Genomic DNA, 57,671 nt, shown 5'->3' with positions numbered 1-57,671 from the left:
AAACAGGTTCATCGCCGGCGAGCCTATGAACTGCGCGACAAAAACGTTCGCCGGCCGGTCGTAAATTTCAAGTGGCGCGCCAATCTGCTCGATCACGCCATTGTTCATGACAACGATGCGGTCTGCCATCGTCATGGCTTCGACCTGATCATGGGTGACGTAGACCATCGTGGTCCCGAGGCGCCTATGCAGAGATTTGATTTCGCCGCGCATCTGCACCCGCAGCTTTGCATCAAGGTTCGACAGCGGTTCGTCGAAGAGGAATACTTGCGGATTGCGAACGATGGAGCGCCCCATGGCAACCCGCTGGCGCTGCCCGCCCGACAATGCCCGCGGCTTGCGTTTCAGCAGCGCCGTCAGGCCGAGTATCTCGGCGGCTTCATGAACCTTGCGTGCCTTTTCTTCCTTGCCGGCACCCGCCAGGGTGAGGGAAAAGGCCATGTTCTCTTCCACCGTCATATGCGGATAAAGCGCATAGTTCTGGAACACCATGGACACATCGCGCTCTTTCGGCGGCAGACTGTTGACGATCTTTCCGCCGATCGAGATCGTGCCGCCGCTGATACTTTCAAGCCCTGCTATCATGCGCAGCAGCGTGGACTTGCCGCAGCCCGACGGCCCCACAAGCACAACCATCTCGCCATCGGCGATATCCGCGTCGATGCCATGGATGACCTCTACGCTGCCGTAGTTCTTTGCGACTTTTCGGATTGTAACGCCTGCCATGGACTGTCCCCTCAAGCCGGCTTGACGCGAATGCGGGTGGCCGAAAGTGCCCCCTCGTGCACGATCAGGCCCACGGCGCCTCCGCTGTAGCTATCGTCCCGCGCCTCCAGTTTCGTGTCGCCGACCGCGACTGCGATGCAGTCGCCCGTCACGGTTGCGGCCAAGGTGAAAGCCGTCTCGAACCCGATGTCGAGTGCAGTGGAAGCCAGAACGGTCTCCTGCTCGTCCTTGCGCCTGACGATCTGCAACTCACCCGCCCGTGTCAGGCGTGCGGCATAGTAGCGGCGCTGCCCGTTGCCGCGCAGGACCAGTCCGCCATGGTCGCCGAGATGCAGCATCAGGTCGGCCTCGACGGCATAGTCTTTCCAGTCGGCCGTACCCTGCATGATCAGGCCCTCGCCCCGGTTCTGGCTGATCCTGAAATCCTGCGGAAAGTGGCGTGAGAATATGTGAGCATTTTTGACCCAGGCCCGCCGCCAAAAGTCGCCCGCGCCGCCGGGCCGCTTGAAGGTCACATCCGGACAACCGTCCCAGCCGAGCTTTTCGACCAGCACGCGGCCATCGCTTCGTCCCTGCGCGGCGGTAAAAACGACCCCGGTTTCCGCAATCGGCTGATAACCGGTCTCCGGCACTGTCCATTCCAGTTTCGCGGATTTTCCGGGCGCAAGATAAATAGCGTCCGGCATATCGACGTCTTCCAGCCCGTCATTTTCATCGTAATGCCGGATGCGCAGCCTCGCCTCCACCGCTGCGCTGTTGGCATCATCCGCGGTCACCACCGCGTAAAGCCTCTGTCCCGCATGAAGCCGCGGACTTGCCATCAGATCGTAGGTGCGCATGCGGGTGACGTCGCGCGGCATGAAAACCGGTGAGGTAACGGCGGCTTCGCGGCCCGACGCAAGGGCAGCAAAATCGACAGCCAGAGCCTCGCCCGTTCCCGAGACGCGCAGATCCTCGACCGCCGCGCGGCCCGTTTGCGGACGGAATCCCTGTACCGAACCGGGTAGCGAAAAGTGAAACCGCGCTCCCGCCTTCGCCGGCGCCTGGGGCTTTTCGCCGGCAAGCCTGCGGCCAAGACCTGCCAGCCACAACGAAACCTCCACTGCGTCGGTAACCGAACGGCCCCCGTCGGCCGTCGAAATGTAGAGACGGTCGGCGACCGGGCCGCGCCAGTCAGGTCCTGCCTCCAGCCCCTCGAGCCCCAGCATGATACCCTGCAGGCATCCTACATTGCCTGCGTTGCAGTCGGTGTCCCAGCCGGAAGTGTTGACGATCATCTGTGCGCGCTGAAAATCGTCCGGCGCATGCAGGATCGCCATGATCATCAGCGCATGATTGGGCACCACATGGCAATTGCCGGGATATTTGTCGTAGCCGTAATTGTCCTCGATCTTCTGGCGCGTCGCTTCCCAGTCATTGTCGGTCGCGGCCCATGACCTGACGTCGGTTATCAGCTTGGCGATCAGGCAATCGTCGGGAATGAAGGATAGTCCGGTATCGATGAGGTGGTTCACGTCGCTGCTGACGAATGCTTCGGCCTCCATGGCCGCCCACAGCACGGCTGCGTTGACCGCCTCGCCATCATGGCTGACCGAGGCGGAGGCGCGCGCGAGTTTGGCCGCCTGAGCTGGCTGGCCTGGAGAGACCAGGGCCCAGCCGTCGATAAATATCTGAGCTCCGATCTGCTCGGCCATCGTTCTGCCGTTCACCTCGATCGAACCCGATTTCGGCGCCGGTATCCCGCGTGCGAGGTTGAGCCATGCCGTATGTTCGGTCGAATTGCCCGCTCCTCCCCACCACAGTATCGACCGCTCCTCGATTATGTAGTTCAGCCAGGAGCGGCCGATATCTTCGGCCGGAAGATCAGGCGAACAGCAATAGTCATCCAGCGCCCTCGGAAAGGTGAATGTACCGGCAAGGTCATCATCCGTAACGACAAGCGGGTCACCCAGCTGCTCGTGCACGTAGTAGGTGATCGGCCCCAGCTTTTCGAGAATGTCGCGATATCGCCAGTTCTCAAACGGGCGGCCGATATAGACCCCGATCATCTTGCCGAGGACGCCGGCATAAACGCGGTTGGTATAGTCTTGGGGGATTGTCACTTTGTGCTCCTTCAGCCCTTCACCGAGCCGCCCGCCATGCCTTCGATGAAGCGGCGTTGCAGCAGAATGAACAGAACGACGACGGGAAGAATAATGATGAGAGCTGCAGCCATGATCTGCCCCCAGTCGGAGCTGTACTGTCCCGACAGCAGGAAGAATGAAACCACCGCTGTCAGCCGCTCCTGCCCCTGCAGGAATGTCGTTGCGATCAGAAACTCGTTCCAGGAATAAAGCCCGATGATCAGCGCGACGGTGAGAATGCCGGGCGACACGATCGGCAGGTAGACACGGCGAAACACCTGCCAATGGGTGGCGCCATCGATCAGCGCCGCTTCTTCCAGTTCGCGCGGAACGGCCAGGAAGTAGGTTCGCAGCAGCATGATCGCAAAGGGCGAATAGACGGCGGTGTAGATGAAAGCCACTGCAACCGGATTGTTGATCAGACCCAGCCGGGCGAAGCCGAAATAGAGCGGGAACAGAAACAGCTGGATCGGCGCAGTTGTGGTGGCCAGAAGATAGAACGTGATGATCTTCCACGTCTTGATCTTGCGGCGCGCCAGCACATAGGCGGTCAGGGAGCCGGTCGAGCAGACCAGGATTATGGTCAGGCCGGTCAGAACGGCTGAATTGAGCAATGTCCGGCCGAAATTCGCATCTTCCCAGGCGCGGGTGAAATTGTCCCAGCGTATCTGGCTCGGCAGAAGAAGTGGGTTCTGCACGATCTCCGTCGACGGCTTCAACGAATTGAGTATCAGCAGTGCGATCGGGAACAACGTGATGATCAGCAGCACCGAAAGGGCGATGTAGACGAGCGCAAGCGTGGCGCGGCTTTCCGACATCCTCATTGCTCGAACTCCCGGGCCTGAATGCGGATGTAGAAAATCGTGGCCGCCAGGCCGAACAGGCTGATGACGACCGAAATCGCCGCCGCTTTCCCTACAGCAAGATCATAGAAAGCCGACCGGTAGGCGTAGGTCGAAAGCACCTCCGATGAAAACGCCGGACCGCCCTGGGTGAGTATGTAGACGAAATCGAACACCAGAAACGACCAGATGACGGTCATGATCATCATCAGCGTGATGGTGGGGCGAATACCCGGCAGCAGCACGTAGCGGATGGTCTGGAAGAACGTGGCGCCCTCGACACGCGCAGCTTCGATCTGCTCTGCCGGCACCTGCCGGAGCGCGGCATAAAAGATGACGCATAAGAAGCCCCACCAATGCCAGAGGTCGACGACTGCAATGCCGTACAACGCCGATGAGGTCTCGGCGAGCGGATTTCCGAAGTCGAGACCGGTGCGCTGCAACAGACCCACGACACCCGTCACCGGCGAGTAGATCATGATCTGCCAGACCCTGGCCGTGATCGCGGTCGCAATGATGACCGGAAGAAAATAGATGACCTGAAAAAATTTGGAGCCGCGGCGCGCCACCAGCATCATGGTTGCAGCGAGCAGTCCCATCGCCATCGGAACAGTGAGGAAGATCGCCGTCCAGATGATGTTGTTGGTCAGAGCCGTCCAGAAAACGCGGTCGCCCCAAAGCCTGCTGAAGTTCTCGAGGCCGACGAACACCGGCGCACTGATACCGTCCCACCTGAAGAACGCCAGGAAAACGGTCAGCGCAGCGGGAATGGCGATAATCGCGAGATTGATCAGAAGCGTTGGCAGAACGTAGAGGCGATGCATGAAAAGACCTTCAAGCTCCGTCGAACGGCTCGAGTTCCGACGGCAGCGGGAGAAATGCGGGGCGCACCCCAGGCGGTGCGCCCCACAGATGCGCGAAGCTAGCGTTGCGGCACTGCCGGAACTTTGCCTTCCTCCAGCTCCTGCTGGAAGGTTTGGTCGAGTTGAGCGAGGTAGTCCTCGGTCGAGACGCGGTTCAGCCAGACTTCCTCAATGCCGTTGATCAGGTAGCTGTTGGTCGCCGGCGGCAGGAAGGTCCATGTTGTATAACCGTAGTTCCCCTCATTCACCGAAGTCGCGAGCTGGTTCATCGCCTGGGTGAAAAGCGGCATCACATTGTCTGCCATCGTAACCTCGGACAGGTCGCGAAGCGGAATGTTCCACTCTCCTTGCCAGGCCGAATTCAGAGATCCGTACACTGCCGGCGAAAAGACGTAGTTGATCACCGCTGCGGCGCCGTCGGTGTTCTTCGACGAAGCGGCGATGGAAAACGTTGAGCCCACTCCCAGCGGAAACACCGGAGCGCCCTCCGCGCTCGGAAACCCGACGAAACCGACTTCGGCGCTGTTCTTGTTCGAATATACGGAGACGTTGTGGAAGGCCCATGTGCCGCTCGGCATCATTCCAGCCTGGCCGGATGTCATCAGGTCGGAAGCCTGCTCGCCCGACTGCACCGAGAAGTAGTTGCGGCCGAAATAGCCTTTCTGCCACCAGGAATTCAGCCGGTCGACGGCAAGGCGGAATGGCTCGGATGTCCAGGCAATTTCGCCGGTAAGAGCCTTCTGCATGTTGTCCGGGCCAGCCACGGCATTGAGTGCGAGCGACACAAACCACTCATTTGCGCCACGCCAGTCGGCATTGCCTGCGGCGAAGGGCGTGATACCCGACTCGATCATCATGTCGGCGAGCGCTTCAAGCTCATCGAGACTGGTCGGCTCCCGCCAGCCATGTTCAGCGAAAAGCGACTTGTTGTAATAAAGGCCGAGCGTCTCGTATGTCTTCGGCAGCGCATAAAGCTTACCGTCATACCGGCCCATTTCGAGAAACACGGGCAAAATGCGGTCATCCCAGCCATACTCAGCGGAATATTTGTCCAGCGCCAGCAGCTGGCCCGACTGCGCCATGGGCGCAACGTAGCTTGGGCCTGGCGTATAGACGATATCCGGCCCGCTGCCTGACAGCATCGCAACGCGCAGCTGTTTGTCGAGTTCGGAGCCGCGGAAATCGATCACCAGATCGTATTGTGAACCGGCTTCGAAAGGCTGCACGATGTTCTGGTCGATCAAGGCCTGCTGTTCAGGCGTCGCCTGTTCGTACCACCAGGTTACGCGCTCCTGCGCCAGTGCGTTTTGCGTCACCGCGGCAAGAAACGCCGTGCTTGCAAGCAGTCTCCACTTGATCATCTTTTATCCTCCCCTGTTTGGAGCGCGCTCGGCTGCCGCTGATGGCGCCGCAACCGAGTCGCGCACGATGATTTCGAATGGCATTTCCTCCGCCCTGCCCGGGCCGGTCGAACTGTCGGCAAGGCGGTCAAGGAGAACTTCGGCGGCCCGTGCCCCGAGTTTGTCCTGAAACTGAGCGACGGTAGTGAGCGCCGGCGTCACCAGCGCCGACGCCATGATGTCATCGAAGCCGACCACGGAGACGTCGTCGGGAACGCCAAGCCCATGCGCGGTCAGGCTCTGGATCACACCGATCGCGACCAGGTCATTGGCCGCGACTATGGCAGTGGGTCGCGAATGCGCGCCAAGCATCGCGTCGGTTGCGTCGCGTCCGGCCTCGAGGGTGAAGTTCCTTGCCTCGAGAACATCGGGTGCCGCCCCTGCCGCTGTCATGGCGTCGAGATAGCCGGCCAGGCGCACACCCTGCGGTCCGCCTGGCGCTGCGATCATGGCAATCCTGCGGTGCCCCATATCGAGCAGATAGCGGGTGACCGCCCGCGCAGCGGCGCGATTGTCGATATAGAGATCGTCTATTGGGAGCGGGCCGCCGGCCTTGCGGCTGACCTCGATGCGCACAACCGGCACGCCCGCCTTGCCTAGCGGCGCCATGTCCTCGGCCGTCAGATTGAAGAAAACGCCGACGATGCCGTCGTATCGTCCATGTTGGGCAGCCAGGAGCACCTGCTTTTCGTTGGTTGCGCTGCCCTCGGTGTCAATCGTGACAACCTCGTAGCCAACTTCGCGCGCCACCTTCTGAACCGCAACCACCAGCGATGGGTAAAAGGGATTGGCTAGATCGGGGACGATACACGCGATGACATATGTTCGCTGCGTACGCAGCGCCTGCGCAAAGCGGTTTGGCTGATAGCCCAGCTCCGAAATGGCCGCTTCGATGCGTTCAGCGGTCTCGACCGCCACCTTGTCGCGCCCGCCATTGAGCACCAGCGACACGGTCGCCTGAGCGACCCCGGCGTGGAGCGCCACTTCCTTCTGCGTGATGCGCCGTTGTCGCACAAAATCTCCATCGATACGTATCAATAGCTAATTGATACGTATCGATATGTCAACACGACGTCCCCACGGTCAGTTTCTACACGTTCTCTCGGCTGAACACGCCGGTCTCGGCCGCACGGGCAGCATGAGCCCGTCCGTAGCCCGCCCCTTCCTCAGGGGGCGTTGGCCAGCCAGGCAAGATAACTGTCGACCCCGCCATTGCGAGCGGTGTGCATGTCGCCTTCGCGCGGCTCAAGTTTGGCGGCAATAAGGACAGCGCGGGCCAGGGAATCCGCCACCATTTCTGCCTGGCCGGGTTTGAGGTTGCAGGGGTCGAGCTGAAAATATCCCAGCTCCACCTCGTGATTGCGAACAACGATGGCCGGGTCCATCTCGCCAAGTGCGCGCGCGAGCGTAGCCGCACTCGCGCCGAACGCGGTTTCGTCGACATTCACCTGCAGCCGCTCGAGCGGATTGCCCGTCGGATCCGGCACAATGACCGGCTGAATACCGTCGATCGGGGAGAGCGCTCGTGCCCACAGCTCTAGCGCTGCGCGCTCCTGCGCCCGGATTGCGCCGTGGTCGCGCTTTTGCCATTGCCTCAGTGCCGCGATAGCGCCCGCGATGCTCTCCTTGCCGACCTTCATCCCACGGCCAATGCCCATGTTCTGCAAATACGCTGCGCGGACGAGTTCCCGCCTGCCGGCGATAATCCCTGCCGTCGGCCCGCCGAGAAATTTATGGCCCGAGTAGATGGCGAGGTCAGCGCCGCCGGCGATGAAGCCCTTCAGGTCGTATTCCGAAGCCGCATCGACGATGACGGGAACATTCGCGCTCCTGCATATCTCGACAAAGCGACGGAACGGAATCTGCCCGTAGTGAACAACGTGATGCGAAACGACATATAGCGCCGCTGCGGTATTGCCGGTCAGCGCGCTCTCCAGCTGGTAGTCCATCGCATGTGTCGACTGGCCGACCGGACGGACTGAGGCACCCGCAAGCTGCACGGCCTGTGAGACCGGCGCGCCGTAGCCACACATGTGGCCGAGTTGCACAACCACCTCGTTGCGGTCTCCCGGTTCGAGGGGCAAAGCCTCGACCCGCCCCGGATCGATCCCGGTCATGCAGCCGGCGATCGAGAGTGTCATGCCGGCGCTGGCCGATGCCGTCACGCAGCCCGCCTCCGCCCCCGTCAGATCTGCAATCGCTGCGCTGGCAAGTGCCTGCAGCTGATGCATGTTGACGAACTCGCCCATGATAGCCGCTGTAGCTTCCTGCACGGCCTTCGATGTGATCGACCCGCCAAGGCTGGTCATCGTTCCCGAAACGTTGATCAACCGCTTCAGCCCCTGGGCATCATGCCAGGCCCACATGTCGTTCGGTCTCATTGAGGGTCCCTTCCAGTCAGCCGCGGAGTTCGAAGACGGCCTCGATCTCAACTGTAATATTGTTGGGAAGCGACGCCACGCCGAACGCCGAACGCGCATGGACCCCCTCCGGCCCGAAAACATCGGCCAGCAGCGTCGATGCGCCGTCGATAACGAATGGGTGCCGTTCGAAATCGGACGCCGCATTCACAAGTCCCAGAAGTTTGACCACGCCGGACACGCTGTCGAGCCCGTCCAGATGGTCGCGCAACGTAGCCAGAATATTGACGGCAACGAGCCGAGCATGATCGCGCGCTTCTTCGGCGGTGACATCGCGGCCGACCTTTCCGCACAAAAGCGTGCCGTCCGCCTCCACCGGACCCTGACCCGAAACGAATGCAAGGCGGCCCGTCCTGCGGACGTTGCAGAATGCGCCGATCGGTTCGGGAGCGGCCGGAGGAAGCTTGATGCCGAGGCGGGCCAGTCTGGCAAGTACGGTATCGCGGGGTTTCAGGTCAGGCTGGGACATAAAGGTCTTCTGTTCTCTTGCAATAACATTGACGGGCTGGGCCCACGGATACGGGCTCTGGCGCCTCCTGCGCACAGATATCGATCGCATGCGGACAACGTGTCCGGAAAACACAGCCCGACGGAGGTGCCAAAGGGCTCGGGATATCGCCCTTGAGAATGGTTCGGCTCCGCAGCGGCTGCGGGTCCGGCACGGGAACCGCTGAAAGCAGTGCACGCGTGTATGGGTGCGCGGGGTTGCTGTAGAGCGGCCGCGAAGGACCGCTCTCCACCACGCGGCCGAGATACATAACCACGATCTGGTCGCACAGATACTCCACCACGGAGAGATCATGCGCGATGAACAGCATCGTCAGATTGCGTCGCTCGCGCAAATCCAGGAGCAGATTGAGAACCTGCGCCTGGATAGAGACGTCCAGCGCCGAGACACTTTCATCGGCGACGATGAAATCCGGCTCCAGCGCCAGCGCGCGGGCAATACCGATTCGCTGCCGCTGCCCGCCCGAGAATTCGTGCGGGAAGCGGTTTCTGTGATCCGCTTGCAGCCCGACTTCCTCCAGAAGCGCCACGACCGTCTCGCGTCGCGACCTCGGCGTGCCGATGCGATGGGCGCGCAATCCCTCGGCGATGATGTCGCCGACACGCAGCCGCGGATTGAGCGAGGAAACCGGGTCCTGGAAGATGATTTGCATGCGCTTGCGTGCATTGCGCAGGCCGGCGGCGCTGAGGGTGTTCAAATCCTGGCCGTCGAAGATGGTCTGGCCTTCGCTGGGGTCGGTCAGGCGCAGAAGCGCACGTCCGAGCGTCGTCTTCCCGGAACCGCTCTCTCCCACAAGGCCGGTAATCGAACCGCGCGGGATGTCGAAACTGACGTCATTGACCGCGTGCACGGTCCCGCGTGCCGTTTCGAAGCGCTTGGAAAGGCCGCGTATCTGGAGAAGAGGCTCAGACACCGGCCACCCCATGTTCGGCATGGAAACAGGCTACGCGATGATTGGCAGCGAAATCCCTGAGTGCGACGGGCCCGGCGCAAATGTTGTCCGCGCGTGCGCACCGTGGCGCGAAAGCGCATCCCGTTGGCATGGCGTGCAAAGGAGGTACCATACCGGGGATCGACTGAAGACGCACACCTTCCGCGCGGCCCGGCCTCGGGATCGAATGCAGCAGTCCCCGGGTGTAGGGATGGCTCGGGCGATGAAACAGTTCCTGCGCCCCGGCCTGCTCGACAACCGCGCCCGCATACATGACGGCCACGTCGTCGGCCATCTCGGCCACAACGCCCATGTCGTGGGTGATGAACAGGATCGACATTCCCAGCTCTTTCTGCAAGCGGCGCATGAGGTCGAGTATCTGCGCCTGAATGGTAACGTCGAGCGCCGTGGTCGGCTCGTCCGCGATCAGCAGCTTGGGATTGCAAACCATGGCGAGCGCGATCATCACGCGCTGACGCATGCCGCCGGAAAGTTCGTGGGGGTAATTGTCGATGCGCGATGCCGCAGCCGGAATCTCGACAAGCTCCAGCATGTCCAGCACGCGCTTGCGCCTCGACGCTGCATCGAGATCGCTGTGCAGAAGCAGCATCTCGCCGATCTGGTCGCCTACGGTGAAAAGCGGGTTCAACGACGACATCGGTTCCTGAAAGATCATGGCGATCTCGGCACCGCGCAGCGCGCGCATCTCATCCTCGGATGCGGCGGTAATTTCGGTCACCCGCCCGCTCGAGCCGCGATAGCGGATTGAGCCGCCGCTCACCGACCCGTTTTTCGGCAAAAGCCCCATGATCGCTAACGATGAAACCGACTTGCCCGAGCCGCTTTCACCCACCAGCGCGAGTGTGCGCCCCGCATCGAGCGTGAATGCAACGTCACGTAGCGCCGTCACCGCGCGGTTTCTGGCTCGAAACGTGACGCGAAGATCGCTCACATGGAGAACGGGTTCGCTCACCCTTTCCTCCGTTCAGCGGCCATCGCCGATGCGCCGATTACCGTCATGCGCGGCTCAAACAGCTGGCTCAGCGTCATTCGGCTTCCCAGGCTGTCGACCGCCTCGATACCGGCATCCTGCAGATCGAATACCGTGAAATCAGCCTTCCGGCCCGGCGAGGCACCATCGCGCGCACCCAGGCCGAGGACTGAACGCGGACGGTCCGTTACCGATGCGACGACTTCGTCAAACGGCAGGCCGACTGCCAGCAGCTTCGACATGGTGGTCGCAAGGTCATGGACCGGCCCATGGATGTTGCGCAGATGCAGGTCGGTCGAGATGGACCAGGGCCTCAGGCCATTGGCAATCGCATTGCGTGCCGTGTCGAAACTGAACGACGCCTGGCCGTGGCCGATATCCATGCGCACGCCCTCTTCAGCGAGCCTTTTGGCCTGCTGGAACAGGGCAGCGGTATCGTCGATCGAGCCGGCTCTTTTGCCGTTGAAGCAGTGCGTTACGATGTCGCCCGGCTTGAGTATGTCGAAGATTTCGTCGATCAGCGGTGGCGGCTCGCCGACATGGACCATCAGCGGCAGGTGGAGAATTTCGGCAACCCGCTTGGCAATCTTCGCTGGCGTCACGCCCCACGCACCGACGATAACGCCCGACGCTCGAACCTTGATGCCGCAAATCACGTCGCGGTTGGCTTCCGCCACCTCCAGTGTCCGGTCGACATCGATGGAGCGCATATCGATCAGCTCGGGGACGCGGTTGCACGCAACCAGACCGATGGACCCGATATTGAGGAAGGCGCGAATGGTCTCCTGCTCGGCGTCGATGACATATTCGCGCAAGCCGTGAAATGCCGCCTCCCCGGCAGAACCGGCATCCGCCATCGCCGTGACCCCGGTTGCCCGTCCGGCTTCCGAAGCACGCACTGAAATATCCGTGCCGCCGTGCCAGACATGGACGTGCAGGTCGCACCAGCCGGGCGAAAGATAGGCGCCTTTGCAATCTATGACATCGGCCCCGGCCGGTACCGAGGTGGTAACGAGACCGTCATCGCCTACGCAGATTGTGTCGGGCGCGGCATCGAAGCCGACGGGCCGGAAGTTGGTAAGTTTGAGCGCCATGCGGTTCTACAGATCCTTGGCAAGACGCGGGTCGAGCGCGTCGCGCAGTCCGTCGCCGATAAGTTGAAGGGCCAGCACCGATACCGAGATTGCGATGCCGGGAAACAAGATCAGGAATGCAGCCTGGTCGATATACTGCCGCCCTTCGTTGATCATGATGCCCCAACTCGGGGTTGAGGGATCGATGCCGACGCCCAGAAACGACAGCCCCGCTTCCGCGAGCATGGCGTAGGCGAAGATGAAGGTCGCCTGCACGATGATCGGCGACACAATATTACGAAGCACATGGGTGGTCATGATCGTAAGGGTTGACGAGCCCAGCGCGACGGCCGCCTCGACATAAGGCAGTTCGCGGATGACAAGCGTCGATGCGCGCACGATACGCGCTATGCGTGGCGCATAAACGATCGAAAGCGCAAGGACGACATTGACGATCGAACCGCCCAGGATGGAAACAAGCGCGATAGCGAGCAGGATGTCCGGAAAGGCCATCATCGCATCGATGAGGCGCGAAAGGGGAGCATCGAGGCGTCGGAAGAAGCCGGCGACCAGGCCGATTGTGATCCCGATGGCGGACGCGAGAGCAGCAACACCAAGTCCGATCGTCAGCGACACGCGCCCGGCATGAAGCAGGCGCGCAAACACGTCCCGCCCGAATGCGTCGGCGCCGAGAAGAAAGTCGCCCCCCGGCGGCGTGAGGCGCGCCCTGACCGACATCTTGGCCGGATCCGCCGGCGCAACCAGCGGCGCCAGCACGCACAACACCACGATGACGATGAACACAGACAACGCAACCAGAACGGCGCGGCGCGAAAACAGAAGCGTGAAGAACCCCGGTTCCTCGGCAAGGGCGGTCGTGGAAGCCATGGGCTAGTACCTGACGCGCTTGTCGACGGCCAGATAGAGCAGATCCGTCACGAGGTTGATGAGAACGTAGAGCGACGCAACAACAATGAGGGTGCCCTGGATGACCGGGTAATCGCGCCGCAAGACCGCGCTTACGACAAGGTTGCCCATCCCCGGAATATTGAAGACCCGTTCGGTGACCACAGCGCCCGAGACAAGCAGCGCATATGTCAGCCCGACAACGGTGATGATGGGGATCGCAGCGTTCTTCAGCGCATGTCGAAGCACCACCCGGGATTCACGCATACCTTTCGAACGCGCCGTGCGAATGTAATCCTCGTCCAGGATGTCGAGCATCGACGCCCTTGTGAACCGCAGGATCAGAGCCGAGTTGACGATGCCGAGTACGATCGAGGGCAGCACAAGATAACCCATCCGGGCCAGAAAACCGGCGTCGGGCCCGCCATAGCCGGATGCCGGAAACCATCCCAGATCCGTGGCGAGATACCGTTGGAACATCAGCCCCGTCCAGAAGCTCGGGATCGAGGCCGCGAGCATCGCAACCGTGATCGCACCCTGATCGAGAAACGACCCGCGGCGATAGGCTGCATAGATCCCGATAGGCGTTGCGATGATGAGCGCGATTGCAAGCGAGAACAACGACAGGAAGATCGTCGGCTCGGCCCGCGATGCCAGCACCTGGGTTACCGGCTGGCGGAAGAAGATGGACTGACCGAGGTCGCCCTGCACCGCGTTTGCAATGAACGTCAGATATTGCGTCACAATCGGCCGGTCGAGGCCGAGACGGGCGCGCAGTTCAGCGGCGTCTTCAGGCGTTGCGTCCGGGCCCAGCATTAGAGCGGCCGGGTCTCCCGGCGCGAGCCGCACAATGACAAACGCGATGGTCAACACCAGAAAGACGACGACCACCATGCCGATCAGTCGTTTGGCAATGTAGAGAGTCATTCCCGCCGTTCCGCCGCCTTGAGAGTGCGAGGCCCGTCATTGCGGGCCTCGCCATTTCGTTTCGAACCGATCCTACTCCTTGCTGGCATTCCAGAAGAAGGGCCACGGAGAAGGCGTAACGCCCTTCAGCGATTTCGACGCCGCTTCGAGCGCATTGAAATTGCCCACCTTGATGAAACCAACATCCTGGTAGTTCATGGCCTGCATCTTGGCGAAAATCTCCTTGCGTGCGTCGGGATCGGTTTCCGTCGCAAACTGGTCCGCCAGCGCCACTGCCTCCGGCGTGTTCCAGCCGAGCCGCGATGTCGGGAACCACATATCGGTCAATGCCGGCTCCGGAAGGAAAGGCGAGTGCGTGATGTAGACGTCCCACAGTGCGGGATCGTTGCGGCGCTGGCCTAGCGTTGCCCAGTCGACCACGTCCATCTGCACGGCGAAGCCCGCGGCTTCGAGCGCCTGCTTTGCCACCTCGGCCATCTTGAAATGGAACTCGTACTGGCGGGATGTGAGGATGCGCAGCGGAGTGCCGTCATAGCCGGCCTCCTGAAGCAGACCCGCTGCTTTCTGCTGATCGTTCTCATTGTAGAGGTCGGTGCCGGCGTCGGTGTTCCAGAACCAGCCCTCGGGGAACATCGCACCGTCGACCTTGAAGAACTTGTCGTCGCCGAATGCGGCAAACAGCATGTCGTCGAACGGCAACGCTGCCAGCATCGCCTGCCGTATCTTGAGTTCGGTCAGCAGACCGTCCTTGTGATTGATCGCCCAGACCGGCCAGCCGAACGGCGCCAGGAGCAGCGGCTCTGCGGCTTCGCTTCCGGCAATACGGTCATAGCTCTCGGCAGGCAGTCCGTCGGCAAAGTCGAACTGGCCCGAGAGAAGCCCCTCGACCCGGGTGTTCGGATCGGGAACCGGAACGAACCTAATTTCGTCGGGAGACTGGCCGCGCTTGCCGGCCCAACCGCTTGCAGCATCGTCGCGAGGTGCGAAACCGTCGAAACGGACCAGCTGAAGATACTGGTCCGGCACATGTTCGGCCACCTGATAGGGACCGGTGCCGACGACCTTCGATAGCGTGTCGCCTGCACCTTTGACGATTTCTTCCGGGTAGATCGCGGCCGCGGAATTGGAAAAGGCAAGCAGCGACATCAGCGGCGCATAGGGCTGAGACATGGTGATCCGGATCGACGACGGGCCCGTCGCCTCTACGCTTTGAACCTTGTCGGCCACGGTCTTGCCGCGGCTCGCCACAGCCAGCCAGCGCTCGAGGGAAGCAACCACATCGGCCGAATCCATCGCCGACCCGTCCTGAAAGGTAACGCCTTCCCGCAGATTGATATCGTAGACTTTGCCGCCATCGGAAATCGCCGGCATGTCCTTCGCGAGAAGCGGCGCGACCGCCCAGTTTTCATCGAATGTGAATAGCGTCTCGACGATGTGCTGGGTGACGATGGATACGACATCCTTGGTCGAGACCATCGGATCGAGGGTGTCCGGCTCTCCGATGATAGCGACATTCACGGTTCCGCCGGCGGCAAGTGCCGCCTGGGCCGGAAAGGCAAATATGCTCCCCGCCACGAGAATGCTCCGTAGCGAAAGCTTGACTGTAGCGCTAAATTCCATTTATTCCTCCATTACTATGGAATATATGCTATAATAATGGTAGACTGCACCCAGACGACCGTCAAGGTGAATCGCGGGTACGGAAAGCAGGAGCGGTCGCAACCGGGAGGGACTACGCATGAAGGACGATCCACGCAGGCGCGTCGGAGCCATCGACCGGACGCTGCAGATTCTCGATTCGCTTACCGACCGGCGGCAGCCGATGAGCACCTATGATCTGGCGCGGTCGATCGGCGCTCCGGTGTCCACGGTCTACAAGATCGTCGACGAGCTCGTCGAACGGTCGATGTTGATACGCATTGGCGATGGCGCGGTTTGGCTTGGCCCCCGCCTCATGCGCTACGGTCTGACCTACCGGTCGCGCATGGATGTCTTCAACGAAGCAAAACGCGAGATGGAGCGGCTGGCGGAACGCCTGGGCGAGACCATCCAGATATGCACCCGCGACGATGACATGATGACGGTCATAGGGATGTCGCGCGGCGAGGATCATTTTAATGTCGCCTCGGACGTCGGCACGCGCGTGCCGCTCAACTGGACAGCGTCCGGCCGGCTGCTGCTTGGTCATCTGGAGGACAAGGAACGCGTGCGCATTTTCCGCGAAATTGCCAGACCGTCCACAACCGGCCAGGCTGAGACGGACGCCGACAAACTTTCGGAACTGGCGGGCACGGAGTTCCGTGAACGCCTCGCCGTGCAGATGAGCGCGTCCGAATTCGCCGTCGCCTGTATCGCGTCGCCAATATGTGACGAGACCGGCGCTTGCGTCGCGACAATCTCGATTGTGCTGCCTGAAACCAGGGCTCGTGCAGAGACCGAACGCCTGGCAGAAGAGGTGCGCCGCTCAGCTCAAAACATCGAGACGGCTCTCGGTAGAAGAACTGTCTAGAGGCCCGCGGCGAAGGGGTTGCGTCACCGCTGGTTACACTGATGCTCGAACCAGATCGTTTGTAGCATCGTGCGTTGAAGCAGGTCCTTCACCATTTGGTGGTTGGCCCTGATGGCCACGAGCACCAGCTGCTTGATTTCGCGCCGCGCCAGGATGAACTTAGGAAGACGAACTCACATTGGGCGCAGCAGAAACTGTGCGGGCGTATTCGCCGTCGCAAAGGCTTCCGGCTCGGGTGGCCGCTCCGAAATCACCACTTGGTCGCCGCCGGTAGCCAACAGTTACCTTTCCCGCAGGCATCGAATGCCACCAGGCGGCTCTATCGTTTGGATGTGGCTGCCAAGGTGCCCGCACGCGGGGAGCGCGCCCGTGACAGCCGACCATCCAGCTACCCTAGAGGCGAACCATCCCGGCATCCACATTGACACACTGGCCCGTCATCCAGCCCGCATCGTCGGATACCAGAAAGGCCACGACCTTGGCGATATCGGAAGGCTGCCCTTTGCCAGGCATCGCCTGCAGCATCTCGACGAAACCGAAGCTTTCATTGTGCGGGCTCACCTTCACACCGTCCGATTCGGTCAAACCCGGTGTGACCGCATTGACGCGTATCCCGTACTTTCCGACTTCGGTCGCCAGCGCACGGGTGAAGCCGATCACGCCACCTTTGGCGGCGACATAGGCCGACATGTTCGGTGTGCCCGCGTAGAATGCGTTGGATGCGATGTTGAGTACCGTGCCCTTGCGGTCGGCAGCGCGCATCATGTCGGTTACCTTGCGGCTGGCGATGAAGACACTCGTCAGATTGGTATCGATGATCTTCTGCCAGTGCGCCAGATCGACTTCGTCCCAAGCTATGAAAGGAACGATGGATGCATTGTTGACGAGAATGTCGATGGCGCCGTTCTCGGCTGCATCCTCAAGCATCTTTTCCACCTGTGCGACATCGGTTGCATCGCACGTCACGCCTTCGGCGCCGCTGCCGATTTCGGCGGCGGCTGCTTTGGCACCCTCCCCGTTGATGTCTGAAATCACCACCTTTGCACCTGCCTCGGCCAACGCCTTGGCGATAGCTTTCCCGATACCTTGCGCTCCGCCGGTTACGACCGCCTTGCGGCCTTCAAGACTCGTGCTCATTCCTCTGTCCTTTCGTAGATGCCGTACCCGGCTTAATTGTCGATTGCTGCGTCCCAGGTGGCCTGAGCGGCGGCGAGCCCCGCCGCCACATCCACCTTTGCGCCGGATGCCTTCAGAGCTCCGCCCATTGCGGCGACCGCGAGCAGCGCGTAGCCGGGCTGCGCCGTCGGTCCCATGTGGCCGATACGGATCAGCTTACCGAGTGTCTCGTTGCGTCCCGCAGACAAGGAAACGCCGTAGCGCGCCCGCGCCTCTTTGAGCACAGGACCGGCATCGATGCCGCCTGGCATCTTCACGGAAGTAGCTGTCGGCGAAGCAATATCCTCGCTAACGGGCCACAGCTCGGCGCCCATCGCCTTGATGCCTTCGCGGCAAATTTTCGCGGTCAGCGCATGACGTTCCCAGACCGCTTCCGGCCCTTCGTCGAGATACCGGTCCAGCGCGGCGTTCAACCCGTTTATCTCGGCCACCGAGGGCGTGAAGGGGAACGGCTCGGTCTTCTTCCACGCGTTCCTCCAGTCGGTAAAGCTGAGCATGGAGGCGAACGGTGCGTCTGGATTTGCGTCGATTTTCGCCCAGGCTGCATCGGATACCGCAACCAGCGACAGCGACGGCGGACAGCCCAGGCATTTGTTCGGCCCGGTTACATAGACACCTGCCTGACAGGCCGCGGGGCTCGTCGGCATTCCAGCCCACGACGATACGGCATCGACGAGCAGCAAGGCGCCCGCCTCCGCAACCACCGCACCTATCGCATTGATGTCATTGAGCGTGCCCGAAGGCGTGTCGTGGTGACAGACACTGACAACCTTGACTTCAGGATGCGCCTTCAGGAAAGCGCGAACGTCTTCGGGGTCGATCGCGGTGTTGTAGGGCACCTCGATCTCCTCGACTTTTTTTGCGTAGCGTGCAGCCCAGTAACCGAAGCCCTTGCCGTAGACGCCGGAGGCCAGGTTCAGCACCACGTCCTCCTTTGCGATCAGGGACGCCGCGGCGCCCTCGAGCGCGAGAACGGGTTCGCCCTGAAGAAGCAGCGGCGGCGCGTCTGTGCCCATTGCTTTCTGCGCCTTGAGCACCACGCTCTCGTAGAACGCCTGAAAGGCAGGATCGTAGTCGTAGAGTACCGTCGTTCCGAGCGCGCGCAGCACTTCGGGATAGGCATCCACAGGGCCGGCCGTCAGCGTAAAGACCGGCGGCGTGGTTTCCTGGTATTTCATCGTTACCTCCTGATCAGCCGTAGAAATTGACGCCGGTTTTGTAGTTCTTGAAGCTTTCCGGGTCGTGGCTGAACAGCACCTCGGCATTCTTCTCTTTCTCGATTTCCTTGAGACGGCGCATCGAATTGACGCCGGCAACCGGATCGATGTGGAACCCGGCATTGATGTCATTTTCGTAGTTCTTGCGGGTATAGGCTGCGTCAAGCGTAAGCAGCAGCGGCCGGCGGTTTTCGAACTCGACCAGCAGCGAATAGTGCCCGACCGTATGACCAGGCGTGTAGACGAGCGTCACGCCGGGCGCGAGCTCGACATCCCCCTCGATCAGCTCGAACTGGGTGTTGTCGGCGGTCTGGCCCGCGCTGAGCTGGTCAGCCATGCCTCTCGCCTCCGCCACCTCGGTGGAAAATGCCAGATCGGAATAGCCCAGAACCTCGAACGGCTGGCACTTGGCTGCCTGTGGCAACTCATCCTTGTGGCAAATCTTCTTGGCATCGGGGAAGAACTTGTTCCCGCCGACATGATCGAAATGGAAGTGGGAGTTGAACAGGACATCTATGTCCTTCGGCTCCAAGCCCAGCAGCTTCAATGCGCCCGGAATCGTCTGCTGTTCGGTCTGCAGCGGCTTCTCGAAAGGCAGCACCTTCTTCACATGTTCGATGTCGTAGCCGGTATCGATCAGGAATTTTCCCTTAGGATGATCGACCAGGACGGAATAGACCGGAAAGCGGACCTCACCGCCCGGCCCCTTGTTCCACCAGATATGGAATCCGTCGAGCACGAGCGAGCCGCCATCGAGCAAGAAGACTTTTGTATCGGCCATGTCACTTCTCCTTTGTTGTCCCGCGCCCTACACCCCGACGCGGTATCGGCGCGCGCTAGCGAGCACCACGTTCATAGGCAACGCCCAGAGCCGCAGGCAGTTTTGCCCGGCGACCGAAGAGCACGAGGACCAGCATCACCGCTGCAAAGGGCAGCATCTGGATGACATCGGTGGGAATATTCGATCCGGCGACCTGCAGCGCGGTGGTCAGCGAAAGTGCCGCACCGAAAATCAGTGATCCGATCAGAACCCAAAGCGGCCGGCCGCGCGCCAGCATGGCCAGCACGATACCGATGAAGCCCGCGCCGCCGGTCATGAACGGAATGAACAGGCCCGCACCGATATTGGCCAGATAGGCACCGCCCAGCCCAGCCATGGCACCGGTGAACAGCACCGCAAAGACACGAATGCCGAGAACATTGCCGCCCGCAACGTCCAGCGCTGCCGGACGTTCGCCCGCTGCCCGCAGGGTCATGCCGAGATTTGTCCGCCGGTAAAGCAGAGCCAGAACGACGACGGCCGCGATCGCTAGGTAAACGATGAGGTGCCGACCGAAGAGCGACGGTCCAATGATCGGAAGGTCGGTCAGTCCCGGAACGTTCAAGCGCTCCGGAGCCGGCAGGCGCGGATAGGTGCGCGAGAACTGGAAATGATGGAGCAAGGCGGTCAGACCCTCTGCTCCCAGTGTCAGGCCGATGCCGATCACGATCTGGTTCAGGCCAAGTCGCACACACAGGATCGCCATCACGATCGCTGTAAGAACCCCGCCCAGTATTCCGCCCGCAAAGCCAAGCCAAAGCGAGTCGGTCTTGAAGGCAATGAGGAAGCCCATATAGGCACCCATCAACATCATGCCCTCGATGCCGATGTTCAACACACCGGCCTTTTCCGACATTTGTTCGCCAAGCCCGGCCAGAAGCATCGGTACCGCCGCGACGATTGCGCCGGTGAAAAGCGAGGACAGGAACGCCTCGGTCAGAAGTCCGCCCATCTCAGCGCTCCTTCTTCCGCTTGTGGTGGTCGATATATTCTCCGAGACCGAGGCAGATCAGCAGGCTCGCCACGAGCACGAGCGTGAAATCCTGCGGTACGCCAAGCCGCCGGGCGGCGCTTTCGCTGCCAATCAGGAGCGCCGAGTAGAAGAACACGAGCACGATTGCCCCCACCCCATGGAAGCGGGCAAGAAAGACCAGCGGGATTACCATCAGCCCATATGCTGGGTTCCAGTTCGCGCGTACATTTCCGGCGACCCCAAGGATCTCCGATGCCCCCGAAAGCCCGGCAAAACCGGCCGAAAGACCAAATGTAGCCAAGGTCAAGAGCGGCACCGAAAGACCGGCATGGCTGGCCGCGGCGGGATTGGCACCGACCGTGCGCAACCGAAGACCGAAGGAAGTTCGGGTCATCATCAGATGAACAAGCAGGACCGCGACCAGTCCCCAAACCAGCCCACTCGAAATCGAGGTCTCGAATAGCCGCGGCAAACGATCCTCCACGGGCAGCGTGCGCGTCTGCGGCACCGTGGTGTTGGGATCGCGGAACACCAGCTTGACGAGCGTGGAAGCCATGAGCACTCCCAGGAAGGACATCATCAATGTTGTGATGATCTCGTTCACGCCCTGGTAGGCCTTCAGCAGCGCGGGAATGATCGACCAGACCGCGCCGACGAATGCGGCAAGTGCGAAACCGACGGCAAGAACCGCCCAGCCGGGCAGAACACCGACAAGAAGAGGTGCGGTTGCAGCAGAAACAACGGCGCCAAGCAGAAACTGACCGTCCGTGCCCAGGTTCCATATCCCTGCGCGAAAAGCGATGATCAGGCTGGCGCAGAGGAACAGAAGCGGCGCCATCCGGGTCGCGGTCTGCTCCAGACCGAGACCCGAAAACAGCGACCGCTCGAGAATGTAGCCGTAGTAGGTTAGCGGGTTTACGCCCACCATCGCCAGGATGATGGCGGACAACAGGAACGCAGCGACGATAGGACCGACAGTGACGGTCAACAGACGCTGCAAAGCACTCCGCTCGTTTACCGGACCTGCAACGCCTGCAGTGTCGGTTCCCGCGGAGCTAGAGTTCACATCGGTTTCCATGGTCATGCCGCAGCCCGTTTGTTTTCGTCCTCGCCGGCCATCATCCGGCCGATGCGCAGGCGCAGGGCTTCGCCGCTGCCGTCGTTCTCAACGGTCCCGCGGACGCGCCCTCCCTCCATCACCGCAATGCGGTCCGACAAGGCCAACAGTTCATCGAGGTCGGTGGAGATGAGCAGCACGCCCAGGCCACGCTCCGCAATCTCGGCGATGCGCTTGCGAGACGCCTCGATGTTCTGGAGATCGAGGCCATAGGTCGGCTTGTTGAACACCACGACGCGGGCTTCCCCGAAGAGTTCGCGGCCAAGCAGCAGCTTCTGGATATTGCCACCAGAGAGGCGGCCGATGGGCGTCGTTTCTCCTGGCGTACGAACCGAGAAATTGGCGATTAGATCGCGTGCATGCTGTGCAATCCGCTGCGGGCGTTCTATGCCATTCACCCAGAACGGCGACTGGCCGATATCCTTGAGTACGGCATTTTCAGATATGGGGAACGCGGCAACCGAGCCCTCGGCCAGTCGATCGTCCGTCAGATAGCGTAGCCCCTTGCGGCGACGCTGGGCCACCGACGCACCGGTGATGTCTTCTCCATCGAGTTCGACCCGACCTGCGATGAGTGAACGCTGACCGGCCAACGCTTCGGCAAGTTGCTTCTGGCCGTTGCCGTCGATTCCTGCCACGCCAAGGATTTCGCCTGCCCTCAGAGCCAGCGAAATATCAGCGAGCCCCATGACGTCTGCGTCGCCCTGTGTGCTCAGGGCCTGGACCTTAAGCACCGTTTGTTCGCCTGCACTGCTTTTGCGATGCGCGCTCGAGGTGGCGCCGGCTGCGCGTCCGAACATCAGGCGAACGATTTGGTCCACCGCCTGTTCCTCCGACATTGCCTTCAATTCTTCGGGCCCCAGCTCGCCCGCCAGCGCCCCCTGCTTGAGGACAGAAATTCGGTTTCCAAAGCGGTAGGCTTCGGCAAGTTTGTGCGTGATGAAGATCACCGCCAGCCCACTCTTGACCAGCTTCTGCATTCGCGCGCCCAGCTCTTCCGCACCTTGTGGCGTGAGCATGGAGGTGGCCTCGTCCAGAATCACCACCTTGCTGTTGCGCAGCAGTGCACGCGCGATCTCGATCTGCTGCTGTTGGCCGAGCGACAACTCGCCGGTAATTGCGTCCAGCGGCAGAGACAGCGCAAAATCACGCTGAAGTTCGTCCATGCGGGCGGCGATCTCCGCACGCGGCGGACGCTCGTACCACGGCGCGCCGAGGGTGAGATTTTCGAGCACCGTCAATGTGGGAACCAGCATTGAATGCTGAAAAACCGTGCTGATGCCAGCTTCAAGGCTGGCTGAAGGGCTGGCCAGCCGCGCCTCTCGTCCGTTAAGCGACAGGTGACCTTCGTCCGGTTCCTGAAGCCCTGCGAGAATGCCGACCAGCGTCGATTTGCCAGCACCGTTTTCTCCGAGCAACACATGAACCTCGCCCGGGTAAAAATTCAGCGAGACGTTGTTCACAGCAATTACGCCGGGGAAGCGCTTGGTCACACCGTGCACGCCAATGACGCCTGTCCCCGTTTCCGGGGACAGGTTTGCCAGGGTATCCGTTGCATTCGCCACGGATGCGCTCACTCTGCCACTGTGACCAGTGCGCGGACTTCGGCAGCATCAAACTTCGGCTCGACCTTGATTTCGCCGGAGAGGATCTGCTCGCGCAGGGCCATCACTTCGTTCCAGGCTGCTTCGTCGACCTGCGGGGTCTTGATCAGCTTCACGGAGTCGTCGGCCAGGCTGATCGAGTAGCCATGAGTTCCGAACTTGTCGGCCTTCAGGTCCTCGATCATTGCCGTGTAGACAGGGGTCATGTCCCACAGGACGGAGGTCAGCAGATGACCTTTGTCCAGCGAAGACTTGTCTCCGATCACGTCGATGAAGAGCACATCGGATCCGTCAGTCGCTTTGTTGGACTCGACCGCCTGGATCATGCCGAAGCTCGATCCATTGCCCTGTCCGAAGATGATATCCGCACCCGCGGCGATGACCGAGGTGGTCACGCGATTGCCGCCTGCCGCATCGGAATAAGCAGCCGGGCCAATCACTGAGTAGAGGATCTTCACCTCTGAATTCTCGGCTCTCACGCCCTCGGCAAAACCGGCCGACTGCGAATTCCACGACGGCGGCTCGCCGGACACCACGATGCCAACGGTACCGGTTGTCGTCATCTTGGCAGCCAGACGGCCGGCCAGATATGCGCCCTCGTGACCTGACAGCGTGTAGTCGGCGACGAGACCCTTTTCCAGGGCATCAGGGCTGTCGACAATGGCGACCGGAACGCCGGTTTCCTTGGCGATTTCCGGGCCTGCAGTGTTGTAGCCGCTGGCATGCGAGATCATGAGGTCGGCGCCATCGGCCGCCAATTCGCGCATCGGGGCGCGGACGTCACCATAGCCGAGGCCTTCGGCAATGATGATTTCAACGCCGGTCGCCGCGGCTGCGGCTTTGGCAGCGTCGACGCCCTGCTGGTTCCAGCCGAAATCACTTCCCTGTTCCGGCGTGAGGATGGCTATGGTATCGACCTCCGCGGCTTGCGCCGGGGCGGCAAGAACCACGCTGAGCGCGGCAGTCATAAGTAGGTTTTTCATAATGTTGTTCCCACAAGGTGAGTCGGTTTCCAAATGGAAGATGAAAGTGATCGGCAGACGATTTGTTGTTGTTGCGGCCCTGTCTGCTGGGCTTTCCCCGCTTCCGGCACTGGCCGAAAGCGGAACTTACGTGCCCTATTCAGGCATCATTCACGGAACCGAGGGCGCTGATCCGGTTGAACTTTCCATCGTTAACGGGACCGGTGTTTCGCTGGATTGCGAGGCCGCGCTGGCCCACTGGTACTCCGATGAACTCGGACACATCGCGCCAAGCGAAGAGCTCACGCTTACGCTTTGGCACGACCCGGAAACGGGAGTTCTCAACCTGATGAACACGACCAACGACCGGATGCCGGTGGAAGCCCTGTGGTGCTCGACCAATGCCGCCCGCGTGCGGCTCGATCTGCCGATCGCCGCCGGCAAAATGGAAGCGACATTGCGCTTCTATTGCCGTGCCGGTGGTGACGGTGAATTGAGCTGCGAGGCTGCGGGCGGCTAGCAGGGTCATTCAGCGCGAACCGCTTCGAGTTTCGAAATGATACGGTCGCGAACTTCGACCACATCCGGTTCGCCGGCGATGACCTCATCCGCGACTTTGGCGAAGGTCTCCTGAAGCTCGGCCTGCTGATCTTCAGGCAGCATATGAACCTTGCCGCCGTTTTCCAGCCACGCCTTTTCTGCGCGCTCCACATTCTGCACACCCCAGGGAAACACGGTTTCCTCGGCCGCACGGCCAGCCGCAATAATGGCGGCCTTGACCTCATCTGACTGAGACTGGAACCACGCTTCGTTGACCAGCGTCACGGAGACGATCTGGTTCATGTTGATATTCGTTACGTGGGTTGCGGTGTCGTAAAATTTGAAGGCGGTCAGGATCGGTATCCCGGCCAGCATTCCGTCGATGCCGCCGGCCTGGAGCTGTGGGGTGACCTCCGACAGCGCAAGCGGCGTCGGGTTTACGCCGAGCGCCTTCATCGGCTCCATCTGCAAAGGCGACGCAAAAGTGCGCACCTTCAAACCGTTGAAACCGTCAAGAGTGGTTACCTGCTCGCGCGTGAGTATCTGGGTGGGGGAATTGAATATCGCGCCGATGATCCGCACACCCTTGTCGAGGAACAGGGTCTCCATGTAGTCGCGGAATTCCTGGTCATGAATGACCGCATGGACCTCGTCCGCATCCCTGAAAAGGCCGGGTACATCGAAGGCCTGAAAGCGCGGGTCGACATTGGTGACAAATGAGGTCGGCGTGGTGAATGCCTCGATCGTGCCGAGCAGCACGCCTTCGGCCATACGCGGGATCGCACCGAGCTGCGAGGCGGGATAGATTTCCACCGTCAGTGCGTCGCCGATGCGGGCCTCAACCTCTTTCTGGAACTCCTTCTGCCACTCATGCTGAACGTCGTTGATGGTAGCCGAAGCGAGCTTCATCGTGCTCTGCGCCTGGGCGGCGCCAGCGAACGGCAACATCAACGCAAGAGCAACGCCGAATGCGCGGCGGGTAAGGCGTGGTGTGATCGATGTCATTTGTTTTCCTCCAGGTAATTGAGTGCGCTCACGACATGCCGTGGATCAGCCATAGCGAGAGCGCGGGTATCAGGGTGATGAGAGCGAGCGCGATAATCTGAACCGCCATGTACGGCAGGACACCGCGGTAGATGTCGGATGTCGGCACTCCGAGGACCGATTGCGCGACGAAGATGTTCAGTCCGAACGGAGGGGTGAACATGCCGATCGCAAGATTGACGGTCATGATCACACCGAAATGAATTGGATCGATGCCCAACGAGATCGCAATGGGTACGAGAAGCGGGGCCAGGACGAGGATCGCAGAGGTCGGATCAAGCACACAGCCGATCGCCAGCAGCAGCAGGTTCACCGTCAACAGAAAACCCAGCGGAGACAGGCCGGCATCTGCGGTTGCCGCAATCAGCGCCTGCGGTACGCCCTCTACGGTGAGAACCCAACTGACAACGCCTGCGGCAGCGACAACGACCATAATGCGCGCGGTCATCATTGCTGAGCTGACGGCGGCTCCCAGCAAGGTACGGAAGGTAACGGTTCTATAGACAACCAAACCCAGAAACGCCGCATAGGCACAGGCAAATCCGCCAGCTTCTGTGGGCGAGAAGAACCCCGCATAGATGCCCACCATAACGAACGCCGGCATGGTCAACGCCCAGAAGGCCTGTTTGAACGCCTGCCAGGCGACCCGGGCGCGGAAATTTGCTTCCCGGGGGATACGCGCGATAAAGGCCGATATCGAAATGTAGCCGGCCATTAGCAGCGCCATAACGATGCCGGGAATGATGCCTGCAATGAACAGTTTGGCGATCGACTGTTCAGCCGATGCACCGTAGAGGATCATCGCGATTGACGGCGGGATGACGATGTCGATTGCGCCGCTGGATGTGATGATACCGGCAGCTCGGCGCTGTCCATATCCACCATCGATGAGCTGCGGATACATATTGCGCCCCACCGCAGCGACGGCGGCGGCCGACGAACCGCAGATCGTGCCGATAAGCGTCGACCCACCGAGTGCCGCCATCCCCAGCGAGCCCGGAACGCGGCCGAACAGGGCACGCACCAGATTGATCAACCGACCTGCAATACCGCTGATCGCCATCAGTTCGCCGGCGAAAATGAAAAACGGCACCGACAGCAGCGCATATGCATCCAAACCACCAAAGATCGTCTGCTGCAGCGCGATCAGAGGAGGCCCTGGAAACAACAGCAGGGCCAGCGATGCTGCAAAGAGCAGCGCGACGAAGATCGGCGCTCCGATTCCGATGAGGACCGCGACGCTGATGCCCAGAACCCAGGTCATCTCGACCCACCCCCGGAAAAGGCGAGGCGCATAATGTCGACAATGGTCAGAAAGGTTGTGACCGCCGCGATCCCGGCAAAGCCGACCAGAATTGCAGAATGAGGAATGACCATGGGAACGCCTAAGCCCATGCTGGTCTGGTTGAGGCTGGCGATGCGTTCGATGAAGCTGAAGCTGTGCCATGCGATGAACGCTGAGACAGCAACGGTTGCCAGGTCGATTGCGATCTTCAAGATTTCCGCCGAGCGCCCGCTCAGCATCACCGGCAGAATGTTGATCGACAGATGATCGCGATCTCGCGCCACGAGGATGGCGCCGAGCATTACAATCCAGATCATTCCGTAGACCAGCAACTCGTCGGCCCCGACGAGCGAGAACCAGCCGCTGTAGCGCCCGATCGCGTTGGCGACGTTGACCGCAACCATCGCAATCAGGCACAGGCCCAGCAGGACACCGATCAGCCAAACGACAAGCGCTTCGGCGCGGACAATGCCGCCGCCGCTCATGCGCTTGCTTTCAGCCTTCGGAGCCGTGGTCATGGCGTTAGTCTTTCCCCTCGAGAATGCGCCGGATCGCAACGAGCTTCCGCGCCCGTTCGCGCTGAAGCTCGGCGATGCTTTCTGGTGAGTAGGAATAGACGCCCCCGCCCGACTTGATGCCGAGCTTGCCGGCAGCAATCTGATCGCGCACGAGCGGCGCAACATCCTTGCGGTCGCAAAGGTCTGCGTTGAGGAACGAGGATACCGAGTGGTAGATGTCCATGCCGGCCATATCGAGAAGCGCCATTGGACCGACCACCGCCAGCTTGTAGCCGATGCCCCAGGAAACGCAGGTGTCGATATCCTCCGGTTCAATCACCCCGCGTTCCACGAGATCGACAACCTCGCGCAGCAGCGCATAGAGCACGCGGTTTTCGACGAAGCCGGGAACGTCCTTCTTCAGGAGCACGGGCAGAAGCCCAAGCGAGCGAATGAAATCGCGGATGGTATCGATCGTCTCAGGCGCGGTCTGCTCACCGCTGATGACCTCGATCATGGGTATGATATGCGGCGGGTTTGACCAGTGCATGCCAACCATGCGCGCGGGATTGGATATGTGAGCCTGAAGTTTGGTGATCGGAATGCCCGAAGTATCGGATGCCACAATGGTATCCGGCGAGATCAAGCCTTCGATCTTCCGGTAAACGTCCGCCTTGATCTCTTCCTTTTCGGGAACGTTCTCGATGACAAGATCGGCGTCGGCGACCGCATCCTCCAGTTTGTCGGTCAGGCGGACAGACCCGGTGCGTTCCGATGCAATCTCGAGATTGTCGAGAACACTATCGGCGGCCGCCAGCATTGCGCGAGCGCGTTCGATCGCGTCCGGGGCAATATCGTATGCGGCAACCTCGATACCACCTCTTGCAAGTCGGGCAGCCATGCCGGGGCCCATCGTTCCAAGTCCGATGATCGCTACGCGCCTGATCATGCCGCTGCCTCGCTAATTTGGGATTCCTTGATGAGATCGGCCGCCTTCTCGGCGATCATGATGACCGCTGCGTTGATGTTTCCGCAGACGAGGTCCGGCATGACAGATGCATCCACCACGCGCAGTCCTTCGACACCACGAACGCGCAAATACGGATCCACCACGGATTCGGCGTCGCTGCCTGCCCGGCACGTGCCGGCGGGGTGGTGGACGGTAATGCAGGTCTTGCGGATGTGTTCATCGATCTCGGCGTCTGTCCGGCAATCGGGACCGGGAAAGAACTCGGCCTCGATGAAGCGCTCCATTGCCGGCTGCGCTGCAAGGTCCCGCGCCACCCGAAAACCAGCGCGAAGCGACTCCCAGTCCTTTGGAGACGCCAGAAAATTCTGGTGGATCAGCGGCGCGGCCAGCGGGTCCGCGGAGGCAAGCTTTACGGATCCGCGGCTTTCCGGCTGTGTAGCCACGATGCGGGTGGCGAAACCGTCCTGAAACGGTGCCTTGAAAGGCTTGAAGTAGGGCCATGCGGCGAGCGGTGCTGCTGTAAACAGGAGTTGCACATCCGGCAACGGCCGATCCGGACCGCTCTTGAGGAAGGCAACCACCCCGCCCGGGACATCTGCGGAAAAGCCCTTGCCGGTCAGATAGGTCTTGAGGAAGTCAATACCGATCCGGTCGGCCCGCATGTTCCTCAGGAAAGGACCAGGCTCGCGGCGCCTGTACATCAGGATGACCGAAACATGATCCTGCAGGTTCTTGCCGACCGAAGGCAGGCTGACATGCGTTTCTATGCCATGTGCGGCCAGTTCGTCAGGAGCACCCACACCGGAAAGCATGAGCAGCTGTGGCGTATTGATGACGCCGCCTGACAGCAGCACCTCTCGGCTCGCCCTGAAAGTCCTTTCGCGACCGTTGTGGTGGATCGTGACACCGGTTGCACGCTTGCCCTGAAACTCAATCTTTGTGGCCAGGGCGTTCGTCAGGACGGTAAGGTTGCCTCGCTTCAGCGCGGGACGCAGATAGGCTGAGGCTGCCGACGACCGCCTGCCCTTTGAGATCGTCATTTGCAGCCGGCCGAAGCCTTCCTGCTGCGCACCGTTATAGTCCCCAGTCTGGGGGTAGCCTGCCTGCACGCTGGCCTGGGCAAAGGCATCGATCAGCGGATCCTTGTAGCGGCAATGCTGAGTGTTCAGCGGGCCGAATCCGCCTCTGTAATCGTCCGCGCCGCCTTCCCAGGTTTCCTGCTTTTTGAAATAGGGAAGTACCTCGTCATAAGACCACCCCGGCAGCCCGTTGGCGGCCCAACGGTCGTAATCGCCGCGATTGCCGCGCACATAGGCCATGGCGTTGGTCGACGACGAACCTCCGATGACCTTGCCGCGAGCGCATTCGACGCTGCGGCCGCCGACATTTGCTTCCGGTTCGCAGAAATACATCCAGTCGTGGCGACGCTCGGTAAGGATCTTGCCCCACCCGAGCGGGATATGGATCATCGGATCCCTGTCCCAACCGCCAGCTTCAAGCAGCAGCACGGAACAGGTCGGGTCCGCACTCAGCCGATCAGCGAGCACGCAGCCGGCCGAGCCGGCTCCGACGATGACATAGTCATATTGATCTGCGTGCGACATGCATCCCTGCCTTCACATCCCCTGCCCGATCCATCCGGATGGAGAAGGTTGGAGACCCGACCGAGGTCGGAACGTTCGTTTTCCTCGCGCTACTTGAGCAACCCGGCCTGCCGCAGCGTCATGGTCCAGTGATCCCACCCGCGATCGATCTGAGCGCCAACCAGCTTTCCGGCGGTCTTGACCTCTCCCGGTGAGAGGTACTCGATGTTCCCCACCTGAAGGCCGGCCGTCTGCGCTGCAGCGTTCTGCTCGGTATAAAATGCGCGGAACACGACCTCGCGGACCGAACCGCCGACATTGACGACACCGTGACGGGCCATGAGAACGACCGGCTGATCACCAAGGCTTTCGGCGATATCGGCACAGACAGCCGGGCTGCCTCCGAAGAGATCCGTCGCGTCACCCTGCTTGTCGCGGATCTCGTAAACAGGCACCGTCTCGCCGAGAAACGCCCCCATATGGGTGACTGGCCGCAGGGGCTGATCGGTGAAGCAATAGGGCAATACCGCCGGAGAGTGGCTGTGGAGTACGCAGTTGACGTCGGGGCGGGCCTTATAGATCTCGCTGTGAATGTAGCGCTCCAGATATGACGGCCGGTCGTCTTCCGTCTCGCCATCCATATTGAAGCGCTGCATATCGCTCGTGGTGATGTGGCTGGGGGCGAGTTTCTGCGCAAGGAAGAAGCTCTGAGGATCCTCGGGGTCGCGTGCGCTGATATGGCCGAACGTATCGAGAATTCCCTCGTGCAGAAGAATTTTCGTGGCCGTGACCAGCTCTTCAAAAACAGTCTGCTGAGCAGGAGTGTTGGTTGTCATTTCCGAAGTCTCCTCATTGAAGCGGTCTCGGCGACGCCTGGTGCTGAGCGGCGCCGAGACCCTTCACTTCACTTGTTTTCGTAGAGCCCGACGATTCTGTTCTGCTCAATGATGTTGCCGGCATATTTGGCGAGGAACTCTTCACGCGTGGGCGTTCCTTCAACCGCCGTGTCGAGCGCATAAACCCAGAAGTAGTAGTGATGCTTGCCGTGGCCAGCCGGCGGCTGTGGCCCGTAATACTGCATGTCGCCAACCCCGTTCGGGCCGACTCGATACTTCTCCTGCGCATCCGAAAGATCGGTCGCCGAGGGGTCGATTGCGTAGACGGTCCAGTGCGTGAAACCCTGCGGCAACGGCGCGTCCGGGTCGTGGCAGATCACGGCCAGTTCCTTCGTTCCCGCGGGAACGCCGCTGACCGTCAGTCTGGGCAGTACATTGCCCTTGTCGCCAGCATGTTCGTCGCGCAGCATCTCAAGCGGTTCGAAATCCGCGGACGTGATTTTGAGGTCTTTGATGTTCAGGGGCATTGATTGAATATGTCCTCTAGTCGTTCTCAATCGGGTTATTGAGCGGCAGCGAGATCCGCGACAGTCTTGCCTCCGACGCGCTGATGAACGCGCGGACCGCTAGCCACTGCGACGCAGACAAGAATCTCGTCCGGCCGCGGACCATCCGGCACAGCAAACGTAATCGCGTCATAGTGCGAACGGATGTAGAGCTCGTCCTTGTGAGCAAGCGGAATGTCGATCGAGGTGCCGGCTGCCGCCACTTTCGATGCCGACGAAATCCAGGCCTTGCCGCCACCAACCTGCTCCCGCAGTGGATTGCCGAACTCTGTCGTTATGCAGGCAATGACGTGTTCCTGCTCGCCGGCCACGCCAACGATGCCGCCCTTTCCGTAACTTTCGGCAGGACGCCCACCGAGTAGCGCTACCGCGCGCTCCCCAAGCGCATGCCCGATCGCCGCACTCGGGGCGATCAATGCAGAAAGGTCCGCTTTGTAGGAACCAACGAAAGGATTGCGGATGACGACGCCTACGGCGACCTTGATGAGCGTCTCGCCTGGTTCGCCGCCGTCGTGCCGGATTTCCTGAACAGATGAGTACCAGCCGCGCACCTCATAGTGCTTTTCCACTTCGGCCGAATGATTCATTTTTCTCTCCTTGGGGACGCGCAGCCCTGGCGCGCGCAATCTAATTTTGTGGCTGGCTTCCCGGCTGCTACTGCGGCCATGAATAGACACGGCGAATGGGGTCGTAGCGCGCGGCCTCGAGGGCCGCGGGCGTGAACATGTTGCCCTTGGAGAGCGACCGGTTGGCAGCGTACTCGCCGGAGAGCGCCTGACAGCGGTCGGTGATCGGCCGAATACGTTTCTCCCAGGAGGCCAGTGCGTCTTCGACCGACGAATTCTCCGCAAGGTCCTGAGACAGGCTGAATGCGTTGACCATTGCGCAGCCCGCGCCTTGCGCGAGGGCTGGACACATCGCGTGAGCCGCATCACCTACCAGCGCAACCTTGCCCTTCACCCAGCTGTCCAGCTTGGTGGTCGCATAGTTGTCATAGCGGGCCGACTGCAACTTGGCGGCCTCTGCGAGGCACGGCTCCAGGAACGGGAACATTTCAACCCAGACCTCGAGATCCAGCGGAACACGGGATCCGCGAGGATCCGCCGCCGGCGCCATAAGTCCGAGATAGAGCTCATCCTTGTTGCACGGCGAATAGAGAATGCGCTGAACGCGCGGCTCGAAGTTCCACATGTCGATGGTGTTGTCCCATTCGCCCGCGCCGAGCTCTTCCTTCTTGCGCGGCACGATGAGACGGATGATCCCGTCGGTTGAGACCCAGCGGTCTTGCTTGAACCCGAGAGAATCCCGGACCTTGGAGCCGACGCCATCGGCGCCGACGATCAGGTCGGCCTCCAACACTTCACCGGTCTGGAGCGTTAACCGGCCCTCCGCATCGGCGGAAACGGCCTCGGAATTAACCCGGACTTCAACACCGACCTCGCGGGCTCTCTTGACCAAGGCATTGTGCAAATGGCTGCGCGTCATGATGCGCCAGGGCAAGCCATTGAAGGTCTCTTTCGAGACCGACTTGTTCTGCATCCAGGTCTCGTAGGTGGGAGGCGTATGCGAACCCTGGAGAACGTCGTCGAGCGCGTCTATCGCCTCAAGCACCCGCAGGCCATTGTGCCATAGATAGATACCCGCGCCGAAAGCGCGCAGCTCGGAATCCCTCTCGTGCAACGTGACATCCCAACCGTTTTGGCGGAGCGCGATTGCCGCCGTCAGGCCTGCAAAGCCCGCACCGGCGACCTGCGCCCGAAGAGCTTTTCCAGATGCCTTGTTAATGTTCGCCATAGTCCAATTCCTGTTGCGTATTAAAAATGTCGCGGTGCGGCTTCAGGCATCAATGAAGTTGGTGATTGCCTGGAAAGTGATGTCCGGAGAGACTTCATTGACGTAGTGGTCGGCCCCCGGAACGACGACGACCGGAAGATCCGGGCGCAAGCGGCTTGTTTTCGCCAGCGCATCTGCCGAAACGAGCTTACTTTCCCCGCCCCGCACGAGAAGCGCTGGCCTGCGCAGGTCACGGTAGGCCTGGGTAAGGTCTGCACGCAGCCCGGCGGCGGTCTGAGCCATGGCCGATGGCGAGGCCAGCGGACGCAGGCCGCCCTCGACGTTGTGGTAACCACTTTCGGCTCTGATCCTGATGGCCGGCGCCGGAATATTCGGATAGCGGGCCGCCAGATACTCACACACCGATTCCGTATTTTCGAACAGCTGATCTCCCGCGTTCACCCGGGCTTCCAGTGCGTCGAAAACCTCTTTCTCGATATACGGCGTGAAATCGATCGCCACGACCGAACGAACCAGCTCGGGATATAGCGCCGCTGCCGTGACAGAGTTCCGCGACCCGAGGGAATGCCCCACAAGAACGGCGGCTCCCCGGTCGAGGGTCCTGATCAATGATGCAATGTCTTCGGCAAAATCGGCCGCTTCATAACCGCTGTCGGGTTTGTCGCTCAAACCGTGGCCGCGCTGATCGACTGCGACCGTCGTGAACCGATCGCTGAAGCGAACGGCCAGCGGTGCAAGCGTTGCCGAATTTGCAGTGATGCCATGGAAGAACAGCATTAGCGGACCGCTGCCCATCTCGCGGACGTTCAAGCTGATACGGCCCGTATCGATACGGCGCCTGATCATGTCGTCTGGAGAGGCGATTGCCGCCATGTGTCTCAAATCCTGCATCGGTGGTTGCGATCAGAAGAATGACACAAAACAGACACACGTCAACAGGATTGTCAGACATTCTTTCAATCTGACGTATTGACAGTACGGACCCAAATGCTGTCAATTCAGCAAGCGGATTGACGACACTCCTTTCGGCCGCGCCTCATCAATGCACGAGGTCAAATCAATGCCGCCTGACCTGAATTTGAAAGTGCTGCCGCGTACCGTTCAGCAGGAGACGGTCGACAAGTTGAGGCTTGCCATCTTCTCCGGCGTATTCGAACCCGGCAGTCGGCTGATCGAGAGTCAGCTATGCGTTCAGCTTGGCATCAGCCGTCCCTCCCTGCGGGAGGCGTTGCGCAGCCTGGCGGCCGAGAGGCTGATTGACATCGTACCGAACCGCGGCCCCTCCATCCCTGCGCTGACCTGGGAGGAAGTGACTGCCATTTACGAGGTACGCGAGCTTCTGGAAGTGGAAGCCGTCGGGCTCTGCTCGCAGCGGATATCGGACGATCAGCTGCGTGCACTCCAGAACGCGCTTGCTGCATTCGAAACCGCAGCTTCCAGCAATGACGCGCTGGCGCGGGTGACGACGGCAGCCGATTTCTACTCCATCATACTCGCCAACTGCGGCAACCCGATCCTTGAGGAAATCCACCGCGGCCTGGTTGCCCGGATCAGCCTATTCAGGTCTCGATCGATGTCGATGGAAGGCCGGGCACAAAACAGCCTGGCTGAGATGAAAGAGATCTGCGAGTCCATCGCTGCAAGAGACGAAAATGCAGCCCGGGAAGCCTCGCGAAATCACGTTCACAACGCAATGGCTGCGGCGAAAAACTCCATGGACACGGAAGCCAGGCTCTAGGCGGTTAGCCTGCAGCCATGGAACCCATAGATTCCGAGGAAGCATGCTCTGTGCGTGCCGATTGCAGCAAAGCGATCGCAACGGGCGCCGATGCCGACCGGCCACGATAAGGTCCGCCGATGACTGGGAATGCACCGGATAGCAAGATCAATGCAGACATCCTTATCGTCGGCGGAGGATCTGCTGGCGTCCTGTTGGCCGCCCGACTCAGCGAGAACCCGACCCGAAGCGTGCTGCTGATAGAGGCCGGCGAGGAAGCAATCGACCCCGATATCTGGGTTCCGTCTGCATGGCCGGCACTTCAGGGACGCAGCTACGACTGGGACTACCGAACGGAACCTCAGGCGGGAACCGCTGGCAGGGTACATCGCTGGGCGCGCGGTCGTATTGTCGGAGGTTCGAGTTGCCTGCACGCAATGGGTTACATGCGCGGCCACCCGCAGGATTTCACGGCCTGGGCTGAGGCGACGGGCGACCCCAGATGGAGTTGGAACGGTCTTCTCTCCGCTTTTCAGGCAAATGAAGACCGTGAATTCACCGGCCGCATCGGCGGCCCCCTGCCCGTTCACAACACTGAAGCCGAAGTGAGCCCTCTGACCCGGGCGTTCATCGCGGCAGGCGAAGCTCTCGGACTGCCGCGCCTTGATGGCCACAATGATGGCTTGATGATCGGCGTTACCCCAAACGCGATGAACATCCGAGAGGGAAAGCGTGTTACGGCCGCCGATGCCTGGCTCACGCCGCAGGTTCGCGCACGCGCCAATCTGACGATTGTGACCGGCGCACGGGCCAAACGGATCGTCCTCAATACCAATCTGGTTTCGCATGTAGAGGTCATCGGCAAGGACGGACCGGCACGTATTTCCGCCGACCGGGTTGTTTTGAGCGCGGGATCGCTGGAAAGCCCGGCATTGCTCATGCGCTCCGGGATCGGGCCGCGCGATGTCTTGGCCGCGGCAGGCATCGATTGCCTCATCGACATGCCGGAGATTGGCCGCAACCTCCAAGACCACTTGCTCGGCGCCGGCAATCTATACGCAACACGCAGGCATCTTCCGCCCTCGCGCCTCCAGCACTCTGAATCGATGGCCTATATGAAGGCCGGCAATTTCAACGCGGTGGGACAACCCGATATCGTAGTTGGCTGCGGCGTGGCCCCGATTGTATCGGAGTGTTTTCAGGCACCCGAGGCCGGCACCGCCTACTCGCTCCTGTTCGGGGTCACGCACCCCACAAGCCGCGGCAGCGTGCGCATCACCGGGCCGGAGATCGGCGACCGGCTGATCATCGATCCGGGCTATTTGCAAACCGATGGGGACAGGCAGTTGTTTCGCCAAGCCCTGGAGGCGGCGCGGGAGATCGGGCACTCGGACGAACTCGCCGCATGGCGGGATCGCGAACTTTACCCGGGTTCACTTGGCAGTCGGGCCGAGGTCGATGAGTTCATAGCCAAGGCATCGATCACCCACCACCATCCATGTGGCACCTGCCGGATGGGGAAGGACGAAAGCGCTGTCGTCGATGCGGATTTGCGGGTGCGATCTATCGACAATCTTTATGTTGTTGACGCTTCCGTCATGCCGGCCCTGACCTCGGGACCGATTCACGCGGCCGTTCTGGCAATCGCCGAGACCTTCGCCGGCACGATGACTGGCGCCGGCGGATAACGGCATCAGGCCGCATCCGCAGGCCCAAATGAGCAGGAAGGAAGATGCAATGAATACCAGACATCCGGATTTTCAGGGGGAGCGGTTCGACAAGGGACTCCAGATTCGCCGTGAAGTGCTGGGCGACAAATATGTCGACCGGTCCCTGACCAGTGCAGATGACACCTCCGCGCCGCTGCAGAAGCTGATCACTGAGTGGTGTTGGGGCGAAATCTGGGGCCGCCCCGGCCTTGAGCGTCGCATGCGCAGTGTTCTGAATCTCGGTATGATAATGGCCCTGAACCGCTCGGCCGAATTCAAGCTGCATGTGCGCGGTGCGCTCAACAACGGCATCACCCGCGAAGAGATAGTGGAAATCATCCTTCAGGGCGCGATCTATTGCGGCGTTCCGGCCTCGCTTGACGCAATGCGATCGGCGCAGGCGGTGTTTGCGGAGATCGACACCGAGAACGACGGTTAGTTGCGCTGCGGGTAGCGGATCGGTGGCTGCCGACCCGGTAGCTCACACGCAGCCGAATAAGCTTTGAACGTATCGAGGCTGAAACTGCTTTCGACCGCGTCGCTCTAACACGGCCTCATGCCGTTGCCCCCTGTCAAAGTCCAGCGACGGCCGATTCCGGCCGCCATATGCCCTTCACCAAAAATTAAACGGTTGCGGAACAAGACTGGAACATATAGTGATTGTTCTGGTTTTGTTTGCCGGTGATTCCCGGCTGAACTGGTTCAGGGGACGGACAATGTTGACGCGCAAACAGCACGAGCTTCTGCTGTTCATTCATGAGCGGCTCAAGGAAACCGGTATCCCGCCTTCTTTCGACGAGATGAAGGAAGCGCTCGATCTGGCCTCCAAATCAGGCATCCACCGGCTGATTACGGCGCTCGAGGAACGCGGGTTCATCCGCCGCCTGCCCAACCGGGCACGCGCACTCGAGGTTTTGCGGCTGCCCGACTCCATCGCGCCTGGCCTCAATGCCGCCAGACGTTTTTCGCCTAGTGTTATCGAAGGCAGCCTTGGCAAGGCGCCCTCGCGCGTTCCGGCTGCCAGCAACGATGACGATGGGAATGCCGCGATCTCTGTGCCTGTCATGGGCCGCATCGCCGCCGGCGTCCCGATCGAAGCGATCCAGCACCAGACGCATTCGATCTCCGTGCCGCCCGACATGATTTCCGGCGGCGACCACTACGCGCTTGAGGTCCGAGGCGATTCGATGGTCGATGCGGGTATCTTCGACGGCGATACCGTTGTCATCCGCAATACGCAGACGGCAAATCCCGGCGAGATCGTCGTGGCGCTGGTGGATGATGAAGAAGCGACGCTGAAGCGCTTCCGCCGCAAGGGTGCTTCAATCGCACTTGAGGCCGCCAACCCCGCATACGAAACGCGCATCTTCGGGCCCGACAGGGTCAAGGTGCAAGGGCGCCTCGTCGGTCTTATCCGCCGCTACTGACCGGCTGCGTCTTGCTGCCGTCTGTAAGGCGGCAGCCCCCTCGCCTCGCGTGAGTAAATCCTGTGCGCATGCCATGGGCGCAATTGCGGGCCGATGGCATGGCTGAGGCCTGCGGCGCCATTGCGGAAGCGCACTTCAGCACTGCCCCGCAAAGCCAGATCGCGTTTGGTCACTACCTTTGTATGTGTATGCGCGCACACACCTTCCGCAGTCGCATCGTCGATGACCATGAGAATTGCGGTAGCGCACAACGGCGATGCAGCCGACGCGGACCTGGCATGTGCCACCACAGCCCCGCTTTCATGCGTTGCAACACACACATCGCCTGCGCATCTGAACCCTGTGCCTGCCGGGGCAGGCAAAACCTCAGTCGAACTTTGCGGCTTTACGGCCGTGCCGGCATTCAGAGCCGCCGTCCAGATGCCCAGCGTGAAGGCTGAAGGGCGCTTGGTGTTAACGGCCAGCCCGCCGTCGGAAAGCGTTATGGCGACCAGCCTGGCGTCTTCCGAAATCAGCATGTCGGGCGAATCCCGCATCAGGATGAGAGCCAGGCCGGCGGCAGCGAAGGGTAGCGCGATCGCCCTCAACCACGTGGTCAGCACCACCGCCATAGCCAGTAGAACAACCGCAAGCGGCGGCACGGCACCGACCACATCCACAGGCGAATGGCCCGCCAGCCATTCGGCAACGGTTATGACCAATGCCAGCCCCTTGCCCATTCCCGTAAAGAAAAGGCCGTCAAGGCCAAGCGGCATCGCCAGCACGCCGGCAACCGCGCAAGGCATCACGACAATTGTCACAACCGGCATGGCGGCAAGGTTCGCGAACAGCCCGAGCGGCGCGATCCGCTGGAAGTGCCATGCCGCGAACAGTCCCGTCGCAAGCCCTGCAATGATCGAGGTTGCAGCCAGGCCGGCAAAAAACAATCCGGTCAGTCTGAGAGCGTTGGCGAATGGCGACAGCCGCGCCCAGCCGCCAGGCCGCCGCCGGCGGCGTTCGGAATACCAGCCATATGCGCCGATCAGCGCCGCGGTCGCCGCAAATGACATCTGGAAGCTCGGCCCCATCACCTCATGCGGCGCAACGGTTAGGATGATGACGGCGGCAATCGCCAGATTGCGCATGGTGAGTGCCGCCCGGTCGAACATCACCGCGACCAGCATGACCGCAAACATCACATAGGCTCGCTGTGCCGCGACCGCCGCGCCCGAGATGACGAGATAAAGTGTCAGGGCCAGAAGCCCGCCGGCAGCAGCATATTTTTTTACCGGATGCCGCGATGAAAATGCTGGAAAAAGCGCAAACGCCAGCCGTATCGCCCCAACCACCGTGCCCGCGACCAACGCCATGTGCAGACCCGAAATAGCCAGAATATGTGCAAGGCCCGTCTTGCGTAGCGCTTCCGTGACATGTTCTGGAATACCGCCGCGCACGCCGGCGACGAGTGCCGAGGCCACCTCGCCCTCGGGCCCCGAAATGCGATCGCGGATACGGGCCGAGAGCTTAAGCCGCTGCCGCTCCACCCATGCCAGGATCGCAATTTCGGTGGGAACGGGCCCCCGCACCTGCGCCTTGAACGGGCCGGAGAGGAAGAAGCCGTTCGCCCCGATACCGTCGAAATAGTTTTCAAACGTGAAATCGTAGCCGTATGGACGGGCCGGGCCGGATGGCGAAAGCAGCCGCACGACCCCAGTCACACCGTCCCCCGGGACAAGGCCGCCGGGCACATCGCCCGCCGTCGCCCGGATACGATCCGGCGCATAGCGCAGCCGCGGTCTTTCGGTCGCAACAACCTCAATTGTAAGCCTGGTTCGCCCGTTCGCGCGCAACTCGATTGACGCAACCCTGCCGGTAACGTGCGTGGATATGCCCGAGCCCATCATCTGTGTGGAATGCCGCCGGGTCTCGACCGATCCGGCCAGCACGCCGGCCAGTACCGAAAGGGCCGCGAGCCCGGCAGCACGCATCCACTGGACCCTTCGAACCAGGGCCGTCGCACAGCCAACGACCAACGCCGCAGCGACAATCAGCATCAGGTTTGGTTCTTTCGGCAGGCAGAAATAGGTCACCGCGCCGGCCGCCAGCAATACTGGCATGGCGACAAAACCGGTGCCGAAGTCGCGCTCGGTTTCCAGCGCCGAGGCAATCGGCCTGCGCAATGCCGTGACCGCACCCCGCACACCAACCGATCCTGCGCCGATGCGCGTCGTGGCGCGAGACCCGGCGCCAGCTGGTGCAGGCAGCGCCACGGACAGGTCGTCGGCTGCGTTAAATATCAGGCGTTCGTCATGGGCGCCCGCCGTCCGTTCGCCTTCCATACAGGCAGACCGTCCGTCCAAAGCTTGCGCCCCAATGGACCTATGCTACATGAACCGGCTCGAAACGCCACTTCGCGCGGACACTGCGCATCAGCCAGGATTGATCATGCCCAACCCCGTTGTCACTCGCTTTGCCCCCTCGCCAACGGGCTTCCTTCACATCGGCGGCGCACGCACTGCGCTGTTCAACTGGCTCTACGCGCGCCACACAGGCGGCAAGATGCTCCTGCGCATCGAGGATACCGACCGCGAGCGCTCGACCGACGCAGCGACCGCGGCAATCCTCGATGGCCTGAAATGGCTCGGGCTGGAGGCGGACGAGGAGCCGATCTCGCAATTCGCGCGTGCCGACCGGCATCGCGAAGTGGCGCAGGAACTGGTTGCGCGCGGCAAGGCTTATCATTGTTATGCAAGCCAGGACGAGCTTGCCGAAATGCGCGAAAAGGCCCGCGCGGAGGGCCGCCCGCCGCGTTACGACGGCCGCTGGCGCGACAGGGACCCTGCCGAAGCGCCCGCAGGTGTGAAACCTGTGGTGCGCATCAAGGCGCCGCAGGATGGCGAAACGGTCGTCCGCGACCGGGTCCAGGGAGATGTTTGCTTTCCCAACAAGGATCTCGACGATTTCATCATCCTGCGCTCGGACGGTAACCCGACCTATATGCATGCGGTCGTTGTCGACGATCACGACATGGGCGTCACGCACATCATCCGCGGTGACGACCACCTCACTAATGCCGCGCGCCAGCAGATTATCTACGACGCCATGGGCTGGGATATCCCCGTGATGGCGCATGTACCGCTTATCCATGGACCGGACGGAGCAAAGCTCTCGAAACGCCATGGCGCACTCGGAGTGGAAGCCTACCGCGCCATGGGCTACCTGCCGCATGCTCTGTGCAACTACCTCGCCCGGCTCGGCTGGAGCCACGGCGACGACGAGGTGATGTCGATCGGCGACATGATTGGCTGGTTCGAGATCGAAGATATCAACAAGGGCGCGGCGCGCTTCGATTTCAAGAAACTCGAGGCGCTCAACGGCATTCATATGCGCGGGATGGACGATGAGGAGCTGCTTGCCGCCCTCATCGACACGCTGCCATTCCTGGAAGGCGGCGAATTGCTGCTCGCCGGCATGACCGAGCAGCGCAAGGCCCAGCTCCTCCAGGCGATGCCCGGCCTGAAGGAGCGCGCCAAGACGCTGGTGGAGTTGGCCGACAGCACCGGATTTCTGTTCGCCGCGCGGCCCCTTGCTCTGGACGAAAAAGCCGAAGGCATTCTGGACAGCGCCGCACGCACCCTCCTGAGTGAGCTGCTGCCGAAACTTGACCAGGCTCCCGCCTGGGATGCGCAGACGCTGGAGCAGATCGTGCGCGCCCATGCCGAACATGCGGACTTGAAACTCGGCAAGGTGGCTCAGCCATTGCGCGCGGCACTTACCGGGCGGGCCACGTCGCCCGGTGTGTTCGATGTGCTTATAGTACTCGGACGCGACGAAAGCCTGGCCCGCATAGCCGATCAGGCGGCAGCCTGAAGACTGTCGCTTGTTGCAATGCAGAAGTTGCAATGCAACATAGCCGTTTGGCGTGCTTGGCAGTGCCGCCCAAATGCGGTAGCTAAAGCGCGCTCGCGACCTCGGTCAGAGGTACCCGCGCTTTCCGGGAAAAACGAGAATTTGAGAGGTAGCACCATGACGGGATCGGCCGCATCACTGGTTTTCGACAACAAGAAAACCGAATTTAAGGTCCGCGAGGGGACAGTTGGCCCCGACGTCATCGATATCGGTGCGCTCTACCGTGACACCGGGATGTTCACATACGATCCCGGCTTCACCTCGACCGCGAGCTGCGAATCCGGCATCACCTATATCGATGGCGACGAAGGTGTTCTCTTACACCGCGGCTATCCGATCGATCAGCTTGCCGAGCACGGCGATTTCCTCGAAGTCTGTTACCTGCTTCTGTACGGCGACTTGCCCACCAAGGCCCAGAAAGAAGATTTCGACTACCGCGTGACGCGCCACACCATGGTGCACGAGCAGATGTCGCGCTTTTTCACCGGCTTCCGCCGCGACGCGCATCCGATGGCCGTCATGTGCGGCGTGGTTGGCGCCCTCTCCGCCTTCTATCACGACTCGACCGATATTTCGGACCCGCACCAGCGCATGGTGGCGTCTATCCGCATGATCGCGAAGATGCCGACGATCGCGGCAATGGCCTACAAATACCATATCGGCCAGCCCTTCGTTTACCCGCGCAACGAGCTCAACTACGCCGCGAACTTCCTGCACATGTGCTTCGCGGTTCCGTGCGAGGACTACACGGTCAATCCCGTTCTGGCGCGTGCCATGGAACGCATCTTCATCCTGCATGCGGACCATGAACAGAACGCATCGACCTCAACTGTCCGGCTTGCAGGTTCGTCGGGTGCGAATCCGTTCGCGTGCATCGCAGCGGGCATCGCTTGCCTGTGGGGCCCGGCGCATGGCGGAGCAAACGAGGCCGCGCTTAACATGCTCGCCGAAATCGGCTCGGTCGACCGCATTCCTGAATTCATCGACCGCGCCAAGGATCGCGACGATCCGTTCCGCCTGATGGGCTTTGGTCACCGCGTCTACAAGAACTACGACCCGCGCGCCAAGATCATGCAGAAGACCACGCATGAGGTTCTGGGTGAGCTCGGCATCAAGGACGATCCGCTTCTGGACGTCGCGATGGAGCTCGAAAAAATCGCGCTCACCGACGAGTACTTCATCGAGAAAAAGCTCTACCCGAACATCGATTTCTACTCCGGCATCACGCTGAAGGCGCTGGGTTTCCCCACCACCATGTTCACCGTGCTGTTTGCCGTGGCCCGCACCGTCGGCTGGGTTGCGCAGTGGAAAGAAATGATCGAGGACCCGCATCAGAAGATCGGCCGGCCGCGCCAGCTCTACACCGGCGAACAGATGCGCGACTACGTTCCGATCGCGCGCCGCTAGCCCGCGGCATCAGAATAGGAATGAGGCCGCGCACAGCGCGGCCTTTTCGTTTCAGCCGTCCGCGGTCAGCCTTCCGCCAGCAGCGCCGCTTCCGCGCCTCGCCCGCCGACCGGCGGCAGCACGAAGTCACGCTTGCCGCGATCACTCAGAAATCCGACCACGTCGAGAACGCGCTCATTGCCGGCGAATTCCTGCGCGGCTGCTTTCAGATTGTCCGCAAACGGGCGTGCAGGGTCGAACAGTGCCTTGTAGGCGCGCCGCAATTCCCTGACGCTGGAATGCTCCACGCCGGCGCGGCGCAGGCCGATGATGTTGAGGCCGACCAGTTTCGCTGGCGTGCCCAGTGCGAAACCGAACGGAATCACGTCACCGCCGACCGCAGTATTGCCCGCAATGAAAGCGTGATGGCCGATGCGCACGAACTGATGCACGGCCGTGTGGCCGGACAGGATTGCGCCCTCGCCCACCTCGCAATGGCCGCCGAGCGTCGCGCAATTTGTCAGAATAACCTTGTCGCCGACGGTACAGTCGTGGCCCACATGCGAATAGGCCATAAGGAAGCACTCATCGCCGATTTTCGTCGCCCCCAGGCCGCTGGTGGACCCCGCATGGGCAGTCGCGAATTCGCGAATGACGCAGTTACGGCCGATCTCCAGCGTGGTACGGCCACCTTTGTGCCGCAGATCCTGAGGCGCGCCTCCAAGCACGGCATGGGGAGAAATTCGCGTTCCCGCTCCGATTGTCGTCGCCCCGGCAATGGAGACATGCGAGGCAAGCTCGACGCCTTCGCCAAGCTTCACGTCTGCACCGACATGGCAGAACGGCCCTATGCGGACACCGGCAGCCAGCTGCGCGCCCGGTTCGACAACCGCCAAGTCATGAACAATCGGACCTGTGGCGGACTTGCCGCTGCCGCTAGCGACCATCGTCAAACGACACCATCGCCGACACTTCGGCCTCGGCAACCTTGGTGCCTGCCACCTTGCCCTCGCAGCCGAAACGGAAAACCGAACCGCGCTGCTTCAGCTTGCGCACATGGATTTCCAGCTGATCTCCCGGAACGACCGGCCTGCGAAATTTGGCACCGTCAATGGTCATGAAATAGACCACTGGCGGCCGGGTGACGTCCTGCATGGCATTCACGCAGATCGCGCCCGCCGTCTGTGCCATGGCCTCGATGATCAGCACGCCCGGCATCACCGGCATGTCCGGAAAGTGCCCGGTGAAATGCGGTTCGTTCATCGTGACATTTTTGATGCCGATGGCCGATTCGTCGCCATCGACTTCCACGATGCGGTCGACCAGAAGAAACGGGTAGCGATGCGGCAGAAGCTTGAGCAGCTTCTGAATGTCCAGCGTCGAAAGCTCTTTCGTGTCACTGCTCATTCTAGTCGTCGCCTCTGCGTTTTTTGCTCCCCATCGATCTCAACGCCATAACTTCCCTGAAGTGATCGCGATAGGGTCTCGCCGGCCGGCCGGCCCATTTTTCCCCTGCGGGCACATCATACATGAGGCCGGAACCGGCCGCGATCTGTGCACCTGTACCCACTGACAGGTGGTCCTTGATCCCGACGCCGCCGCCCAGTTGAACGAAATCCCCCAGCGTTACGGAGCCGGATATGCCGCACTGACCCGCAATGAGGCAGCAGCGGCCAATCAGAACGTTGTGGGCAATCTGTACGAGATTGTCGATCTTGCTGCCCTGGCCGATCACGGTATCACCGATCGCGCCCCGGTCTACCGTGGAATTCGCGCCGATCTCGACGTCGTCCTGAACCAGCACGCGCCCCAGCTGCGGTACTTTTTCGGCGCCACGCGCACCCGGCACATAGCCGAAACCGTCCTGCCCGATGCGTGCCCCGCCATGAATGATCACGCGGTCGCCGATAAACGCGCACTGAACGGCGGCGCCCGGGCCGATATAGCAATCGCGGCCGATCTGGCAGTGAGGCCCGACCACCGCGCCCGGGGCAACAACCGTCCCCGCCCCTATGGCCGCGCCGGGCCCGACGACGGCGCTGGCCTCGATGATCGCACCTGGTTCGATCCGGGCGGCTTCGCTGACATGTGCGGAGGCCGATATGCCGGTTTCACCGGTCAGCGCACCGGGTCGCATGGAGCTTGGAAAAAGCAGCCTTGTCGCAGCGACAAAGGCAAGCTGCGGCCTCTCCGTTACCAGCGCAGCTACGCCGGCCGGCACCCGGTCCGCAAGCTCTGCGCGGCATAGAACGGCCGAAGCGGCGGTCCGCTCGAGATCATTGGCCAGGCGCTTGTCTTCGATAAAGATCAGCGCGCCCGTTCGCCCCTGCGAGGCAGTCGCAACACCGCTAATTTCGACCTGCCCGAGCGAAGCATCGCGCAAAGCGGCGCCGGTCGAGGCTGCAATCTCCTCGACCGAATAGGTACGCGCCAGCGCAAAGAAAACCGGTTCTGTCATTGGAACTCGTTCCAACGCCTATTTCGGGCCGAACGGCCCGAAATCCTCAATCGGCGGTTAGAACCGCGTCGAAATACCGAAGTTGAAGTTCTGCACCGTATCCGTCGCCGTCCGTGCAACCGGAATGGCGTAGTCAACCCGCAGCGGCCCGAACGGCGACGCCCAGATCACGCTTGCGCCAACGGACGCGCGCCATGCCATCGTGGTTCCGGCAGCCGTTGCAAGCGCGTTGCCATAGACCGTGGCAGCATCGGCGAACACCGCGCCGCGCAGGCCGAAGCTCTTGGGCAGCAGCGGCAGCGGGAACTGCATCTCCGCGGAAGCGTGGAAATAGGTCGCGCCGCCCAGATGTTCACCCGTTGCCGTGTCGAACGGGCCAATGCCGTTGTGCGCGAAGCCGCGGATGATCCGGGTGGTCGACTGGTTATAATCGAACACGCGCAGTGGCACACCGAGAGCCTGCACATGGCCGCCGCCGGCAACCAGAACACCTACGAGATCAAGCTCTTCGGAGAGCGTCTTGTAGTAGTTCGCACGGCCGCTGACCTTGATGAAGCGAGCATTGCCAAAGATACCGGCAAACTCGGTGGTGAAGGTCGCGTGGAGACCGTTGCGCGGATCCTGAATGTTGTCGATGGTGGAGTAGGTCAGCGTGGCCGATATCGACGACTTGGTCCAGGGGCTCTGCGTCGTAACTGCCGTAACGATGGGCGCTGCGATAGCGCAACCAGCGTCTGCTATGCCGTCGCCATTCGCGTCGCACGCCGCCGAATACGCATAACTTTCCACTGCCAGATTATAGGCGAAGGTCGTCGACAGGTGCTCCGTAATCGGCAGCCCAAGGCGCACCGTGCCACCCGTCACCGTGCTGGTGTAGTTCGTGTAGGACCGCGTCTGCCGGAAGATGTCGAAACCGGCCGAAACCCGCCGTCCGAGGAAATACGGCTCGGTAAACGAGATCATGTAGTCGCGTGCCGAGCTGCCGCCGGAAACCGAAAGCCGGATTGCCTGGCCGCGGCCGAGGAAGTTGCGCTCGGAGACACCCGCCTCGAGCAGGAAACCACTCGTCGGGGTGTTGCCGGTCGCATAACCGGCGCCGATGGAGAATTCACCGGTCGACTTGTCCTCGACATCGACGATCAGGATGACCTGATCGGGTCCCGAGCCCTGCGCCGTCGAAATGTCCACCGAAGCGAAGAAATCAAGGGCTTCAAGACGCTTGCGGGCCTGCTGGATCAGCACCTGATTGAAGGCGTCGCCTTCGCTGACATCGAATTCGCGACGAATGACGAAGTCACGCGTCTTGGTGTTGCCACGGATTTCGATGCGCTCGATATAGGCGCGCGGCCCCTGGTCGATCGTGTAGAGAACCGAAATCGTGCGGTTGACGAAGTCGCGGTCGCCGCGCGGCGTGACCTGAGCGAAGGGATATCCCTGCCCGGCGAGCCGCTCGGTGATTGCAACAAGCGTGTCTTCGACATCGGAGGCGCTGTAGGTGTCGCCGCTGCGCGTCTCGACAAGACGCTCCAGGCTCTGCGCATCGACCCCCGGAATAGTACTGTCGATCTCGATGCTGCCGAACGTATAGCGCTCGCCCTCATCGACCGTGAAAGTGATGGTGTATTTGTTTTCCGTCTCGTCCAGGTCGGCCGACGACGAGATGATCTGGAAATCGGCATAGCCGCGATTGTAGTAGAACCGGCGCAGCAACTCCTCATCGACGCGCAGCTGGGCCTCGTCAAAAACGTCCTTCCGGCTCAGGAACGACAGGAAGTTGGACTTCTTGGTCTGGATGATGTCCTGAAGCCGACCGTCGCGATAGGCGTTGTTGCCGACAAAATTGATCGAAGCGATCTTGGTCCGGCCGCCCTCGGTGATTTCGAAAATCACATTCACCCGGCCACCGCCGAGATCCTGCGTATAAGCGGTGACACGGGCGTCGTCGCGCCCGATTCGGCTGTAAGCAGCCTCAACGGCGCCGATATCGGCCTGCATCGTCGCTTCGGAGAACGAACCGCGCGGCTGCAGCTGCACCGCACTGGCGAGCTGAGCGTCTTTGATCTTGCGGTTGCCCTGGAAAATTACCTGATTGACGATCTGGTACTCGGCGACAACCACAACCAGAACGCTGCCGCGCTGGTTGATCTGCACCTCGGAGAACAGATTCGTCGAGAAAAGCCGCTTCACGGCCTCGTCGATCGCCGAACTGTTGAACGAAACGCCGGGCCGGATGCCGATGTAGTCGCGGATCGTATCGGACTCGACACGCTCGTTGCCGCGCACGTCGATGCGGCTCACAACCGCAGCCTGAGCCGACGATACCGATGCCAGCTGGACAGCTACGCTTCCAGAGAACACGACACACAATGATAGAAACACCGCCGAAGCGGCGCCAAACAGACTGGAAGCTGCCTTCATAGGGCTGTCTTACCTTCTTTTCTCGTAGTCCCCACAGCGAGAAGTCAGGATCTCGGCAGAACTCTCCCACCGTAATAACCGGATTTCGCCCACACGCAAGGTTTCTGGTTAATTTGCGTTTACGATTTCGCCAAGCGTTGCACGTACACCACGGATTTTGCCGTCCATGGTAAATGACATCTCAATTTTCCGTCTCAAACCAAGCGTTTGCACGATCAGCACCCGAAGATGTCGTTCCAGAACACGAACACCATGAAGGCCAGCACGAGCAGCAGCCCGACCCTGTAGACGCCTTCCATGAGACGCTCGGGAACGGGACGCCGAATCGCTGCCTCAATACCGTAAAAAACCAGATGTCCGCCATCGAGCGGTGGAATGGGCAGCAGGTTCAGAAAGCCGATGCCCACCGAAAGCAGCGCCACCAACTGTACAAGCCATTCGAAACCCAGCGCCGCCGCCTTGCCGGACATTTCGGCGATACGCACAGGCCCGCCAAGCTGGCACCTGTCTTCCCGGCCTGCCACGAAGCGCTTCAGAAACTGTCCCGTGCGGGCGATGATGTGTCCGGTTTCCGAAATACCTTCCACAAGCGCCTGACCGGGCGAATATTCAATCAGCCGGGGCTGCCCGAGCTCCTCATTGTTCACGACACCGATGATGCCGACGCGCACGACGTTGCCGAGCGCGTCAGTCTGCTCCATCAGCTCCGGCGTGGCCACGAGCGTGACCTCCTCGCCGTCGCGCATCATGACGAAGGTGATCTCGTCGCCGGCTCGCCCCGAAACGATGCGCTGAACGTCGGCGAACGTATCGATCTGCGTTCCATCGACCGAAACGAAACGGTCGCCGGGCTGGAAGCCCGCGACCGCGGCCGGGCTTTCGGCCCGCACCTCGGCCACCATGGGCTCCGTGACGTAGCGCCCGTAAGTCCCGAACATCACAGCGAAAACGGCAATCGTGAGCAGGAAGTTGAACGCCGGTCCGGCAAATACGGTAAGCGCCCGTTTCCACACCGGCTGGGTATGGAAGGCGACACGCTGCTCTTCCGGCGTCAGGGTCTCCAATTCCTCCTGGTCGGGCGGCGTACTGGTGGCGTTCATGTCGCCGACGAATTTCACATAGCCTCCGAGCGGGATCGCAGAGAGCTTCCAGCGCGTGCCGTGACGGTCGTTGAACCCCAGAAGCTCGGGCCCGAAGCCGATCGAAAACGCTTTCACGCCGATGCCGCACCACCGGCCGACAAGATAGTGGCCCATTTCGTGCACGAACACGACGATGGTGAGAACCAGCAGAAACGGCGCGATGGTTCCGATGAGAACGCCGTCAGTGCTGAATATGCTGGTCAGGAAGTCGGTCACTTGAACCCCGCATTATGCCTGCCGAACTGCGTAACGGCACACAACTGTCACTCCGATATCGACTGTCCGGTGGCGTCGGGCGCCACCGCATGCCGCCGCCTATCCGCCGAAGAGCCCGGCAGCGGGGCTATCCATGCCGGCAAGACTGGCGCAGATCACGTAGAGCGCCAGCGCCGCCGCGACAAGCCCGTCGACCCGGTCCATCACGCCGCCATGCCCCGGTATCGTGTGGCCGGAGTCCTTTGCACCATGACGTCGCTTGTAGGCCGATTCGAAAAGATCGCCGAACTGCGAAACGACCGAGACCCCGACGGCTGCAAGCACACCGGTAACAAGAGCAGCCGATGACGGCCCGGCCGCTGCGATAATCCCGCCGCCGATCGCCGCGGCGACCACGCCGCCAATGGCGCCGCTCCAGGTCTTCGACGGGGAAATCGCCGGGGCAAGTTTCGGGCCGCCGAAATACCGTCCCGCGAAATAGGCGGCGATGTCTGTCCCCCACACGCAGGCGAACAGGAACAGCATTGCCCACAGACCGGCCAGGTCGTCGCCGCGCAAAAGCGCCAGCGCGACGGCAGGTGCCGTCGCATAGACAATTCCTGCAGCAAGCCCCGGGCCCTGGCCCATTATGATCGCCGCCACCCACGCACCGGCTGCTGCAATCGCGACCGCGCCGAACAGCGTCAGAGCATCGCTCCCGGCCGCAAGCGTAACGAGCACCGCGGCGGCAAGCGCCCAGGCGGCAGTTCTGTAGGCGGGCGAATAGCGGTCTTTCGACAGTGTCGACCATTCGTGGAAAACCGCAGCACCCATTGCTGCCGCAAACAGCCGGAATGCCGTGCCGCCCCACCATGTGAGCGCCAGCACCACGGCCGCGAGCACAAGCGCCGAGATAACCCGCAATTGAAGGTTGCTGCGCGGCTTTTTGCCCGCGCGCTCTAGGCCGTCGGGCGAGCCGCCAGTCATGATGCGTCGCGCGCCGCGACCCCGCCGAAGCGGCGCTCGCGCGAACTAAATACTTCGACCGCGTTCATGAGCTCTGCGCGGCCGAAATCGGGCCAGAAGCATGGAACGAATACCAGCTCCGAATACGCCGCCTGCCAGGGCAGAAAGTTCGACATGCGCTGCTCGCCGCTGGTGCGGATCACCAGGTCGGGATCGGGGATCCCCGCCGTGTCCAGGTATTCGGCGAAGCGTTCCTCGCCAATGTTTTCGGCGGAGAGCTTGCCGGCCGCCACATCCTCGGCAATGCGTCTGCTGGCGCGCGCGATCTCGTCGCGCCCGCCATAATTGAACGCAATCACCAGATTGCTTTTGCGGTTGAGCGCGGTCAGCGCTTCCGCCTCGTGCAACAGTCCTTCGATTTCAGGGTCCAGCCCCTCACGCCGCCCGATCACCCTCACCCGCACGCCGCTGTTGTGCAGTTCCGCGAGGTCGCGGCGGATGAACAGTTTGAGCAGCCCCATAAGGTCGGAGACTTCCGATTTCGGCCGCGACCAGTTTTCCGAGGAAAAGGCGTAGACCGTAAGCCAGCCGACACCGAGCTCGCCGGCAGCACGAACCGTTGCGCGCAAAGCCTCGACGCCGGCACGATGACCCGCGGCGCGCGGCAGCCCGCGGCTTTTGGCCCAGCGCCCGTTGCCGTCCATGATGATGGCTATGTGGTCGGGTTTCATCCTCGAACCGGTCCGCATCTCCGCTGGCAATGCGCCTATACGTGCAGGATCTCCGCCTCTTTTTCGGTCAGCAGGCTGTCGATCGTTGCAATCGTGTCATCGGTCAGCTTCTGCACCTGATCGTGCAGACGGCGCGCATCGTCTTCGCTCGTCTCGCCGTCCTTTTCGGACTTCTTAAGATGATCCATGCCGTCGCGGCGAACATGCCTGGCAGCCACGCGCGCGTTCTCGGCGTAGGTGTGAGCGATCTTCACCAGCTCCTTGCGTCGCTCCTCATTGAGCTCGGGCAACGGAATGCGCAGGTTGGTACCATCGACGATGGGATTGAAGCCGAGGTTGGATTCGCGGATCGCGCGGTCCACGGCCTGAACCATGGATTTGTCCCACACCTGAACGCTGAGCATCCGCGGCTCGGGCACCGAAATCGTGGCGACCTGATTGAGCGGCATCTGCGAGCCGTAGGCGTCGACCTGAATCGGGTCGAGAAGATTGCCGGACGCACGGCCGGTTCTCAGTGAAGCGAGATCGGATTTGAACACGGAAACCGCGCCCTCCATCCGCCGCTGAAGATCCTTGAAATCGACAGCGCCTGCCATTGTCTTCCCTCCTGCTGACGGGGACCGGTTTTCTGCGTCTGGCGCAGATTATTCGTCCGAGACCACCGTATATCTACCGTTTCCGCGAAGAATCGCGCTGAAACCGTGTTCTTCATGGATCGAGAACACGATTATCGGAATGTGGTTCTCACGCGCAAGCGCAATTGCCGCAGTATCCATGATCGTCAGGCCCTGCTGTATGACTTCAGCATGGCCCAGCCTGTCGTATCGTTCGGCATTCGGGTCCTTTTTCGGATCCGCCGAATAAACGCCGTCCACCTGCGTGCCCTTGAAAAGCGCGTCCGCCCCGATCTCGGCGGCCCGCAATGCCGCCGCCGAATCGGTGGTGAAGAACGGGTTGCCCGTACCGCCCGCGAAAATCACGACCTTGCCCGCGTCCATATAGGCAGTCGCCTGGCGCTGGGAGAAGCTCTCGCACAGCTCCGGCATCGCGATCGCCGAAAGAACGACCGCATCGACCCCCATTTTGACCAGCGATGTCCTGAGCGCGAGCGAATTGATCACTGTGGCAAGCATGCCCATGTGATCGCCGGTCACCCGGTCGCCGCCCTTGGAGGCTACGGCAACGCCGCGAAATATATTGCCGCCGCCGATGACAACCGCGACTTCGACACCGAGTTTGCGCGCCTCGACGATGTCGGCTGCGATCCGGTCGACGACTGAAACGTCGATGCCGAAACCCTGCCCTCCCATCAGCGCCTCGCCCGAGGCTTTCAGCAATACGCGGCGATAGGTTGGCTGGTCGGGCATGCGGTGTTCGGCCTTCTGGTGAAATCGACCCCGCGATACACGAAGGGCGCCGCGTTGTCACGCAGCGCCCTTCGGCGTCATATGTGGAAAATGAAAGGCGTCAGCTGCCGGCAACTGCCGCCACTTCGGCGGCAAAATCGGCTTCCTCGCGTTCGATGCCCTCGCCGAGTGCAAAGCGCACGAAACCGGTGATCTTGGCTGGCGCGCCAATGTCCTTTTCCGCTTCCTGGAGCGCCTTTTCGACGGTCAGGTCCGGGTTGATGACAAAGGCCTGCTTGAGCAGCACAACCTCTTCGTAGAACTTGCGCAGCCGGCCCTCGACCATCTTTTCGATGATGTTGTCCGGCTTGCCCGAAGCCCGCGCCTGGTCGGCGAAAATAGCCTTCTCGCGCTCGACCACCGCCGCATCGATTTCGTCCGGCGTGAGCGAGAGTGGGTTGGTTGCGGCAACGTGCATGGCCACCTGGCGGCCGAATGCACGCGCGGCATCCGCGTTGCCGGCGGTTTCGATACCGACCAGCACACCCATCTTGCCGAGGCTCTCATCCACCGAATTGTGGACGTAGGTCGCGACGGCGCCCTGCCCGACGGAGAGCTTCGCGGAGCGGCGGAAGCTCATGTTTTCGCCGATGGTGCCAACAGCGTCCTTGATCGTATCCGCGACCGACTTGTCCGAACCCGGATACGGCGCATTGGCGACGGCTTCACTGGAGCCATCGGTGCCCAGAGCAGCCTTCGCCACATTGCGCACGATGTCCTGGAAAGACTCGTTGCGGGCCACAAAATCGGTTTCGGAGTTCACTTCCACCGTAACCGCGGATGTGCCTTCGGCGGCGACGCCGATCAGGCCTTCGGCGGCGGTACGGCCTGCCTTCTTGTCGGCCTTGGCAATACCCTTCTTGCGCAGAAGGTCGATCGCCGCTTCCACGTCGCCATTGGTTTCGGCCAGAGCCGCCTTACAATCCATCATGCCCGCGCCGGTGATGTCGCGCAGTTCCTTCACCTGTGCTGCCGAGATGCTCATTTTTGCCTCTTCATATCGCAGTCTGAATACGTAATTGCGCACCGCGCCCGCCGCGGTGCGCTATAGCGCCCGAAAATGACAGCCGGCTGACCGGCCGCCGGTCAGGCGTCCTTCTTGTCTTCGTCCTTGGCTTCCGCCTCGGCCGGTGCGGCTTCCGCCGCCGGTTCCTCGGCTGCCGGCTCTTCCGCAACCGCGGTTTCGACCGGCGCTTCTTCCGCGGCACCGACATCGATGCCGACCGAGCCCTGCTGGCGGGCGATACCGTCGATCGCGGCCTTCGAAATCAGGTCGCAATAAAGCGAGATGGCCCGCGCGGCGTCGTCATTGCCCGGGATCGGGAAGTCGACAATGTCCGGATCGCAGTTGGAATCGACGATCGCGACGACCGGAATGCCGAGACGCTTGGCCTCCTGAATGGCGATCGCTTCCTTGTTGGTGTCGATCACGAACATCAGGTCCGGCGTCGAGCCCATGTCCTTGATGCCGCCCAGCGCACGGTCGAGTTTCTCGCGCTCGCGCTCCAGGTTCAGACGCTCCTTCTTGGTGAAGGCCGATGCCTGGGCACCGTCGGCGAGCAGTTCTTCGAGCTTGCGCAGACGCTGGATCGAATTCGAAATCGTCTTCCAGTTGGTCAGCATGCCGCCAAGCCAGCGCGCATTGACGTAATACTGGGCCGAACGCTTGGCCGAATCGGCGATAATCTCCGAAGCTTGGCGCTTGGTGCCCACGAACAGGACGCGTCCGCCGGTCGAAACCGTGTCGGACACCTTCTTCAGCGCCTGGTGCAGCAGCGGAACCGACTGCGACAGGTCGATGATGTGGATGTTGTTGCGGCTGCCGAAAATGTACTGCGACATTTTCGGGTTCCAGCGGTGCGTCTGGTGGCCGAAGTGAACGCCGGCTTCCAAAAGCTGACGCATGCTGAAGTCTGGCAGAGCCATAGTCATTGTCCTTTCCGGTTGGCCTCCACGGACAAAGGCGCGTCTTGCGCCACCGGCGGTCGTCGGGGGATGTCTCCCGCCCGAAAACCAAAGTCCGTGTGTGGAATGCGCGCGCATATAGATGGCGCAGCGGAGATTTGCAAGTCCGCCCAGCATCGCGGCACATACGGCGTGCGCCCTCTAGCGCCCTGCAACCTTCGCTGTTTGAGCCCAGCCCTCGAGAAAGTGGCTGCGGACATAAAGCCCCGACGAACCGTTTTTCGTTGAATCCACTTCATCGAGCCGCGCAAACAGCAGGTTGGTATCGTCCTTCCTGGCCCAGCCGACATACCAGCCCCAGGCGCGTCTGCGATCGAACGACCCATCGGTATTGTATGGGTAGGCAGAACCTGTCTTGCCGGCGATCATCCAGTTGCCTGCCAGTGCATGTCTTTGAACGATGCTCTCGACCCGCGCATAGGTTTGCGCCGAAACCGGCAGATCGCGATTGACGAAACGGCGCAAAAACCGAACCTGTTCGACAGGCGATATCCTGAGCGACGAGCTGATCCACCCGCGGTCTAGCCCGTTGTCCTTGCCTGGATCGCCGCTCAGGTCGGCATTGCCGTAGCCGAAAGATCGGCTGTAGCGCTCGAGCTCGGCTGTACCGAGCTGGTGCGTTATGAAGCGCGAATACCAGACAATCGAATGGCGCATCCAGCGTGCCGGGTCGGCGGGCTTGCGCCATTCGGCTCCTCCCCACTCGGGAAAACCCTTGCGGAACTCGAACACGGGTTGGTTCGCATTCGCGAGGAAACCGCTATCGAAACCCATCACCGCAAGCGCCAGCTTGAACGTTGACGCCGGCGTTACACGCGTTTCGCAATCGCCTTCCCTGACAAGTTCCGTCCCCGAAGCTGCATCTGCGACCATGAGGCAGATCGGCCGGGCGGCAACTGGCTGAAGAAGGCCCGCAAACGAGGCGAGCGCCAATACAAGACCGGCGATCGCCAGTCTCAGCGGCTGCATTCGGGCTGCGGCAGCATGTCGAGTTGAACCAGCTGTCCGGCCAGCGCGAAATCGCCATAGTCCATCACGATATCCCGGGTGATGCCGCTTTCATGCAGCTTGAACGAAATACGGTAGCTGGGCACTTCCTCGCCGTTCTCCCCCGAAAGATCGAAATAGGCGATATCGACCGGCCAGAACCGGTCTTCGGACAAGGCGCCCGCAACCTTGAACTCCGGGTCGCCGCTGGCAATCGGCGCCTTGCGGCCAATGATCACGGTCGTGGTCATGATCCGGTCGGCATCCTCCGACCCGTCAAATATCGTCGTCTCGTAGAATGTCTCCGAATTTTCGGCGCGGCCGATCAGCTCCAGAAGATGTTCGGTCGGAAATTGCGAACGTTCGAGCCCGAGCGAGCGCTTGTCGGGTTTGTCGAGCTCGACCGAGACGCCGCCGGCTTCGCGCGTCGCGCTGCCCTTGATTTCGCGGTCGAGTTTCTGGTCGACATAGGATTTGGTGACGAAGCTGAAATGGTCGCCCGCCCCGTCCTCGTAGGTCGAGGTCTGCAAATCGCTGATGCGCGACATTTCGTCGGTGCTGATTTCGGTAACGAACCGGAAATTGACGGTATAGCCATCGCAGGCGGAACCATCGAACTCATAGACCATCCGTCCATCGACGCCCTTGATCCCCGACCTGTCGGATGCCTGGTCGAGCTTGAGGTCATATACGGCACGATGGGGCGCCAGCGCCTGGGCAGCCTGAGCTGCGGCCGGCATGGCCAGCACAAGTACGGCCGGGCCAAAAAACTTGGCGCAGGATGCGCGCATCTGTGAATGTCTCCTCAGGTGTCTTGGGCGACGCTGGCGTCGCGTGTATCACCATATACACATCGGTGGCCGAAGCGAGGCGAGATCAAAGCCGCCAATGGACATCTACAGACATTTTTGAAGGAGCATCTAGTATGACAGCGGTCGAAAACCGGGTTGCCGAGCTTGGAGAAACCATTCCCACCGTCGCGGCACCGGCAGCAAACTACATCCCCTGGAACAAGACCGGAAAGCTGATCCTGACCTCGGGCCAGCTGCCCTTCCTGGACGGCAAGCTTGTGGCCACGGGGCTGCTTGGCAAGGATGTCGACACCAAGACCGGGCAGCTCGCTGCGCGCCACTGTGCGCTCAACGTGCTCGGCGTTCTGAAGGCCGCATGCGACGGCGATCTCGACCGCATCGCCCGCATCGTCAAGATTACGGTGTTCGTTGCGGCGGCGCCCGACTTCCACGAAGCCCACATCGTCGCAAATGGCGCGTCGGACATGCTGGTCGCTGCATTCGGCGACAATGGCCGCCACGCGCGCTCGGCAGTAGGCATGGCGGTACTTCCGCTCAATGCTCCTGTCGAGGTCGAGGTCATCGCCGAGCTCGCTTGAACGAAATGAGCGATCTTTCCTGGCTCACCGCGCGCCCGATCGCGCATCGCGGCTTGCATGATCTCAATGTCAGCCGCTGGGAAAACACACTGTCGGCCTTCGAGGCCGCGGTGGCCGGGAATTTCGCCATCGAATGCGATGTTCATCTCGCGGCCGATGGCGCGCCTGTCGTTTTTCATGACGGCCAGCTGAAGCGGCTGACCGGCGAAGAAGGCAACACCTGCGATCTGACATCCGTCCAGCTCGCTGAACTCTTCGTCGGCGGCACGCAGGACCGGGTTCCGACGCTTCGGCAGATGTTGGAGTGCGTTGCCGGCCGCGTTCCCATCGTGATCGAACTCAAGGGCATCGCCGGGCAGGATGAGGGTCTCGTCGCCGAGGTCGGCAAGCTGCTCTCGGCCTACCGTGGCAAAGCGGCGATAATGTCGTTCGACCACTGGCTCGTACGCCGCTTCGCGGCCGACGCCCCGGGCGTTCCAGGCGGACTGACTGCAGTGGGCAATACGCAAGACCGGCTGGAACAGCATTTTTCGATGCTGGCCCACAATCCGGCCTTTGCCTCTTTCTACGCGATGGAACTGCCCAATCCCTTCACCGAATTCATGAGGCACGACCTTGCGCGGCCCGTGATCACCTGGACGGTGCGCGACCGCAGGGCCTATGACCTGACCGCAGCCCATGCC

General features: G+C 61.4%; 55 protein-coding genes (2 of these 55 cut by a window edge). 10 read left to right on the top strand and 45 right to left on the bottom strand.

Going from position 1 to position 57,671, the window contains the following annotated elements:
- The 14 genes from EP165_RS13100 to EP165_RS13035 all read right to left on the bottom strand — a co-directional run.
- Positions 1-726, bottom strand: partial view of an ABC transporter ATP-binding protein gene (locus EP165_RS13100; RefSeq protein WP_127523258.1) — the 5' portion only. It extends 333 nt beyond the left edge of the window; only the first 726 of its 1,059 coding nucleotides appear in the window; its start codon is at positions 724-726; the stop codon falls past the left edge of the window.
- An 11-nt stretch (positions 727-737) separates the two neighbouring features.
- On the bottom strand, positions 738-2,828 hold the full coding sequence (locus tag EP165_RS13095; RefSeq protein WP_127523257.1) for an ADP-ribosylglycohydrolase family protein: 2,091 nt from the start codon (positions 2,826-2,828) through the stop codon (positions 738-740).
- Positions 2,829-2,839: 11 nt separating this feature from the next.
- Positions 2,840-3,673, bottom strand: a complete 834-nt coding sequence (locus tag EP165_RS13090) for a carbohydrate ABC transporter permease (RefSeq protein ID WP_127523256.1) — start codon at positions 3,671-3,673, stop codon at positions 2,840-2,842.
- Positions 3,670-4,515 (bottom strand): carbohydrate ABC transporter permease, encoded by an 846-nt coding sequence (locus tag EP165_RS13085; protein WP_127523255.1) that lies wholly within the window; start codon positions 4,513-4,515, stop codon positions 3,670-3,672. Before EP165_RS13085 ends, EP165_RS13090 begins: the two co-directional genes overlap by 4 nt.
- Positions 4,516-4,613: 98 nt before the next feature.
- On the bottom strand, positions 4,614-5,915 hold the full coding sequence (locus EP165_RS13080) for an ABC transporter substrate-binding protein (RefSeq protein ID WP_127523254.1): 1,302 nt from the start codon (positions 5,913-5,915) through the stop codon (positions 4,614-4,616).
- A gap of 3 nt (positions 5,916-5,918) precedes the next feature.
- On the bottom strand, positions 5,919-6,968 hold the full coding sequence (locus EP165_RS13075) for a LacI family DNA-binding transcriptional regulator (protein WP_245440132.1): 1,050 nt from the start codon (positions 6,966-6,968) through the stop codon (positions 5,919-5,921).
- 152 nt (positions 6,969-7,120) lie between these two features.
- Entirely contained in the window at positions 7,121-8,335 is a 1,215-nt protein-coding gene (locus tag EP165_RS13070) for an aminotransferase class V-fold PLP-dependent enzyme (RefSeq protein WP_127523252.1), read from the bottom strand.
- 16 nt (positions 8,336-8,351) lie between these two features.
- Positions 8,352-8,843 (bottom strand): RidA family protein, encoded by a 492-nt coding sequence (locus EP165_RS13065; RefSeq protein WP_127523251.1) that lies wholly within the window; start codon positions 8,841-8,843, stop codon positions 8,352-8,354.
- Positions 8,830-9,795: an ABC transporter ATP-binding protein gene (locus EP165_RS13060; protein ID WP_245440131.1), complete on the bottom strand. Its 966-nt coding sequence runs from the start codon at positions 9,793-9,795 to the stop codon at positions 8,830-8,832. Before EP165_RS13060 ends, EP165_RS13065 begins: the two co-directional genes overlap by 14 nt.
- Positions 9,788-10,786 carry an ABC transporter ATP-binding protein gene (locus EP165_RS13055; RefSeq protein WP_127523250.1) on the bottom strand — a complete coding sequence of 333 codons (999 nt, stop codon included), beginning with the start codon at positions 10,784-10,786 and terminating at the stop codon, positions 9,788-9,790. The genes EP165_RS13060 and EP165_RS13055 overlap by 8 nt, the downstream gene beginning before the upstream one ends.
- A complete protein-coding gene (locus EP165_RS13050) occupies positions 10,783-11,898 on the bottom strand; it encodes an amidohydrolase/deacetylase family metallohydrolase (RefSeq protein WP_127523248.1) in 1,116 nt (371 codons plus the stop codon). The genes EP165_RS13055 and EP165_RS13050 overlap by 4 nt, the downstream gene beginning before the upstream one ends.
- Before the next feature lie 6 nt (positions 11,899-11,904).
- Positions 11,905-12,765 carry an ABC transporter permease gene (locus EP165_RS13045; protein WP_127523246.1) on the bottom strand — a complete coding sequence of 287 codons (861 nt, stop codon included), beginning with the start codon at positions 12,763-12,765 and terminating at the stop codon, positions 11,905-11,907.
- 3 nt (positions 12,766-12,768) lie between these two features.
- Positions 12,769-13,710 carry an ABC transporter permease gene (locus EP165_RS13040; protein ID WP_127523244.1) on the bottom strand — a complete coding sequence of 314 codons (942 nt, stop codon included), beginning with the start codon at positions 13,708-13,710 and terminating at the stop codon, positions 12,769-12,771.
- Positions 13,711-13,782: 72 nt separating this feature from the next.
- A complete protein-coding gene (locus EP165_RS13035) occupies positions 13,783-15,330 on the bottom strand; it encodes an ABC transporter substrate-binding protein (RefSeq protein WP_127523242.1) in 1,548 nt (515 codons plus the stop codon).
- A 118-nt stretch (positions 15,331-15,448) separates the two neighbouring features.
- On the opposite strand from EP165_RS13035, the gene EP165_RS13030 reads away from it, so the two are divergent.
- Positions 15,449-16,219, top strand: a complete 771-nt coding sequence (locus EP165_RS13030; RefSeq protein ID WP_127523240.1) for an IclR family transcriptional regulator — start codon at positions 15,449-15,451, stop codon at positions 16,217-16,219.
- Between the two features lie 393 nt (positions 16,220-16,612).
- On the opposite strand, the gene pldH is transcribed toward EP165_RS13030, so the two are convergent.
- From pldH to EP165_RS12995, 7 genes are read right to left on the bottom strand one after another with little or no spacing between them, the layout of a single operon-like run.
- Positions 16,613-17,356 carry a pyridoxal 4-dehydrogenase, SDR-type gene (pldH, locus tag EP165_RS13025; RefSeq protein WP_127523238.1) on the bottom strand — a complete coding sequence of 248 codons (744 nt, stop codon included), beginning with the start codon at positions 17,354-17,356 and terminating at the stop codon, positions 16,613-16,615.
- A 32-nt stretch (positions 17,357-17,388) separates the two neighbouring features.
- A complete protein-coding gene (ppaT, locus tag EP165_RS13020) occupies positions 17,389-18,573 on the bottom strand; it encodes a pyridoxamine--pyruvate transaminase (protein WP_127523236.1) in 1,185 nt (394 codons plus the stop codon).
- A 13-nt stretch (positions 18,574-18,586) separates the two neighbouring features.
- Positions 18,587-19,393, bottom strand: a complete 807-nt coding sequence (gene pldA, locus EP165_RS13015; RefSeq protein WP_127523234.1) for a 4-pyridoxolactonase — start codon at positions 19,391-19,393, stop codon at positions 18,587-18,589.
- A 55-nt stretch (positions 19,394-19,448) separates the two neighbouring features.
- Positions 19,449-20,384: a putative B6 ABC transporter permease subunit 1 gene (locus EP165_RS13010; RefSeq protein WP_127523232.1), complete on the bottom strand. Its 936-nt coding sequence runs from the start codon at positions 20,382-20,384 to the stop codon at positions 19,449-19,451.
- A 1-nt stretch (position 20,385) separates the two neighbouring features.
- A complete protein-coding gene (locus EP165_RS13005) occupies positions 20,386-21,471 on the bottom strand; it encodes a putative B6 ABC transporter permease subunit 2 (protein ID WP_245440130.1) in 1,086 nt (361 codons plus the stop codon).
- Between the two features lie 14 nt (positions 21,472-21,485).
- The gene (locus EP165_RS13000) at positions 21,486-23,087 is read right to left on the bottom strand and encodes a putative B6 ABC transporter ATP-binding protein (protein WP_245440129.1); all 1,602 of its coding nucleotides are present in this window, start codon (positions 23,085-23,087) and stop codon (positions 21,486-21,488) included.
- An 8-nt stretch (positions 23,088-23,095) separates the two neighbouring features.
- Entirely contained in the window at positions 23,096-24,109 is a 1,014-nt protein-coding gene (locus EP165_RS12995; RefSeq protein WP_245440128.1) for a putative B6 ABC transporter substrate-binding protein, read from the bottom strand.
- Between the two features lie 46 nt (positions 24,110-24,155).
- Between EP165_RS12995 and EP165_RS12990 the strand changes: the two genes are divergently transcribed.
- The gene (locus tag EP165_RS12990) at positions 24,156-24,608 is read left to right on the top strand and encodes a hypothetical protein (RefSeq protein ID WP_127523228.1); all 453 of its coding nucleotides are present in this window, start codon (positions 24,156-24,158) and stop codon (positions 24,606-24,608) included.
- Between the two features lie 5 nt (positions 24,609-24,613).
- Here the strand turns inward: EP165_RS12990 and EP165_RS12985 are convergent, their stop codons facing one another.
- The 10 genes from EP165_RS12985 to EP165_RS12940 all read right to left on the bottom strand — a co-directional run bounded on the left by EP165_RS12985 (position 24,614) and on the right by EP165_RS12940 (position 34,076).
- A complete protein-coding gene (locus EP165_RS12985; RefSeq protein WP_127523226.1) occupies positions 24,614-25,633 on the bottom strand; it encodes a TRAP transporter substrate-binding protein in 1,020 nt (339 codons plus the stop codon).
- A gap of 28 nt (positions 25,634-25,661) precedes the next feature.
- Complete coding sequence (locus tag EP165_RS12980; protein ID WP_127523224.1) at positions 25,662-26,936, bottom strand: TRAP transporter large permease; 1,275 nt, start codon at positions 26,934-26,936, stop codon at positions 25,662-25,664.
- A complete protein-coding gene (locus EP165_RS12975; RefSeq protein ID WP_127523222.1) occupies positions 26,933-27,475 on the bottom strand; it encodes a TRAP transporter small permease in 543 nt (180 codons plus the stop codon). The genes EP165_RS12980 and EP165_RS12975 overlap by 4 nt, the downstream gene beginning before the upstream one ends.
- 4 nt (positions 27,476-27,479) lie before the next feature.
- Positions 27,480-28,403 (bottom strand): 5-formyl-3-hydroxy-2-methylpyridine 4-carboxylate 5-dehydrogenase, encoded by a 924-nt coding sequence (gene fhmpcd1, locus EP165_RS12970; protein WP_127523220.1) that lies wholly within the window; start codon positions 28,401-28,403, stop codon positions 27,480-27,482.
- Complete coding sequence (locus tag EP165_RS12965) at positions 28,400-30,028, bottom strand: GMC family oxidoreductase (RefSeq protein ID WP_127523218.1); 1,629 nt, start codon at positions 30,026-30,028, stop codon at positions 28,400-28,402. Before EP165_RS12965 ends, fhmpcd1 begins: the two co-directional genes overlap by 4 nt.
- Positions 30,029-30,117: 89 nt before the next feature.
- On the bottom strand, positions 30,118-30,843 hold the full coding sequence (locus EP165_RS12960) for a class II aldolase/adducin family protein (protein ID WP_127523216.1): 726 nt from the start codon (positions 30,841-30,843) through the stop codon (positions 30,118-30,120).
- Between the two features lie 68 nt (positions 30,844-30,911).
- A complete protein-coding gene (locus tag EP165_RS12955; RefSeq protein ID WP_127523214.1) occupies positions 30,912-31,370 on the bottom strand; it encodes a YbhB/YbcL family Raf kinase inhibitor-like protein in 459 nt (152 codons plus the stop codon).
- A 35-nt stretch (positions 31,371-31,405) separates the two neighbouring features.
- Complete coding sequence (locus EP165_RS12950) at positions 31,406-31,996, bottom strand: amino acid synthesis family protein (protein WP_127523212.1); 591 nt, start codon at positions 31,994-31,996, stop codon at positions 31,406-31,408.
- A 67-nt stretch (positions 31,997-32,063) separates the two neighbouring features.
- Entirely contained in the window at positions 32,064-33,203 is a 1,140-nt protein-coding gene (locus EP165_RS12945; RefSeq protein WP_127523210.1) for an FAD-dependent oxidoreductase, read from the bottom strand.
- Positions 33,204-33,245: 42 nt separating this feature from the next.
- Positions 33,246-34,076, bottom strand: coding sequence for an alpha/beta fold hydrolase (locus EP165_RS12940; RefSeq protein WP_127523208.1), 831 nt, complete (start codon positions 34,074-34,076; stop codon positions 33,246-33,248).
- Positions 34,077-34,263: 187 nt separating this feature from the next.
- Here EP165_RS12940 and EP165_RS12935 point away from each other — a divergent pair, with 187 nt between their 5' ends.
- From EP165_RS12935 to lexA, 4 genes are all read left to right on the top strand, one after another.
- On the top strand, positions 34,264-34,941 hold the full coding sequence (locus tag EP165_RS12935; protein ID WP_127523206.1) for a GntR family transcriptional regulator: 678 nt from the start codon (positions 34,264-34,266) through the stop codon (positions 34,939-34,941).
- A 119-nt stretch (positions 34,942-35,060) separates the two neighbouring features.
- Entirely contained in the window at positions 35,061-36,608 is a 1,548-nt protein-coding gene (locus tag EP165_RS12930; RefSeq protein WP_127523204.1) for a GMC family oxidoreductase, read from the top strand.
- 49 nt (positions 36,609-36,657) lie between these two features.
- Positions 36,658-37,068 carry a carboxymuconolactone decarboxylase family protein gene (locus tag EP165_RS12925; protein ID WP_127523202.1) on the top strand — a complete coding sequence of 137 codons (411 nt, stop codon included), beginning with the start codon at positions 36,658-36,660 and terminating at the stop codon, positions 37,066-37,068.
- Between the two features lie 277 nt (positions 37,069-37,345).
- On the top strand, positions 37,346-38,056 hold the full coding sequence (gene lexA / locus EP165_RS12920) for a transcriptional repressor LexA (RefSeq protein ID WP_127523200.1): 711 nt from the start codon (positions 37,346-37,348) through the stop codon (positions 38,054-38,056).
- Here lexA and EP165_RS12915 read toward each other — a convergent pair.
- Positions 38,050-40,374: a ComEC/Rec2 family competence protein gene (locus EP165_RS12915; protein ID WP_127523197.1), complete on the bottom strand. Its 2,325-nt coding sequence runs from the start codon at positions 40,372-40,374 to the stop codon at positions 38,050-38,052. The genes lexA and EP165_RS12915 overlap by 7 nt on opposite strands.
- 106 nt (positions 40,375-40,480) lie before the next feature.
- Here EP165_RS12915 and gltX point away from each other — a divergent pair, with 106 nt between their 5' ends.
- Both gltX and gltA read left to right on the top strand, forming a co-directional pair.
- The gene (gene gltX, locus EP165_RS12910) at positions 40,481-41,905 is read left to right on the top strand and encodes a glutamate--tRNA ligase (protein ID WP_127523195.1); all 1,425 of its coding nucleotides are present in this window, start codon (positions 40,481-40,483) and stop codon (positions 41,903-41,905) included.
- Between the two features lie 156 nt (positions 41,906-42,061).
- Positions 42,062-43,351: a citrate synthase gene (gltA, locus tag EP165_RS12905; RefSeq protein WP_127523193.1), complete on the top strand. Its 1,290-nt coding sequence runs from the start codon at positions 42,062-42,064 to the stop codon at positions 43,349-43,351.
- Between the two features lie 65 nt (positions 43,352-43,416).
- Here gltA and lpxA read toward each other — a convergent pair whose 3' ends face one another.
- From lpxA to EP165_RS12840, 13 genes are all read right to left on the bottom strand, one after another.
- Positions 43,417-44,277: an acyl-ACP--UDP-N-acetylglucosamine O-acyltransferase gene (gene lpxA, locus EP165_RS12900; protein WP_127523528.1), complete on the bottom strand. Its 861-nt coding sequence runs from the start codon at positions 44,275-44,277 to the stop codon at positions 43,417-43,419.
- The gene (fabZ, locus tag EP165_RS12895) at positions 44,267-44,737 is read right to left on the bottom strand and encodes a 3-hydroxyacyl-ACP dehydratase FabZ (protein ID WP_127523191.1); all 471 of its coding nucleotides are present in this window, start codon (positions 44,735-44,737) and stop codon (positions 44,267-44,269) included. The genes lpxA and fabZ overlap by 11 nt, the downstream gene beginning before the upstream one ends.
- A 1-nt stretch (position 44,738) precedes the next feature.
- Positions 44,739-45,788, bottom strand: coding sequence for a UDP-3-O-(3-hydroxymyristoyl)glucosamine N-acyltransferase (lpxD, locus tag EP165_RS12890; protein WP_127523189.1), 1,050 nt, complete (start codon positions 45,786-45,788; stop codon positions 44,739-44,741).
- A 57-nt stretch (positions 45,789-45,845) separates the two neighbouring features.
- On the bottom strand, positions 45,846-48,206 hold the full coding sequence (bamA, locus tag EP165_RS12885) for an outer membrane protein assembly factor BamA (RefSeq protein WP_127523187.1): 2,361 nt from the start codon (positions 48,204-48,206) through the stop codon (positions 45,846-45,848).
- A gap of 215 nt (positions 48,207-48,421) precedes the next feature.
- Positions 48,422-49,564, bottom strand: a complete 1,143-nt coding sequence (gene rseP, locus EP165_RS12880; protein ID WP_127523185.1) for an RIP metalloprotease RseP — start codon at positions 49,562-49,564, stop codon at positions 48,422-48,424.
- Between the two features lie 99 nt (positions 49,565-49,663).
- Positions 49,664-50,530, bottom strand: a complete 867-nt coding sequence (locus EP165_RS12875; protein ID WP_127523183.1) for a phosphatidate cytidylyltransferase — start codon at positions 50,528-50,530, stop codon at positions 49,664-49,666.
- Positions 50,527-51,240 carry an isoprenyl transferase gene (locus tag EP165_RS12870; protein ID WP_127523181.1) on the bottom strand — a complete coding sequence of 238 codons (714 nt, stop codon included), beginning with the start codon at positions 51,238-51,240 and terminating at the stop codon, positions 50,527-50,529. The genes EP165_RS12875 and EP165_RS12870 overlap by 4 nt, the downstream gene beginning before the upstream one ends.
- A 35-nt stretch (positions 51,241-51,275) precedes the next feature.
- Positions 51,276-51,836 (bottom strand): ribosome recycling factor, encoded by a 561-nt coding sequence (gene frr / locus EP165_RS12865; RefSeq protein ID WP_127523179.1) that lies wholly within the window; start codon positions 51,834-51,836, stop codon positions 51,276-51,278.
- A 48-nt stretch (positions 51,837-51,884) separates the two neighbouring features.
- A complete protein-coding gene (gene pyrH / locus EP165_RS12860; RefSeq protein WP_127523177.1) occupies positions 51,885-52,607 on the bottom strand; it encodes a UMP kinase in 723 nt (240 codons plus the stop codon).
- A gap of 100 nt (positions 52,608-52,707) precedes the next feature.
- Positions 52,708-53,631 carry a translation elongation factor Ts gene (gene tsf, locus EP165_RS12855; protein WP_127523175.1) on the bottom strand — a complete coding sequence of 308 codons (924 nt, stop codon included), beginning with the start codon at positions 53,629-53,631 and terminating at the stop codon, positions 52,708-52,710.
- A gap of 101 nt (positions 53,632-53,732) precedes the next feature.
- Positions 53,733-54,572 carry a 30S ribosomal protein S2 gene (gene rpsB, locus EP165_RS12850; RefSeq protein ID WP_127523527.1) on the bottom strand — a complete coding sequence of 280 codons (840 nt, stop codon included), beginning with the start codon at positions 54,570-54,572 and terminating at the stop codon, positions 53,733-53,735.
- A 180-nt stretch (positions 54,573-54,752) separates the two neighbouring features.
- The gene (gene blaOXA, locus EP165_RS12845) at positions 54,753-55,580 is read right to left on the bottom strand and encodes a class D beta-lactamase (protein ID WP_127523173.1); all 828 of its coding nucleotides are present in this window, start codon (positions 55,578-55,580) and stop codon (positions 54,753-54,755) included.
- Positions 55,568-56,389, bottom strand: a complete 822-nt coding sequence (locus EP165_RS12840) for a cell envelope integrity EipB family protein (protein ID WP_127523171.1) — start codon at positions 56,387-56,389, stop codon at positions 55,568-55,570. The genes blaOXA and EP165_RS12840 overlap by 13 nt, the downstream gene beginning before the upstream one ends.
- Positions 56,390-56,523: 134 nt before the next feature.
- Between EP165_RS12840 and EP165_RS12835 the strand changes: the two genes are divergently transcribed.
- Positions 56,524-56,988 carry a RidA family protein gene (locus EP165_RS12835; protein WP_127523169.1) on the top strand — a complete coding sequence of 155 codons (465 nt, stop codon included), beginning with the start codon at positions 56,524-56,526 and terminating at the stop codon, positions 56,986-56,988.
- A 5-nt stretch (positions 56,989-56,993) separates the two neighbouring features.
- Positions 56,994-57,671 carry the 5' portion of a glycerophosphodiester phosphodiesterase gene (locus tag EP165_RS12830; RefSeq protein ID WP_127523167.1) on the top strand. The gene runs 63 nt beyond the window's last position, so only the first 678 of its 741 coding nucleotides appear in the window; its start codon is at positions 56,994-56,996; its stop codon lies off the right edge, out of view.

The sequence above is a fragment of the Mesorhizobium sp. Z1-4 genome (genome assembly GCF_004000235.1).
Lineage (GTDB): Bacteria > Pseudomonadota > Alphaproteobacteria > Rhizobiales > Rhizobiaceae > RCIO01.
Note: the sequence above shows the minus strand (reverse complement) of the source record. Positions and strands in the feature narration are given on the sequence as shown.

Coding starts and splice junctions, on each gene's coding strand:
- EP165_RS13090 (WP_127523256.1), bottom strand. CDS start 3,673: ATGAGGATGTCGGAAAGCCGCGCCACGCTTGCGCTCGTCTACATCGCC.
- EP165_RS13085 (WP_127523255.1), bottom strand. CDS start 4,515: ATGCATCGCCTCTACGTTCTGCCAACGCTTCTGATCAATCTCGCGATT.
- EP165_RS13080 (WP_127523254.1), bottom strand. CDS start 5,915: ATGATCAAGTGGAGACTGCTTGCAAGCACGGCGTTTCTTGCCGCGGTG.
- EP165_RS13070 (WP_127523252.1), bottom strand. CDS start 8,335: ATGAGACCGAACGACATGTGGGCCTGGCATGATGCCCAGGGGCTGAAG.
- EP165_RS13065 (WP_127523251.1), bottom strand. CDS start 8,843: ATGTCCCAGCCTGACCTGAAACCCCGCGATACCGTACTTGCCAGACTG.
- EP165_RS13050 (WP_127523248.1), bottom strand. CDS start 11,898: ATGGCGCTCAAACTTACCAACTTCCGGCCCGTCGGCTTCGATGCCGCG.
- EP165_RS13045 (WP_127523246.1), bottom strand. CDS start 12,765: ATGGCTTCCACGACCGCCCTTGCCGAGGAACCGGGGTTCTTCACGCTT.
- EP165_RS13040 (WP_127523244.1), bottom strand. CDS start 13,710: ATGACTCTCTACATTGCCAAACGACTGATCGGCATGGTGGTCGTCGTC.
- EP165_RS13035 (WP_127523242.1), bottom strand. CDS start 15,330: ATGGAATTTAGCGCTACAGTCAAGCTTTCGCTACGGAGCATTCTCGTG.
- EP165_RS13030 (WP_127523240.1), top strand. CDS start 15,449: ATGAAGGACGATCCACGCAGGCGCGTCGGAGCCATCGACCGGACGCTG.
- pldH (WP_127523238.1), bottom strand. CDS start 17,356: ATGAGCACGAGTCTTGAAGGCCGCAAGGCGGTCGTAACCGGCGGAGCG.
- ppaT (WP_127523236.1), bottom strand. CDS start 18,573: ATGAAATACCAGGAAACCACGCCGCCGGTCTTTACGCTGACGGCCGGC.
- pldA (WP_127523234.1), bottom strand. CDS start 19,393: ATGGCCGATACAAAAGTCTTCTTGCTCGATGGCGGCTCGCTCGTGCTC.
- EP165_RS13010 (WP_127523232.1), bottom strand. CDS start 20,384: ATGGGCGGACTTCTGACCGAGGCGTTCCTGTCCTCGCTTTTCACCGGC.
- EP165_RS12995 (WP_245440128.1), bottom strand. CDS start 24,109: ATGAAAAACCTACTTATGACTGCCGCGCTCAGCGTGGTTCTTGCCGCC.
- EP165_RS12985 (WP_127523226.1), bottom strand. CDS start 25,633: ATGACATCGATCACACCACGCCTTACCCGCCGCGCATTCGGCGTTGCT.
- EP165_RS12980 (WP_127523224.1), bottom strand. CDS start 26,936: ATGACCTGGGTTCTGGGCATCAGCGTCGCGGTCCTCATCGGAATCGGA.
- EP165_RS12975 (WP_127523222.1), bottom strand. CDS start 27,475: ATGACCACGGCTCCGAAGGCTGAAAGCAAGCGCATGAGCGGCGGCGGC.
- fhmpcd1 (WP_127523220.1), bottom strand. CDS start 28,403: ATGATCAGGCGCGTAGCGATCATCGGACTTGGAACGATGGGCCCCGGC.
- EP165_RS12965 (WP_127523218.1), bottom strand. CDS start 30,028: ATGTCGCACGCAGATCAATATGACTATGTCATCGTCGGAGCCGGCTCG.
- EP165_RS12960 (WP_127523216.1), bottom strand. CDS start 30,843: ATGACAACCAACACTCCTGCTCAGCAGACTGTTTTTGAAGAGCTGGTC.
- EP165_RS12955 (WP_127523214.1), bottom strand. CDS start 31,370: ATGCCCCTGAACATCAAAGACCTCAAAATCACGTCCGCGGATTTCGAA.
- EP165_RS12950 (WP_127523212.1), bottom strand. CDS start 31,996: ATGAATCATTCGGCCGAAGTGGAAAAGCACTATGAGGTGCGCGGCTGG.
- EP165_RS12945 (WP_127523210.1), bottom strand. CDS start 33,203: ATGGCGAACATTAACAAGGCATCTGGAAAAGCTCTTCGGGCGCAGGTC.
- EP165_RS12940 (WP_127523208.1), bottom strand. CDS start 34,076: ATGGCGGCAATCGCCTCTCCAGACGACATGATCAGGCGCCGTATCGAT.
- EP165_RS12935 (WP_127523206.1), top strand. CDS start 34,264: ATGCCGCCTGACCTGAATTTGAAAGTGCTGCCGCGTACCGTTCAGCAG.
- EP165_RS12930 (WP_127523204.1), top strand. CDS start 35,061: ATGACTGGGAATGCACCGGATAGCAAGATCAATGCAGACATCCTTATC.
- EP165_RS12925 (WP_127523202.1), top strand. CDS start 36,658: ATGAATACCAGACATCCGGATTTTCAGGGGGAGCGGTTCGACAAGGGA.
- lexA (WP_127523200.1), top strand. CDS start 37,346: ATGTTGACGCGCAAACAGCACGAGCTTCTGCTGTTCATTCATGAGCGG.
- EP165_RS12915 (WP_127523197.1), bottom strand. CDS start 40,374: ATGGAAGGCGAACGGACGGCGGGCGCCCATGACGAACGCCTGATATTT.
- gltX (WP_127523195.1), top strand. CDS start 40,481: ATGCCCAACCCCGTTGTCACTCGCTTTGCCCCCTCGCCAACGGGCTTC.
- gltA (WP_127523193.1), top strand. CDS start 42,062: ATGACGGGATCGGCCGCATCACTGGTTTTCGACAACAAGAAAACCGAA.
- lpxA (WP_127523528.1), bottom strand. CDS start 44,277: ATGGTCGCTAGCGGCAGCGGCAAGTCCGCCACAGGTCCGATTGTTCAT.
- fabZ (WP_127523191.1), bottom strand. CDS start 44,737: ATGAGCAGTGACACGAAAGAGCTTTCGACGCTGGACATTCAGAAGCTG.
- lpxD (WP_127523189.1), bottom strand. CDS start 45,788: ATGACAGAACCGGTTTTCTTTGCGCTGGCGCGTACCTATTCGGTCGAG.
- bamA (WP_127523187.1), bottom strand. CDS start 48,206: ATGAAGGCAGCTTCCAGTCTGTTTGGCGCCGCTTCGGCGGTGTTTCTA.
- EP165_RS12875 (WP_127523183.1), bottom strand. CDS start 50,530: ATGACTGGCGGCTCGCCCGACGGCCTAGAGCGCGCGGGCAAAAAGCCG.
- EP165_RS12870 (WP_127523181.1), bottom strand. CDS start 51,240: ATGAAACCCGACCACATAGCCATCATCATGGACGGCAACGGGCGCTGG.
- frr (WP_127523179.1), bottom strand. CDS start 51,836: ATGGCAGGCGCTGTCGATTTCAAGGATCTTCAGCGGCGGATGGAGGGC.
- pyrH (WP_127523177.1), bottom strand. CDS start 52,607: ATGCCCGACCAGCCAACCTATCGCCGCGTATTGCTGAAAGCCTCGGGC.
- tsf (WP_127523175.1), bottom strand. CDS start 53,631: ATGAGCATCTCGGCAGCACAGGTGAAGGAACTGCGCGACATCACCGGC.
- rpsB (WP_127523527.1), bottom strand. CDS start 54,572: ATGGCTCTGCCAGACTTCAGCATGCGTCAGCTTTTGGAAGCCGGCGTT.
- blaOXA (WP_127523173.1), bottom strand. CDS start 55,580: ATGCAGCCGCTGAGACTGGCGATCGCCGGTCTTGTATTGGCGCTCGCC.
- EP165_RS12840 (WP_127523171.1), bottom strand. CDS start 56,389: ATGCGCGCATCCTGCGCCAAGTTTTTTGGCCCGGCCGTACTTGTGCTG.
- EP165_RS12835 (WP_127523169.1), top strand. CDS start 56,524: ATGACAGCGGTCGAAAACCGGGTTGCCGAGCTTGGAGAAACCATTCCC.